Source organism: Calothrix sp. CCY 0018, assembly GCF_963920925.1.
In the GTDB taxonomy this organism is placed as follows: Bacteria; Cyanobacteriota; Cyanobacteriia; order Cyanobacteriales; family Nostocaceae; genus Rivularia.
In genome coordinates this window covers 1-57,671 of the sequence record NZ_CAWUDI010000043.1, presented here as the reverse complement: position 1 = coordinate 57,671, position 57,671 = coordinate 1, and the positions used below count along the sequence as shown (strand labels likewise).

Annotated in this window: 36 protein-coding genes and 3 pseudogenes (1 of these 39 running past the window's edge); 13 read left to right on the top strand and 26 right to left on the bottom strand. The window is 40.6% G+C overall.

The genetic code is table 11. The features are described 5' to 3' along the window. The 6 genes and pseudogenes from ACM03V_RS26185 to nifK all read left to right on the top strand — a co-directional run. On the top strand, nt 1–20,636 hold the 3' portion of the coding sequence (locus tag ACM03V_RS26185) for a hypothetical protein (protein ID WP_414623732.1). Its footprint begins 9,001 nt before the window's first position; the window shows 20,636 of its 29,637 coding nt (coding positions 9,002–29,637); the start codon falls outside the window, past its left edge; it ends in the stop codon at nt 20,634–20,636. Nucleotides 20,637–21,516: 880 nt separating this feature from the next. Continuing rightward, nucleotides 21,517–21,792, top strand: a complete 276-nt coding sequence (locus ACM03V_RS26180; RefSeq protein WP_414623731.1) for a hypothetical protein — start codon at nt 21,517–21,519, stop codon at nt 21,790–21,792. A 24-nt stretch (nt 21,793–21,816) separates the two neighbouring features. Continuing rightward, nucleotides 21,817–22,221: a hypothetical protein gene (locus ACM03V_RS26175; RefSeq protein WP_414623730.1), complete on the top strand. Its 405-nt coding sequence runs from the start codon at nt 21,817–21,819 to the stop codon at nt 22,219–22,221. A 944-nt stretch (nt 22,222–23,165) separates the two neighbouring features. Further along, nucleotides 23,166–23,282: pseudogene (gene nifH, locus ACM03V_RS26170) on the top strand (nitrogenase reductase); the annotation flags it as partial. A gap of 152 nt (nt 23,283–23,434) precedes the next feature. Then, nucleotides 23,435–24,949 carry a nitrogenase molybdenum-iron protein alpha chain gene (nifD, locus tag ACM03V_RS26165; protein ID WP_414623729.1) on the top strand — a complete coding sequence of 505 codons (1,515 nt, stop codon included), beginning with the start codon at nt 23,435–23,437 and terminating at the stop codon, nt 24,947–24,949. Between the two features lie 118 nt (nt 24,950–25,067). Next, nucleotides 25,068–26,393 carry a nitrogenase molybdenum-iron protein subunit beta gene (nifK, locus tag ACM03V_RS26160; protein ID WP_414623728.1) on the top strand — a complete coding sequence of 442 codons (1,326 nt, stop codon included), beginning with the start codon at nt 25,068–25,070 and terminating at the stop codon, nt 26,391–26,393. Nucleotides 26,394–26,589: 196 nt separating this feature from the next. Here nifK and ACM03V_RS26155 read toward each other — a convergent pair whose 3' ends face one another. Next, a complete protein-coding gene (locus ACM03V_RS26155; RefSeq protein ID WP_414623727.1) occupies nt 26,590–26,811 on the bottom strand; it encodes a hypothetical protein in 222 nt (73 codons plus the stop codon). 707 nt (nt 26,812–27,518) lie between these two features. On the opposite strand from ACM03V_RS26155, the gene ACM03V_RS26150 reads away from it, so the two are divergent. The 3 genes from ACM03V_RS26150 (at nt 27,519) to ACM03V_RS26140 (ending at nt 33,217) form a co-directional block, all read left to right on the top strand. Next, entirely contained in the window at nt 27,519–29,030 is a 1,512-nt protein-coding gene (locus ACM03V_RS26150) for a sigma-70 family RNA polymerase sigma factor (RefSeq protein ID WP_414623726.1), read from the top strand. A gap of 6 nt (nt 29,031–29,036) precedes the next feature. Further along, nucleotides 29,037–30,308 (top strand): DUF1822 family protein, encoded by a 1,272-nt coding sequence (locus ACM03V_RS26145; protein WP_414623725.1) that lies wholly within the window; start codon nt 29,037–29,039, stop codon nt 30,306–30,308. A gap of 491 nt (nt 30,309–30,799) precedes the next feature. Next, complete coding sequence (locus ACM03V_RS26140; protein WP_414623724.1) at nt 30,800–33,217, top strand: CHASE2 domain-containing protein; 2,418 nt, start codon at nt 30,800–30,802, stop codon at nt 33,215–33,217. Nucleotides 33,218–33,656: 439 nt separating this feature from the next. Here the strand turns inward: ACM03V_RS26140 and ACM03V_RS26135 are convergent, their stop codons facing one another. Both ACM03V_RS26135 and ACM03V_RS26130 read right to left on the bottom strand, forming a co-directional pair. Beyond that, nucleotides 33,657–35,990 carry a filamentous hemagglutinin N-terminal domain-containing protein gene (locus ACM03V_RS26135; protein WP_414623723.1) on the bottom strand — a complete coding sequence of 778 codons (2,334 nt, stop codon included), beginning with the start codon at nt 35,988–35,990 and terminating at the stop codon, nt 33,657–33,659. A gap of 226 nt (nt 35,991–36,216) precedes the next feature. Continuing rightward, nucleotides 36,217–36,546, bottom strand: coding sequence for a hypothetical protein (locus tag ACM03V_RS26130; protein ID WP_414623722.1), 330 nt, complete (start codon nt 36,544–36,546; stop codon nt 36,217–36,219). A gap of 657 nt (nt 36,547–37,203) precedes the next feature. Between ACM03V_RS26130 and ACM03V_RS26125 the strand changes: the two genes are divergently transcribed. The 3 genes from ACM03V_RS26125 to ACM03V_RS26115 all read left to right on the top strand — a co-directional run bounded on the left by ACM03V_RS26125 (nt 37,204) and on the right by ACM03V_RS26115 (nt 39,602). Next, a complete protein-coding gene (locus tag ACM03V_RS26125) occupies nt 37,204–37,971 on the top strand; it encodes a DUF928 domain-containing protein (protein WP_414623721.1) in 768 nt (255 codons plus the stop codon). A 318-nt stretch (nt 37,972–38,289) separates the two neighbouring features. Then, on the top strand, nt 38,290–38,844 hold the full coding sequence (locus tag ACM03V_RS26120) for a response regulator transcription factor (RefSeq protein ID WP_414623720.1): 555 nt from the start codon (nt 38,290–38,292) through the stop codon (nt 38,842–38,844). A gap of 149 nt (nt 38,845–38,993) precedes the next feature. Then, nucleotides 38,994–39,602, top strand: coding sequence for a hypothetical protein (locus ACM03V_RS26115; protein ID WP_414623719.1), 609 nt, complete (start codon nt 38,994–38,996; stop codon nt 39,600–39,602). Between the two features lie 64 nt (nt 39,603–39,666). On the opposite strand, the gene ACM03V_RS26110 is transcribed toward ACM03V_RS26115, so the two are convergent. Continuing rightward, nucleotides 39,667–42,462: a CHAT domain-containing protein gene (locus ACM03V_RS26110; protein ID WP_414623718.1), complete on the bottom strand. Its 2,796-nt coding sequence runs from the start codon at nt 42,460–42,462 to the stop codon at nt 39,667–39,669. Between the two features lie 253 nt (nt 42,463–42,715). Continuing rightward, nucleotides 42,716–42,931: a hypothetical protein gene (locus ACM03V_RS26105; protein ID WP_414623717.1), complete on the bottom strand. Its 216-nt coding sequence runs from the start codon at nt 42,929–42,931 to the stop codon at nt 42,716–42,718. Between the two features lie 682 nt (nt 42,932–43,613). Between ACM03V_RS26105 and ACM03V_RS26100 the strand changes: the two genes are divergently transcribed. Then, nucleotides 43,614–44,102 carry a response regulator gene (locus ACM03V_RS26100; RefSeq protein WP_414623716.1) on the top strand — a complete coding sequence of 163 codons (489 nt, stop codon included), beginning with the start codon at nt 43,614–43,616 and terminating at the stop codon, nt 44,100–44,102. 271 nt (nt 44,103–44,373) lie between these two features. Here the strand turns inward: ACM03V_RS26100 and ACM03V_RS26095 are convergent. The 21 genes and pseudogenes from ACM03V_RS26095 to ACM03V_RS25995 all read right to left on the bottom strand — a co-directional run. Then, nucleotides 44,374–44,510, bottom strand: a pseudogene (locus tag ACM03V_RS26095) (SDR family NAD(P)-dependent oxidoreductase); the annotation flags it as partial. Nucleotides 44,511–44,598: 88 nt separating this feature from the next. Then, on the bottom strand, nt 44,599–45,558 hold the full coding sequence (locus tag ACM03V_RS26090; RefSeq protein ID WP_414623715.1) for a zinc-dependent alcohol dehydrogenase family protein: 960 nt from the start codon (nt 45,556–45,558) through the stop codon (nt 44,599–44,601). A 240-nt stretch (nt 45,559–45,798) separates the two neighbouring features. Further along, a complete protein-coding gene (locus tag ACM03V_RS26085; RefSeq protein ID WP_414623714.1) occupies nt 45,799–46,545 on the bottom strand; it encodes an SDR family oxidoreductase in 747 nt (248 codons plus the stop codon). A 170-nt stretch (nt 46,546–46,715) separates the two neighbouring features. Further along, nucleotides 46,716–46,994 (bottom strand): hypothetical protein, encoded by a 279-nt coding sequence (locus ACM03V_RS26080; protein WP_414623713.1) that lies wholly within the window; start codon nt 46,992–46,994, stop codon nt 46,716–46,718. Further along, on the bottom strand, nt 46,987–47,301 hold the full coding sequence (locus tag ACM03V_RS26075; protein WP_414623712.1) for a hypothetical protein: 315 nt from the start codon (nt 47,299–47,301) through the stop codon (nt 46,987–46,989). Before ACM03V_RS26075 ends, ACM03V_RS26080 begins: the two co-directional genes overlap by 8 nt. Nucleotides 47,302–47,399: 98 nt before the next feature. Beyond that, the gene (locus tag ACM03V_RS26070; RefSeq protein WP_414623711.1) at nt 47,400–47,591 is read right to left on the bottom strand and encodes an SDR family NAD(P)-dependent oxidoreductase; all 192 of its coding nucleotides are present in this window, start codon (nt 47,589–47,591) and stop codon (nt 47,400–47,402) included. Between the two features lie 76 nt (nt 47,592–47,667). Then, entirely contained in the window at nt 47,668–49,845 is a 2,178-nt protein-coding gene (locus tag ACM03V_RS26065) for a prolyl oligopeptidase family serine peptidase (protein WP_414623710.1), read from the bottom strand. Nucleotides 49,846–50,024: 179 nt separating this feature from the next. Beyond that, on the bottom strand, nt 50,025–50,477 hold the full coding sequence (locus ACM03V_RS26060) for a hypothetical protein (RefSeq protein WP_414623709.1): 453 nt from the start codon (nt 50,475–50,477) through the stop codon (nt 50,025–50,027). Between the two features lie 201 nt (nt 50,478–50,678). Continuing rightward, entirely contained in the window at nt 50,679–51,056 is a 378-nt protein-coding gene (locus ACM03V_RS26055) for a hypothetical protein (protein ID WP_414623708.1), read from the bottom strand. Between the two features lie 69 nt (nt 51,057–51,125). Then, nucleotides 51,126–51,350, bottom strand: a complete 225-nt coding sequence (locus ACM03V_RS26050; protein WP_414623707.1) for a hypothetical protein — start codon at nt 51,348–51,350, stop codon at nt 51,126–51,128. 12 nt (nt 51,351–51,362) lie between these two features. Next, nucleotides 51,363–52,400 carry a hypothetical protein gene (locus tag ACM03V_RS26045; protein ID WP_414623706.1) on the bottom strand — a complete coding sequence of 346 codons (1,038 nt, stop codon included), beginning with the start codon at nt 52,398–52,400 and terminating at the stop codon, nt 51,363–51,365. Nucleotides 52,401–52,596: 196 nt separating this feature from the next. After that, complete coding sequence (locus ACM03V_RS26040; protein WP_414623705.1) at nt 52,597–53,352, bottom strand: SDR family oxidoreductase; 756 nt, start codon at nt 53,350–53,352, stop codon at nt 52,597–52,599. A gap of 157 nt (nt 53,353–53,509) precedes the next feature. Continuing rightward, nucleotides 53,510–54,178 carry an NAD(P)H-dependent oxidoreductase gene (locus tag ACM03V_RS26035; protein ID WP_414623704.1) on the bottom strand — a complete coding sequence of 223 codons (669 nt, stop codon included), beginning with the start codon at nt 54,176–54,178 and terminating at the stop codon, nt 53,510–53,512. Nucleotides 54,179–54,337: 159 nt separating this feature from the next. After that, the gene (locus ACM03V_RS26030) at nt 54,338–54,931 is read right to left on the bottom strand and encodes a nuclear transport factor 2 family protein (RefSeq protein ID WP_414623703.1); all 594 of its coding nucleotides are present in this window, start codon (nt 54,929–54,931) and stop codon (nt 54,338–54,340) included. A 116-nt stretch (nt 54,932–55,047) separates the two neighbouring features. Continuing rightward, a pseudogene (locus tag ACM03V_RS26025) lies at nt 55,048–55,224 on the bottom strand (SDR family NAD(P)-dependent oxidoreductase); the annotation flags it as partial. A 182-nt stretch (nt 55,225–55,406) separates the two neighbouring features. Beyond that, nucleotides 55,407–55,877 (bottom strand): nuclear transport factor 2 family protein, encoded by a 471-nt coding sequence (locus ACM03V_RS26020; RefSeq protein ID WP_414623702.1) that lies wholly within the window; start codon nt 55,875–55,877, stop codon nt 55,407–55,409. Between the two features lie 44 nt (nt 55,878–55,921). Beyond that, on the bottom strand, nt 55,922–56,203 hold the full coding sequence (locus tag ACM03V_RS26015) for a Rid family hydrolase (protein WP_414623735.1): 282 nt from the start codon (nt 56,201–56,203) through the stop codon (nt 55,922–55,924). Nucleotides 56,204–56,225: 22 nt separating this feature from the next. After that, nucleotides 56,226–56,327, bottom strand: a complete 102-nt coding sequence (locus ACM03V_RS26010; protein ID WP_414623734.1) for an AraC family transcriptional regulator — start codon at nt 56,325–56,327, stop codon at nt 56,226–56,228. Nucleotides 56,328–56,367: 40 nt separating this feature from the next. Then, entirely contained in the window at nt 56,368–56,571 is a 204-nt protein-coding gene (locus ACM03V_RS26005) for a hypothetical protein (RefSeq protein ID WP_414623701.1), read from the bottom strand. Between the two features lie 154 nt (nt 56,572–56,725). Beyond that, complete coding sequence (locus ACM03V_RS26000; RefSeq protein WP_414623700.1) at nt 56,726–57,283, bottom strand: DsbA family protein; 558 nt, start codon at nt 57,281–57,283, stop codon at nt 56,726–56,728. 127 nt (nt 57,284–57,410) lie between these two features. Next, nucleotides 57,411–57,671: peptidoglycan-binding domain-containing protein (locus ACM03V_RS25995; RefSeq protein WP_414623699.1), on the bottom strand; the 261-nt coding region annotated here is incomplete at its 5' end.

Below are 57,671 nucleotides of genomic sequence, written 5' to 3'. Positions count from 1 at the left end.
AGTTCAAACGTAATATTGGCTTATCCCTCGACCAAGAAGCGTATTCGTTTGGGTTGGAATTAGAAGGTGATGTAAATCTTGAACTTGATGTTGATTTAGGAATTGATTTCGACCTCAGCTTTGACTGGAAAGACTTTACTTCCGATTTTGACCTGAATAAATTATCTTTCAACGCGAATGCAGCAGCAAATGATATAGTCCTGGGTGCATATTTTGGCCCGGTTGGTTTAACTATCGGTTCTGATGAACCTGGTAAGGAGAAAGGTCAGGCAAATCTCAACCTTGGTGGTAATATCTCCTATGTAAATGGGGAATTCAATGTTGATATTAGCAACAATAATATTGATGTTGTTCTCCCCGTTTACGCAACTCTAGCGGGTAACGATTTATCTGGGGAAGCTGGTAATGCTAAAGCATTCCTCAAGGGTGAGTTATTCGGTGGTGACGGTGTTAAATTCAGCCACGAAAACTTTGATAAGCTCGTCAACTTCAAGAACTTTGGAGTTGGTGATGTGCTGGTAATGTTCAAGGACTTGATAGGTTGGGCTGAAGAATACCGCGAATATGACATCATGCAAACGGAAATTCCGTTTGTAGACCTTTCCCTTGGTGGAGTGCTTGATTTTGCTAGTGCTATTAACGAAAATGTTCTAGACAAAATTGATTTCTATCGTCCGCGAGTTGATTTACTTTCGGGTACTAATGCTGCAATTTCTGAAGGTAAGTTAACTGTATCGGGTGCTAATTTTGCAGAAAAATTAACAGGTAACGTTGTAACTATTGATGGTGTTTCCTACCGGGTGACATCGGTTGAGAATGCTACAACTCTTGTACTAGATGGTGCAACTGATGTTAGTTTAACTGACAAGGATTTCGTAGTTCACGAGCGTCGTCAACTTCTACGTACTTATCAGGAGTTAATTGTTGCGATTAATAACTCCGGTATCCTACCGTTAAACGTACCTTTGACCTACGACCCAATTAAGAATGAGATTATAATTCCGTTTAATTTCAAGAAGGAATTAGCGTTACTCAAAGACCAAGCGCTTAATTTGGGAATTGATTTGGGTGATATCGCATCGCTTTCTACTGATGCCAAAACATCAATCAAAGCCGATGTTGATGGACGCATGGATTTGGTTATCAACTTTGGTACAGCTTCGGATAAAGGTGTCAAATTATTTGTTGATAACGTTGAACTCAACGGTAGAGCAAGTTTAGAAGTTCAAGATTTAGAAGTTAACGCGCAACTGGGCTTTGTTGGTTTGACAGCAGGGGGAGAAGGTACGGGTTCCGGAGTACGGATGGCTGCAACAGTTTCTACCGGATTAGACCGCGATTTGAATGCAGTTACTCCTGGCGATCGCCGGTTTAGCTTCAGCGATTTACTCGGCGGTGACTTGTTCGATTCTTTCTACTTCAATCTTGATGGTGATGCTCATGCGAAACTCAAGGGATTATCTGTTAACGGTGGTTTCGGCGATATTTCTATCTCGGATAATGCCGAATTGTCAGTTTACGTACCTAAGTTAAGCAAGGTCAACAGTCCAATTCAAACGGTTACTCAGTCAGTTACTGAACAATTCGACTTACAAAAAGCAATTAATGAGGGAAAGGTTAAAAATGAAGGTATCGTCGTGGTTATGCCCGATGTATCCGATTTACTCAGCCTCAAGAATCTCAGTTTTGAAACTGTGCTTGCTGGTGTCAGAGCAGGTATTGATTTCATGCAGGAATCTTTAGAAGATGAGGTATTTTATAATACTCCAATTCCAGTTATCAATACTTCCTTAAGCGAAACCTTTGATTTCCTTGATGATTTAACAGCGCAGTTGGAATCAGTAGCAGCAAATCCGGCTGGTATGCTTCAGGAAGTTGAAACTGCAATCGAATCGGCTTTGGGTATTGGAGATGATAAGTTCTCCTTGGGTCTGTCAAACGGTAATTTAGATATTGGCTTTAATTGGCAAGCGATTTTCTCAGATAAATTTGACTTCAACCTTGATTTAAACACCTTCAAGAAACTATCAGGTAATGTTGGTGCAGCAGCGTTGGATGCAATCGATTCTTTTGCAGACCTCGCAGGTGGTGGTAATTTAACTTTAGAAGCAATTGCCGAACTCAATTTTGATATTGGTATTAACCTTGATAGTCTCCTCAAAGGTGATGCGAAGATTTTCTTACGGGATTACGACAAAACAACTGGTAAAGGTACTCGCGCTCAAATCGGTGCCCGTGTTGAAGGAAGCAAACTCGATTTAAATTTCAAAGCTGGCCCAATTAATCTCGGAATCAATAACGGTACAATTGTACTTGATGGCGACGGTAAGCTTGATACTAAGGATTACGCTGGTTTATTAGTAGCAATTGACCAAAAAGCCGGTTCAACCCCTGATGATGGATTATTCTACATTGGTAAGGAATCCTTTAAGGATAACTTCCAAGTTAAAGTTAATGGTGGTTTTGATGTCAATTTACCGTTAAGGATGGAATTAGCTGGTTTTGATACCAGTATTGGTACCTTTGAAGTCAAGACAAATCCGGTTTATGGCGACCAAGGTTTAGTACAGTTATTCAAACACTTGGCGAATTCTGCGGATAAGGGGAAACAAGATCCGCTGATTATGAAGTACCCAGATATTCGCGGTAAATTTGAGGAACTTGGCGGAAAATTCTCGCTATTGGGATTAATTAACGACCCATCATTTATTCTTGATAGCGTTGATATTGCAGTCGGTACTTTGGAGGAGGTACTAGAGTCTAATTTGGCTCAGGATATCCCGTTAGTAGGGGATAAATTGGGTGATGCAGCTTCTTTCTTACGCGATATGCGTTTGGGTCTTTTGAGTGATTTGCGTAAGAAATTGAGCGGTAACGGTAAAGCAATCGAGTTTATTCGCGAAACTTTATACGACGTTCTCGGTCCCGATAAATTGAATATTCTGCTCGACACCAATAAAGACGGCAGTATATCTATTAATGATGTCATGGTTGGCTGGTATGACAAGCTAGGCAATTTGATGCAAAACTGGTCGGTAGGTGGTGAATTACCTGGTGGAGCAGACGCAATTCAATTTGATATGGATTTGGGTCAAAATCTACTGGGTACTGGTTTTGACTTGCCGCTCGACTTCAGTATTCCTGGTTTCAGCCTTGATATAGATGGTGGTTTTGCATTAGATATCGGCTGGAAGTTTGACTTTGGCTTTGGTTTTAGTTTGCAGGATAGTTTCTATCTCGCTACGAATGATGGTAGCGAACTCAGCTTAGATATCAAAGCTTACTTAGACGGTAGCCCCAAAGACCCCGAAATTACTCCTTTCAAAGGTGAAGGTAAATTGCTGTTCTTGAAAGCCAACATCGAGGACAACAACCCTAACGGTAAAGCAAGCGGTGTATACGGTGGATTATCCCTTGACCTCAAGGGAGACGAACGCGGTCGGATGTCGATAGGACGCTTGTTATCGGGTCGTGCTAAAGACTTGTTCGGTGTCAGCTTTGGGGTAGATACCAAGTTAGACCTGGGAATGACTTTGGGATTAGATGGTGCGAAGGGATTACCAAGAATTGGTGCCGACTTAGAGTTTGATTGGAGTTGGAAGCTTGGTCAGAAGATGGAAGCTCCTAGTTTCGGTTTGCGGGATATGCGTATCGATATGGGCAGCTTTGTCAGCGACTTCCTCACACCAATAGCCGAGCAAGTCCGCGATGTCCTCAAGCCAATGGAACCGCTGATCGATGTCTTGAGTAAAGAAGTAGACGGTTTAGATTTGATAATCCCTGACAGCCCCAACCTAATGGGATTAATCAACCTAATTATGGAGATTAAGGGACGCAAACCCATTGATTGGAGTTTTGTTAACGAAGCCAAGCAAATGCTGGGATTAGTAGAGAAAATTGCCGATTTGAAACCGGGTGATTGGTTCCCATTGGGTGACATTATGGGATTGGGAACAAATAATGTCCAAACCCTTGCTGCTGAAAATGCTCCACAATCAACCGAAGTAGATAAATTCCTCCAAGCAAATACCCGTCAAGCTGGTTCCGTAAACAAGAGTTCTGGAAGAAAGACAACTCCCCGTTCTGGATTCCAGATTATGCCATATATCAAAGATATTTCTAATTGGAAGAATCTTTTAACTGGGGGAAGCGCAACATTATTTACCTACGAACTGCCTTTACTTGAATTTGCTGCTGACTTTAATGCGCTCCTAGCAGTAATACCTCTAGTACCAACTCCAGTTACTGTAAATGTTTCGGCTATAGGTAGTTTTTCCGCAAAGGCTGACTTGGGCTTTGGCTACGATACTTCTGGCATCCAAAAAGCAATTAAATCTAAGAATCCCCTTGATGCTTTTGACGGTTTCTTCATTACTGACTTTACTATCCCCACTCAAAAAGGTGTAAAACCCCAAGAAAAAGATGAGTTTACCTTTGAAGCTTCTTTAGGTTTAGAAGCGGCTTTAGCATTGTTCCCTCTCGAAGCAGGTCTTGGTGGTAGCATCAAAGCCAAGATGGGTGTCGATTTACAAGATATTTCCAAACCCACGCTAACTAAAGACGAGCTAGGGTTTGTTACCAATCAAATCTGGGAAAGCGACGGTAAAATTCATCCTTCCGAAATCGCTACAATGTGGAGCTACGACCCCAACAAAGATGGGCAAGCTGGGGGCTTCAAAAACTTGGCAAACGTTAATACTCAGATAGGTTTGTTAATAAATGCCTTTGTTGACGCGAATCTGCTTGTAAGTAAAGAGCGGATTTTAGATGTCGCTTTGATTGATGAACCCGATTTACTAACTTTGGAGTACAACGCACCTAACGTACAGCCTCACTTGGGTAAAGTTGAAAATGGTGTTTTGTACCTCAATAGCGGTAGTCGAGCAGGTGAACGGAAATACGGTGATAAGACCGATAGAAGCGAAACCTTTACTTTGTACGGTGAAGGAGACAAAGTTTACGTGGAATTTGAAGATTATTACCAGGAATTTACAGGGGTAACTAAAGTTGTTGCTGACGGTGGTGAAGGTGATGATATTTTTGATGCGACTCGCTTATTTGATATCGGTGTAGAAATTACTGGTGGTGCCGGAAAAGATACAATTCTCCTGGGTACTGGCGGTGGTATAGCTGCGGGTGGTGACGGCGATGACTTGCTCGATGCATCAGTTTCCTGGCTGCTCGATACTAAAGATTCCAAGTTTGATAAATACCGCAACTTCAAGGGAGCAACCTTGATGGGAGATGCTGGTAGAGATAAATTAGTTGGTAGTATTGCCAATGATACGCTGCGCGGTGGTATTGGTATTGATAATATTTCTGGTGGTGAAGGTGATGATACTTACCTATTTGAGGATGACTTCGGACTCGATCGAATCAACGATAGTGAAGGCAACAATACTTTAGATTTCTCTCTGGCTACAAAACAACTCACTGCTGCCGTCAACGCTCGTGGCTTTGCAGTTACCCAAGGAGCTGAAAACGAAATTAAGGGCAATCTCAGCTTCAACCGTCTGGTTATGGGTGGTGGTAATGACTTAGTAAACATTACCGATTTTGGCGATCGCGAAATCTACATCGACGATAAAGGTGGTAATGATACCTACTTTGTCCGGTTGGCTCGTGCTACAGGTTCCGGGGAAAACGGCATTATTAACCTCAACGATACCGCTGGTGACTTTGACGAGGTAATCGCCGAACAAACAATGAAAGACGCGATCGCGCTCAATGAGAACCAACTAGCTAATGGTCGAGAAGTTCTTAACTATACCAGTGGTTTAGACCGACTGACGCTTATAGGTCGTGCGGGTAAGGTAGTTGGTACAGATATTCTTGATTTTGGCGGTAAGATAACGCTGAACAATACCGATAATAACGGTATATCCCGAAATAACACTACTGACGTTCGGGTTGTTGCGAATGAAATTGACTTCCAAAGCCAAATTAACTCCGATGCAATTATTGTTGAAAGTATCGAGGATATTAATGTTGTTCGGGTGTTAAACGCAGTAGAAAGCGGTTATGTAGATTTACGTACCTACGGCGATAAGTCGAATATCAATATTGCAGCCGATATCAAAGTTTCTACAGGTAAGAGCGAAGACGGTAAAGGCAGCGGTTGGGTACGTATGGTATCCGCAGATGGAGCAATTATTAATACTAATGCCTCGCGGATTATTGGTAGTGACGCTCACTTGATGCTCAAAGCTAAAAACGGCATTGGTAGTGATAGCGCGGCAATTTTGACGGAAGTGGGAACGTTAACTGCGGCAACATCGCTCCACGGTAAAGGTGATATTGTTATCCAGGAAGCAGATAGTTTAAAACTGACTAACTTAGAGAAAACAGCAACGGTAGTTAATCGGGGATTAACCTTACCTCAAGTTAGCGTCACACCGATTTGGATGCAGGAAAATCAGTGGGTTTCTCAACTATCGGATGATTGGCGCGGTTTAATTACAGATGGGGATGACACCTATGCTGTAGCTGCTGGCAATGGTAACGCTTCAATAAATCTCTTAGCTAAGGATTCTCTACTCAACTTAGCAAGTGGCAGTATTACCGGACGAACCGAAAATGCGAATATCACCTTAACCGCAGACGATATTAATTTCCGTAGCGGCGCGAATCAAGTTAACGGTATAGGAAACCTTACTATCCAAGCCAATCAACTCGCTTGGAACTACGTTTTGGGTTCGGCTGCGGAAAATTCTGCGGGTCAAGATTTGAATGATGTGGGTATTGATAATTCCAACGTGATGGAACTTTCCAGTCTTGACTTAGCAGCTATTGCTGGAGATTTTGACACCGTAACTATTGGTCGTACCGATGCTGGTAACGAGATGACCGTTGGGGACGTGATATACGGTACTACTGGCAAGATGGTTGAAACACCACGCAACCCAGAATCATATCAGCCGGAGTTCCGTAATACGAGTATTATCAAAAGCGATCGTTTAGATATTAGAGGTGACGTTCGCGCACCGGGTGAAATTTTCACAGTCGAAGCGCGTACCGTACAAGTTAACTCCCAAAACTTCCACAACCCCGAAGGTAAGCCAGATTCTGGGATTACTGCTGCGAACTTGACGATGAATATCAGCGAGCAAATGGTGGTCAGTGGTTGGTTGCGCGGTACTGAAAATGTCAATATTAACGTTCAAGGTAGTACGGGTAATAAGGCTTTAATTAACTACGAAGATGGTGTTAATAGCTTAAAAACGGATATTGGTAGCGATATTACTGTCCTTGAAAGTAATGGTTTAGTTGATATTAAAGCCAGTAGTAGCATCAAGATTGCTGGTTTAGTGGAAGCTAAAGGGATTAATTCGGGTAGTAAGATAGCGGCTGATACCACAACCACAATCATGGAAGGTGGTGTAGTTGCTGCTCGTGAAGATCGAGGTAATATTTGGATTACTGCTGGTCAAGTGGTTACTGTGGAGAGTGGTGGAGCAGTCACCGCTGGCGCTCGTTTTGACGATATTGACGGTAAACCCACCGCAGTTAAAACAGGTGAAGGTGCGGACGTAACGATTATTTCTCCCCACGAGTTGGTAATCAAAGGTACTGTAACTAGCAGCGATGAAATGAAATTGAGTGCTGGTTCACCTTTAAATAATTACTATGACGATTACTTTAGTAAGTTACCTCAAGATGCAAAAGGAAACGATCACTACTTAACTGCGATTCAAGAAGACCAATTCGCAATGCTCATTACTGGTACGTTAACCAGTTTGGCGGATGACACAACTTTAGAATTAGTTGCTGAAGATGACATAATTATTCGCGGTAATATCGACGTTCTTGGCAATAATTCCGACCTCAAAATTAGTACTCCTACTTGGGCTTATATAGAAGGTTTCTTAAACGTTAAAGACAACATTAGTATTCTGGGTGGTTACGATACTGAAGGTAACAGCACCAATAAAGCTAATACAAAAGGTTCCAGCGTTTACGTTCACGGTACGGCGAGAATTAACACTAAGCAAGCAGGTAGTAGCATCGATATTAAAGGTGCCCAAGACGTTGATATTTTGGGTGCGGTGGTTGCTGGTGGTACCATTGGCGAAACTGGCGTAACCTGGGCTGGGAATGATTCTACCGTTACCGTTACCGCAGGTCAGCAATTGTTCTTAGATACAGGTTTGCTCGCATCGAAATCTGTAACCATGAACGGCGGTAAGGCGGGTGCAGATGATAACGAAATTGGCTTGTTGGTAACAACTGCGGGTGGTGCAACCGCGATGGGTTTAACTTCCGATGGTTCTGGTGGTTTAATTTCTACGAATAACGCCGGAAATATGCAGATGATGGGTACTTTAGTATCTGGTGGTAAATTACTCCAGGAATTTGATAAAGACGGTAATTTGATATCTCAAACCGTTGACTGGTCTGGTAATTACGGTGAAATTAAGATTAAATCTGAAGGTCAAGCCTTTATTGGTGGTAAGACGGTAAATAAACAAGGTGAAGCCATTGAAACTGGTGGTTACTTATTCGCCAATAACCGCATTCAAGTTAGTGGTGGAGCGCATAGTTCCGGTACTGGTGCATACATCCAAGCAGCCAGTGAATTAGTTACCCATGCTGCCAATGGTTCGATTGAAATTAACGCTGCTCAAGATGCTGATGTTCAAGGTTTATTAGCTCCAGGTGGGGAAGTTACCACGGTTAGAGATAGTAAAGGCTCCTACATGGGTCGCTATGTGAAAGATTTTGGTGGTGAATCAACTATCAAAATTACCGCAGAGCATCAAGTCAGAATCGGTCAAACTCTCCGCGCTGGTAAACAAATTGACTTGATTGGCGGAATTGACCCCGAAGAGGAAGGAGTTAACCATTCTGGTAAAGGTATGGTGCTTTATGGCTCAACCCAGATTTCAACTTGGCGCGAAAATAGCCAAATTAACTTAAATGCTCCGGGAAGAATTGATATTTTAGCCCCAGCACATACGAATGAAATTGAAGCCGCAGGATTCTACGAATTAGCAACAGGTGTAGTCAGCAAAGATGTGACTTTAAAACTACGTCTCAATAAAGTTGATTTTGTCATTGAAGCTGATGTTACCCTCCCTGCAAGTGTTACTGCTGATAATACTCAAGTCGCTGAGTTAATTGCTGACTTAGATAAGGTTATCAAAGAAGCAACTTGGAAGGTTGTCAGTACTCAAGATGCAAATATTACTTCTGTAGGTAGCACCTACAGTGGTTTTAACGATTCTGATATGGAGGTAAAAGTCCGCGAAGGTCGTTTAATGTTGACCAGTTCCTACGAAATTACCTTGTTTAAAGATGGTTCAAATAATGCCGATAAGTTAGGTTTCACAAATCTTACCAGCGATTTGACTTCCACTTTGCCTTACACTATCAAAGCTGACCAAATCGGTTCTGTAGTTACTATCGGCGCACCAGAAGGACCAAATGGTAAGCTTTATATTGCTGGTAAGGTATTAGGTTACAAAGCAATTAACCTAAATAGCGGTACATCTCCTGACGGTATTGATATTGAACTTGATTCTACTGGTTTATTAGAAACCCGCGACGGTTCCATTGAAATGAAAGTAGGAACTTTCGGTACTGTTAAAGGTGATATTATTGCCGGTGGTATTGGTTCGGATATTATCTTAAGTGCTGAAAATACCCTTGAGCTACACGGTAGCTTGACTGCAAACGATGAAGTTCGTATCAGTGCGGGTAAAGAAATAGTAGAAAATCAAACCAGCGTTAAAACCTTTGGTACCAGTAAGATTGATGCACATTTAGTTAATATTACTGGTTTGAATGATGTGATAATTGACAGCACTATTGGCGAAGCTCGTGTTGGAATGACCAACATTAATATTGCTGCAACCGAAGGAAATTTAACCTTAGCGAAAACTTCTGGAAGAATTATTACTGATGCTGATGTGACTATGACGGGTAAAAACGTCAGCATTGAAGGTGTATTACGACATACTCAAAGTGACGGGGACGAAAATACGGTAGAAGTCTTAATTGCAGCGACTAACAAAGCAACTTTACAAACTGAAATCCGCAGCCAAGGTACTGTCAAGATTGAAGCTGGTAACAGTATTGAAGCTTATAAGGGTCAAATCCTGGTTCAAGGTGCGGGAGAAGTTCTCAATATCAGTCAAACCAATGCTGGTGGAACAATTAAATTTGGTCGTACAATATTAGACGAAAACGGGAAATATCAACAACAAGGTTTAGATTTAGCTGCTGTTAGCAACGTTACGGTTAGCGGTAGTAAAGTTGATATTGGTTCCGGTGTCCGCATCCTCAGCAGTGCAGATAACAGCACGGTTAACGTCAGCGGTGACGAGATTAATATTACTGGTTCGCTTTTAGCTGGTGCATCTCTTCAGGAAAATACCGTAAGTTGGACTGGTAAAGCTGCTAACGTTAATCTCAACGCTACGGATGTTATTACTTTTGGTGGTGCTGGTGTCGAAGACGGTAAAATGGTGACTCGCGGTGGTTCTGCTTGGGCAACTGGTAATGTCAATATGAATGTGGCTGGTGGTGCAAACGAACTGGATTTATCGATCAACGACTTAAGTTCAATCAAGAGCGACGCAACAGCAAGGTTTGCAGAAACTGGTGAATTAATTTTTGCAGATACCAGCGATAGCAAGATTAATATTACCGCTCAAGGACAAGTGGAAATTGATGGTTTAATTCAAGCTTATGACGATGGCTCAGATATTACCATTGACAGTGCGGGTTTACTGTTAATTAACGGTTATATCAAAGCAGAAAATAATCTCAATCTTGACGGTGGTACAAACGCTCAAGGTTACGGGTTGATGCTGACACCGTTAATCTACCGCGATTCCCAAAACCGTTTGGTTAATAGTTCCGGTTTCTACATCAATAATCAAGGTGAATATGTTGACGATAAAGGAGTCAAATTAACTGTAGGTGCTGCACCTGTTTCCAGTTCGGAAAATGTAAATAATCTCACTCGTGTTAGTGGTGGTACCTTAGAAACTGCATTCGGTGGCAATATTAATATCTCGGCTGAAGCTGGTATTGTCTTAAGCGGTCAAATTTCTCCCTTTAACGGTAATGGTGTAAATGCGGAAAAAATCACCATAATTAGTGAGAATAACGCGGGAGATGTGTTTATTGATAATGCGATTGGAGCGCGGAGTCAGGTAATTATCAAAGGTAACAATCTCTATCTACTCGATTACCAAGAAACCGAACGTCTCAACTCAATACGTCCCAACAATGCTTTAATTCAAACCTACGGTGGTAGCGCCCCAACCAATGAGCCGAGCATTCAAATTCACGGTACTGGTGAAGTAATTATTGCCAAGAGTAAATCACCTCTAACCCGTGCTTTAGTTGATTCCCACAAAGATATAGAAGTAGTTGCTGGTTCTCTATGGGTACAAGGTTATTTACAAAATTCCAACAGTGGGGATATTGGAATTAATGTAGTTAGTTCTGCTACGGTAAATGGTTTAGTTACAGCAGACGGTAATCTCAATATTCGAGCCGGTATTGATTCTAATTGGGATTTAACTACTTTAAGAGGTAATATCACTCGTTCTCAACTCAACGGTGGTGATATTATTATTAACGGTGCTGGTAGTTTAACAGCCAAAGATACCGCGACTCTTCTAGCTGGTGGTAAAGTTACGATTGACGCTGATTCTGCTTTAGGTGAAGGAACCAAAGGTATAGCGATACCATTTATTAATCAAAAAGCAATTACCGTTCCCGTCGTCACCGGAACCAAGCAGGTTGCTGATGGAACAATTGAAGTTGAAGTAGTTAACTGGATAAAAACTACCGTTACCGAACAAGTAGGAGTTGACCAAGTTAAGGTGGGTAACGAGTTCTTCACAATGGACGTGAATCTCAGTCAAGATAGTTATTGGAATCCCACCACAAATACCGAACGAGAATGGTTTGTTAATAAAGTTGATTATGCGACTTCTGATATTACCAATTGGTCAACTAGTAAATACGGAACCAGCAATAAATGGGCTTATACCAATGCTCAAGGAATTCAAGTTGAAACTGATATTGCGGATATCAATCACAGCTTCAATGAATTGAATGACGAACAGAAAAATGTAGTTCTGGAACGTTTGGGTTACTACAAACTATTCGATTTTGGTTTCAGCAATGCCAAAGTTGAAAAGACAATCAACGGGAATCCGACTTCTAACTTGGTTTATTGGAACTTAGGTGAAACTGACGAATCTTATGAAATGGATTCCGTCAATGGAGTAAGTTATCGTAAGGAATTCATTGGTGGAAGCGATTATAAGTTAAGTGCAGAAAATGGTTTCTACAATTCCTACGATATAGCTGCTAATCCTAATAATATTGCCACTAATATTATCAATATTGGGGTAGATGGTTGGAACGATAAATATATTCGTACCCCAATTGGTATTTCTGCCGATTTAGCAGCAATACTCAGAACCGTTTCTCAAGGTGAAGCGAAATTATTAAATGACAATAACAAGAATAACTTTAAGGAGCTTGTAGCTAATAGCCATAACCCCTTACATCAGTGGATAACTCAAGGTAAAGATAGCGTTTCTTCTCCGACTGGTGAATATGTAGGTTACTACTGGGATGTAGCGGATGTCAACTATACTCAAAAAGCATCAAATTATTATTATCCGAATGATGGCTATCCAGGTGGCTATAATAACCCTGAGAACCCTCAAGAAGATGGAGAAGCTTATTGGGATGCAAACTACGTAAACAATACTGGTACAAGATTCTTTGATGTAAATGAGCGTAACACTGTCAATTTAGGCATAAATCCTGAGTGGAATAGCGGCAACAGAACATCAAATCCAGTAGATGCTCTTTATCAAAACGGTCGTTACACCAACCACATTACAGCTTACAACCAATATGTAACGACATTAAGAGATAACACATCATCCTTCAGTCAAAACTCTTCAAGTACTAGAAGCAATCAATTATCATTCTCCTTCAAGTATTGGGGTGATTGGATTAAACTTGGTGGTTTTTGGAAAGATGATGATAATGGTTCTTCTCTAGGAGAGTATAGTAGCGATAATAACGTACCTCAATGGGGTTGGAGAATACTTTCTAATGGCGATAAGTACGCTCTTAACGAAGCTTTTGGTAACAAAAATGACCGTTTGAGAGGTGAAGGTGGTTATCCCGATGTTGAGTTAAATTACTCTAACTTAAATAAATGGCAAAGTGAATATACTGAGGTTATATCAACAAGTAGATATCACGACTATGGTATTAGTGGCGATGATATTAGCGCACTTGTTGAAGGACGTAAAAAACTAACCAAAGATATTTACCAAGACTGGAAGGACTATCAATACCACTGGACTTCTCGATATAAACCCATCTACGACAAACGCCTACAATTATCCTACCAATGGGTAAGCCAAGAACAAGATATATATGACGGTCGTCCCCGCTACGAAACTCGCGAAATTCAAGTTAAGGATGTCAGCGTCAGAACTGAAAATAAATTCCGCACGGAAAATATCACCGAAGACCAAACTATCTGGGTAACGGAACGACTCACTTCAGGTGAGCAGAAAGCTTTCGGTGAATTCGGTGGTAACTCAATTAGCGCTACTAACGGTATTATCATCGATGCGGCTAATGAAATCAGCATCACTGGTAAACTTGAGTCTAGCGGAACGAACGGTAATATTAATATCACCAGTTTGAGCGAAGTCAATATTAAAGGAAAACTCCCCGAAGGAAGCAATTCCAGCGATACTTTAGCCGCACCATCTTTAATTTCTACCCAAAACAAACTCAACATCATGGGTAGCAGCATTAACGTTCTTGACTCCAGCGAATTATTAGCTAATAGCAATAACGGACAAGTTAACCTGACAAGTACTTCCGCTACTGGTGATATCAACTTTGCAGGTGCAATTAATGCTGGTACAGCAGCAACATCCGGTACTCAAGTAAAATTCAATGCAGGAAATGACCTGAATATTACAGGTTTAGTTAGTGTAGGTAACGGAATAGTCGCTAATGCTGGTCTTGGTGGAAATGGTAACATTACTGGTAATGAGTTAAGTTACCTGCAAACTGGTGTCAACGGTAATATAAACATCACAGCAGGTACAAATAGCGGTGATATTAATCTACCTTCCGCTTGGTTAACTACTGGAACCCTCACCGCAACCGCATCTGTTGGAAGCATTAACAACTATAGATTCGATAACAGCGAAATCAAACATGGGTTGATCGCAGCTGATACGCTCAACTTAACAGCACAATCGGGTATCAGCGCTAATTTGAAAGCCACAAATCTAAATGTCAGCAATACCAACGCAGGTAATATTGACCTCACCGTTACTCAGAAATCAACCAGCGATATTTTAGCCACCGTTACCAATAATAACGGCAACATAAATATCAATTCGATTAGCAATATTCGCTTACAAAACGTCGCTACCCAAACTGCTGGCAATGATATTAATGTAGTGACTGCGGGTAATATTACCGTTGACAGAGTAAAAGCTGCAAACAACCTTGCTCTACAAACTATCGGTTCTTTAACACTCGATTTAGATGCAGCAAATGCTCTCTCAGCAGGAAATTTAATGACTTTATCCGCTGACAGAATTACCACAAATAATAACAATCGAATTGAGTCAGCAAGTCTAAATATCACCACGGTGAACGGTAATCTTGACCTTTATACCCAAGTCAGCAACCTCAAGTTATCTGCTGGTGGTGTGGGAGATGTGACAATTGATAACGTTGCAGATAACCTTGATATTTCTACTGCGGAAATTAATGACGGTAACTTGACGCTGAATACAATGGGTAAGCTGAATGCAAATCTAATTAAATTGATTACCACTCAACCGCGCACCTTCAACATTACCTCCGGTGAAGATATGAGCATCGGGGTAATTAGTGCTGGTTTGTACAGCAAGTATGACGATAAAGGTAACTTAATTGGCTACAGTCAAGTTAATCTGACTTCTGTGAATGGTGCAATTGTTGGGATTGAATCTAACGATCGCAAAGCTGATGTGATAGCGAAGAAAATCACCAGCAATTCCGGAAAAACCGTTAATTTTGAAACTTCACAAGAAACCATCGGACTATCCGCTATTGCTAAGACTGGTGATATCTTAATTGAAAGAATCAGCGAAAAAGACGCTAATACTCTTGTATTAGGTGACTTGATTGCTATAGAAGGTAACGTAAAAGTTATTACTTCCGGTGACTTAATCGCGAATACCAGAATAGAATCTGCAAGCAACGGTAGTATCGAACTGATAAGTAAGACTGGTAATATTATTGTCACTACTTCTATTACTAACCCCAGCGATAAATTACTCAAGAGCAATACGTTAAAATTACGAGCGACGCAGCAAATTAACATTGATGATGATATTACCTTAGAAGCCAAATATCTCGAACTTGCTTACGGTAAAACAGGTATTATTCAAGGTTCAGTAAAATTACCTCAAATCAAGACTCAAGATTTAACTTTAGAGTTAGGTTCCGGTAGCATTATTATCTCCCCAGAAACCTTTAAATCCTTTACCGATGCAAATGGCAATCCTATTCCTCTCGATAAAGTCAACTTGGTAGCAAGAGGTAATCAAGTCGTTGAAGGTGAATATGTTGGCTACTATCGCTACCGGGATGTTAATAGCAAGCAAACTTATTATTTAGATACAGCAGAATTAGCTGAAGGTACAACAGTTTATCGCGAATCTGGAAGTGAATTAATAGCTTTAACTGCTGCTGAGATTGAAAGTTTGAAATTAGCACCAGTACTCAATACTCTCAGCTACCAAGCATTAGAAGAAATTAGCGGTCGTTACATCTTTACTGATAACAATAATCGCGAATACTATATTGAAGGTTCCGATTTAGGTAAAAACGGTGGCCGTGAAAATGTAAATGTAATTCCTGATAATATTACCGTTTACACTCGTCAAAATGACCAAGGATTGTATGCTTACACAGTTATAAATCCAAATGAAACTGAGGAAGATGCAAATGGAAATGATGTCACTGTTGGTTACAAAGTAGTTTACTCAAACGAATCCGATTTCAACAAATTCGTTGCTCAAAATCCACAGTACCAAGACGTACAAATTAACTTTACTGCGGTTAATAACTATCAATCCTTGAATTTACAAGCCAAAATGATTGAGGAATTAGCAGGTGGTATCCAGTTAGTAACTCCGTCGGGAATCCTGCAAAACGCAAACAAAGAACGTGAAGGTTTCCCAATGTTGGCTGATTCAATTACTTTGAAAGCACAACGGGATTTGGGTAATATTAGCCTTAAGGATATTAAAGGTGAAAATGTCGAAATCTCTACTGGTGACAGTATTGAGCTTACCGCTGCACCTACAGTTACAGGAAACCTAAAAATATCTTCTAATGGTTACTTTGATGCTCAAGGTAATTTTGTCGGTGGTAGAATTACTACCGGAAAACAAAAGGTAATTGTTAATAATCAAATTACCGAACAAGACGTTATTCTCAAAGCTTCCGGTTTAGAACTTACAGCCTTTAGCAATATTAATATTAAGACGGATGTTGAAGAACTCACAGCAGCGATTGTCGATCAAGGCGATATTATTATTAACGAAGCTGATTCAATTAAGTTAAGTGATGTTTCAGTTCTCCAAGGTAACTTGACAATTTCTACCGTTGATGAAAATGCCGATATGACAATCGGTAAGGTAGAAGTTGGTGGAGACATTACTATTACAACTGCACAAATCTACAGTGCTGATAGTAGTAACGATGGTGTGGTTGATTTGAGCGGTGAAAAATTAACTGTCACGACAACTAAAGGTATCGGTACTGATAGCGTATTGCTGGAAACTTCAGTCAAGAATCTCACAGCAAATGCGGGTAGTGGAGTTAACTTTAGTAACTACGGCGGATTGAGCGTAGATAGTATAAATGCTGGCGGTGGTGTTCAAGTAGAAACCCATAGCCCGCTCACTATATCGGGTGATGTATCTGCTAATGGACGCATTCGTTTACAATCGGGTGATTCGGCTGATGTTGGCGACGATTTGACGATTAACGCTAATATTACAACCCTCAGCGGCAATATAACTCTCAATTCTGGCGATAATATCACCATTGCGGTCGGTGTTTCGGTTGAAACCGTAGGTGAAATCATTATCCAAGGTGACTTTAATAACCAGGATTTAGAGGTTGGTAGTACTATTACCTTGAGCGGTAATTTAAAAACTACTGGTTTGAAGATTAATAGTAGTGACGATACAGATACCATAAATATTGACGGTAATATCATCAGCTACTTAGCAACTGGTATTCTCACTACAGTAATTAGGTCGCAAAAGGGTAACGATATTATCAATTTGGGTGACAAAAACAAAACCCTTGACAGCATTGCTGGTTCGATAGATATTGATACCAGCGATGATTACGATATATTAAATATCGAACATAGCGGTAACTCATTCAACAACGAACTCAAGGTAACGGTTGATAGAATCTCCGGTTTAGCAGGAATGACTGGAGATATTACTTACCTCAAGGTGGAAGAAATTAATATTAACTTGGGTTCGGGTAACAACTTACTCAATATTGCTTCTGATATCACCGCTGAGATCAACGTGAATTCCGGTAGCGGTCAAAATACCATCTTGATGGACTACACCGAAAATACAGAAGCCTTTGATTTGGTACTCGATAACGGTACAATTACAGGATTTATTGGTACGGGTAATTTAGAATATACCAACTTCCAAGCCCTTGAAGTTCGACTGGGTGAAGGTGACGACAAATTTACAGTTAAAGACACCAGCTTTACCCAGCAAATAACTGTAGATGCTGGTTTAGGTAACAATCAATTAACCGTTGATATTGCAGAAGAAACCGAAAACCGTAGCGAAACCGTCACCATAAATGAAAACAATATTATTGGTTTAGGACTCGACAACCGCTTCACATACCAAAACATGAAGCAAATTGATGTCCAAATGGGTTCTGGTGCGGATAACATTAACTTGGTTAATGATTTTACTGGTCCGCTCAACTTCAATACTGGACTTGGTAACGATAATTTAACCTTGGAAAAAACTTTAGGAGTTACCCAAATTGGTACCCAAGAGGGAGACGATACGATAATTATCAAAACCATTGACGCAAATACCACGGTAAATGCAGGTGCTGGTAATGATATTATCGAAATCGCCAACGATAGCAACACCGTAGATAGTATTGCTGCTTTACTGACAATCCAAGGCGGAGAAGACGAAGATTACCTGATAGTTAACGACACCGGAGATACCGAGAACTCTAGCGCTACCTTAACTAGCGATAGTATTAGGGGTTTGGATATGTTAGCGGGTATTGACTACAGCGAACTGGAAATGATCGATATACTTTTCGGTTCCGGTGACGACATTATGAATGTGGAAAGTACCCATCAAGGAATCAGCTACATATCCACCGGAACGGGTAAAGATATTGCTAATGTAGAAACCATTGTGGGTGAAACAATAGTTAAACTTGGTGCTGACGACGACACAATAAATGTTCGCGATCGCAATCAAACAACTGATAATATTGCTGCTGCTTTAATCGTTTCTGGTGGTAGCGGTAAAGATAAACTTAATGTTGATGATTCTGGGGATAGCGAAGATAATACAGCAATTCTCTACCATACCTTACTAACTGGTTTGGGAATGAATGGGGAAATCGATTACGGAAGCTTTGAAAATCTCGATATTAAATTCGGTTCCGGTAGCGATATCCTAAGCATTGATAGCACTCACCAACAAGCAACCACTATTAGCATGGGTATTGGCTACGATACAGTGGATGTGGGAAGTATTGCAGCCGAAACCGCAATTGATTTAGGTAGCGATGATGATATGATTTACATCGGCGATTTTGACCAAGTTGTTGATAATATCTCCGAAACCTTGACTGTTACTGGTGGTATAGGTAGCGATGCAATAATTATTGACGATTCGGGAGATACTCAAGACAACACCGCAATTGTTAACGCTTCTGAAATTGTTGGTTTGGGAATGAATGGGGAAATTGATTACCAAGACTTTGAAAATCTAGATGTATTATTGGGTTCTGGTAACGATATTCTCAGCGTCGAAACTACCCACGAAGAATTAACTTATATTGCTACGGGTGCGGGTAGCGATACGGTAAACGTCGAAAATATTTCCGGTGAAACCAGCGTTAAATTAGGAATCGGTGACGATAACTTAAATGTCGGTAATATTAACCAAAAACTTGAAGATATTTCCACAGCGTTAATAGTTTCCGGTGGGTTGGGTTACGACAACTTGAATGTAGATGATTCCGGAGACACTGAAGATAATACAGCTATCGTCTACGACACCTTAATTACCGGGTTGGGAATGAACGGTGAAATTGACTACGGTAATTTTGAAAACCTAGATATCAATCTTGGTTCCGGTAGCGATATTGTTAGCGTCGAAAGCACTCATCAGCAAAATACCAACATCAATACAGGTATCGGTAACGATGCGGTTTACGTAGAAAATATATCCGGTGAAACCAGCGTTAAATTAGGAATCGGTGATGATATTCTCAGTGCTGGAAATATCAACCAAAAACTCGAAGATATCTCCGCAGCGTTAATTGTTTCGGGTGGTTCTGGTTTTGATATGCTCGAAGTTGATGATTCGGGAGATACTGAAAATAACACAGCTACTATTTACGACACCTTAATTACTGGTATGGGAATGACGGGTGAAATTGATTACGGTAGCTTCGAGGACATGAGCGTTCAATTTGGTTCCGGTAGCGATAACATTACAATCAACGGTACTCACCCAGAAATCAGCTACATAACTACAGGTAAAGGTGACGATGTAGTTAACGTCGAAAAAATCGATAGCGAAACCACCGTCAAACTAGGAGATGGTGACGATATAGTTAATGTCAGCAATGCCAAGCAAAAAGTTGATCAAATAAACGCACCTTTGATTATTTCTGGTGGAATCGGTAGCGATACGCTGAATGTAGATGATTCCGGGGACACCGAAGATAATACAGCTATCGTCTACGACACCTTGATTACTGGTTTGGGAATGAATGGGGAAATTGATTACGGAAACTTTGAAGATTTAAACATTGGTTTGGGTTCCGGAAACGATATTCTCAGCATCGCAAGTACTCATCAGCAAACAACATCCGTTAATACTAATGCTGGTAGCGATACGGTGAACGTAGAAAAAACTTACGGTGAAACTAAAGTCCAGCTTGGTGTTGATGATGATATCGCGAATATCGGCGATATTAACCAAAAAATGGATAATATATACGCACCGTTGAGTATTTCTGGTGATAACGGAAATGATGTTTTAAATATTGATGATTCGGGAGATACCCAAAGCAATACAGCCATAGTTAATAGTAACCAAATTACTGGCTTGGGTATGAGCGATAAAATTGATTATGATAATGTTGAAACACTCAAGATTTGGCTGGGTTTGAACGAAGATATTATCTCTATTGACTCTATATCCGCAGACACAGAAATATTTACAGGCTTAACTGAAGACCTTGTAATTACTGAAAACCTGAGTTTATTGGCCGCTCAACTTATAGTAGATGATGAACGTAAGAATCTCAAAAATTAATAAGCAGTTTTGATAACTATGTTTAAAGCGGGATTTTGTCTCGCTTTTTTTATTAACCTGAGTTCGACACTGGTGTACCCTTACGTTCTTCGCCCTTAAATCTTTCAGTTACTGGAATCAAACGTTCTGTTAACTCTAACCTGAAGTTCCCCTTTGACGAAAAACGAAATCTATGCATGGTGAGACTTACAGAGATTTAAAGTCCGAGCTTACTGGGAACAAATCATGCTAATTCCGAGTAAATCGATTGCCCTTTGTTGTATAGTTGTAGGCTGAGTAATCTTCTCAAAAACGAAGGATTTACTACCAATTGTTGTAGAAAACAGACTTTTCATGCGAAAACCCTCAAGCCTTTGTCTGTTATAGTTTAAAGCTCAGTTTAGTACATATGCTCCGGGGGAACTTCAGTCTAACCAGCGATTTCTCCATCTAAGAGCCATGAATCGGCTTGTACTCACTTATCGACCAATTTTGCGATTATTATTACCTTTGTCCGGTAGTAGGATTATTTTCTCTCGTAGTGCAATTTGCTGTGGTGTGTTATGACAATTAATTAGCTTTTCTAGCTCTTGGCGATACGCGAAGCATCCCCCCTTGGAGCTATCGCCAAGAGTCAAGTTTAATGATTTTGGAGCTAAGGTTTCACTTCGCTCGCAAGCGATATTATATTTCTACTGGTTATCCCGATACGCCACAGCATCGGAAGTTAGCTAAATTCAGTAAACCAAAAAGTTTTTCACGCTCAGAGCGATCGCCAATCATAGTTGCGTGGTGAAAGTATTATATACTACGAGTGACATAACTAATGCTTATATTATTAGTAAAAGATTGAAAATATGAAATGATAAAGATATTGTGTAGTATTTTTTTGTTAAGATAATTGACTTTTCTATCTATAGAAAAAGCTGTGTGTAGCGCAGCGACAAAAGAATTAGCTCTAATAGACTCTGAAACATTGGATGAAGTTATTGAATGTTTGACTGAAAATTTTTCTATTCAAAGTCAAGGAGCCTGTGACCAACAAACTTTATTTGAGATTTTGGTTAAAGCAGCAAGCAGTGGAAATAGTATTGAGAATACAGCTAAAGTTTTAAAGAAAATTCCTACAGCTAATGATATTAGATATCATCTTGATAAAATTAATAATTTTGAATAATTAGAGACGAAAATTAATAAATCATTGAAAAGCAGAATTCCGACTGGAATCAAAAAAGGTCATTTAAAAATTGCGATTGATTTAAATTTAATTCCTTATTATGGAAATCCAACAGATGAAGAATCACCATACATATATCGAAGCCAAGCAAAATCTGGTACTTGCTCATTTTACGCTTATGCAACTTTATATGTTTTGAAAAAAGGAAAGCGCGTAACTCTTGCAATAAGAGGTATTCGTTGGTTGGATACCAGTGTGGCTATTATTACTTATCTACTAGCTGAACTTGATTATTTGAAAATCAAAGTAAAACAACTTTATCTAGACAGAGGCTTTTTTTGTATATCTGTTATTAGATGGTTACAAGCATTGGATATTACATTTAGTATGCCTGCAATTAGGAGAGGAAAACAAAAAGGAATCAAGTAATTTTTGAAGGGTAAAAAAAGTTATAAGACCAACTATACTATGACAAAAGATAAGTATAATTCAGTTACATTTGAATTATGGATTATCTGTAAATATAAAAGAGGAAAACGTAGTCAACATGGAGTTGAATATGCAGGCTTATGTCGTTCATAAGGTAACAAAAGTTTAGATTATATTCATCAAGACTATAGAAAAAGATTTGGAATTGAAAGTAGCTATCGGCTAAAAAATGTTTGTAGAATTAGAACAAATAATAAAAATCCAGTTTTGAGATTATTGTTTGTTGGTATTTCTTTTCTTCTAATTAATATTTGGGTTAATCTACTTTGGCTTAGAATTAGTCAAAAAAGAAGAGGTAGTAGATTAATTTATCGTAAACTTTTTCGATTAAAGCAGATGTTGCCGTTTTTATGCCAAGCTGTTGAGCGAAAATATAAAGTAACTGAAGGTATCTATATTCCATCTGGATAATACTAATAATTTATAAATCAGCCGTTCATAAGTAATCCTAATTTATACAACCTTTGCTGATTAAGTAATTGACAGTAAGACAGTATCCTAGATTACCAAAAATTTGGCGATCGCTCTGAGCGTGAAAAACTTTTTGGTTTACTGAATTTAGTAACTAGCGGGCTTATTCTTGAAAAAATATTATCATCCCTTATAGTTACAGAACTAAACATTAACTTTGTGACTCAATATATTTTAATACTAAACTAAGTAGAAGCATGGGTTGGATTTCAATAAGGAATACAGTGGTTTTTACTTGACTGTAATCAACGTAAATTTGTAATATTTAGGGCGAACGCTTACATTCATATTGCTCCGTGAAGTATTTAACTAAAGTGAAATCCGCGATATAAACCGATGAAGAAAATTTAGACTTTTGGGGGCTTTAAAGTCTTATTTTATCTCAATAAAAAAGAACTATCGTTGTACGGTCTACACCTTTGGAAATGGACGAGTTAGAAGCACTCCTCGTTGAGTTCGGTATTTTGGATGATGATACCAAGAACGCAGAGATTATTGGTAAAAAAGCTGAAGAAGTTCCTGCTACCTAGTAGTAAGTGATGTCTTCGCGATAAAAGGTAAAGGTAAAGGTAAAACTACACGTTATACCCTTTACCCTTTACCTGCTACCAAATGCTTCAATCAACTCTTACTATTCCTCAAATCCCAAGTAGTTACCAGTAGTAAAAAAAGGCAGAAAAATATGTCACCCGCAGATAAGAAGAACATCGTCGAAGAAAGAAAGCAGCTAGTTAACGAAGTTTTAGACGCTTATCCTGAGAAAGCTAAGAAAAGACGTACTAAGCACCTCAACGTTCACGAAGAAGGTAAGAGTGATTGTGGCGTAAAATCTAACGTCAAGTCTCTTCCTGGTGTTATGACCGCTCGTGGTTGTGCATATGCAGGTTCCAAGGGTGTGGTTTGGGGTCCGATTAAGGACATGATCCACATCAGCCACGGTCCCGTAGGTTGTGGTTACTGGTCTTGGTCTGGTCGTCGTAACTACTACATTGGTACCACAGGTGTTGACTCCTTCGGTACAATGCACTTTACCTCTGACTTCCAAGAAAGAGACATTGTTTTTGGTGGAGACAAAAAACTCGCCAAAATGATTACCGAAATCGAAGAACTCTTCCCCCTCAACAGAGGTGTATCAGTTCAATCTGAGTGTCCCATCGGTTTAATCGGTGATGACATCGAAGCGGTTGCTAAGAAGGCATCTAAGGATATTGGTAAGCCAGTTATCCCTGCTCGTTGCGAAGGTTTCCGTGGTGTGTCTCAGTCTTTAGGACACCACATCGCTAACGATGCTATTCGTGACTGGGTATTCCCTGCTGCTGATAAAGCTCATAAGGAAAACACCCTTAATTACGAACAAGGTCCTTACGATGTAGCAATCATCGGTGACTACAACATCGGTGGTGACGCTTGGTCTAGCCGTATCCTCTTAGAAGAAATCGGCTTGCGCGTAGTCGCTCAGTGGTCTGGTGATGGTACTCTCAACGAGATGATGCTCACACCGAAGGTGAAGATGAACTTGATTCACTGCTACCGTTCGATGAACTACATCTCTCGTCATATGGAAGAAGCTTATGGTATTCCCTGGATGGAATACAACTTCTTCGGACCTACCAAGATTGCTGAGTCTTTGAGAGCGATCGCCGCTAAGTTCGACGAGAAAATCCAAGAAAACGCTGAGAAGGTAATTGCTAAGTATCAGGCATCAACAGACGCTATCCTCGAAAAATACGGTCATCGCTTGAAAGGTAAGACTGTTGCTTTGATGGTTGGTGGTTTACGTCCTCGTCACGTAGTACCTGCATTCAAAGACTTGGGTATGGAACTTGTAAGTACTGGTTATGAATTCGGTCATAACGATGACTACAAACGTACTACAAATTACATCGAAAACGGAACCATCGTTTATGATGACGTAACTGGTTATGAATTCGAGCAGTTTGTTAAAGGACTCAAGCCCGACATCGTTGGTGCTGGTATCAAAGAGAAGTACGTTTTCCAGAAAATGGGACTTCCATTCCGTCAGATGCACTCTTGGGATTACTCCGGTCCTTATCACGGTTATGATGGCTTCGCTATCTTCGCTCGTGACATGGATTTAGCAATCAACAATCCTTCTTGGAAATTGATTGGAACTCCTTGGAAGAAAGAAGAAGCTCCTGCTACTACTCAAGCTGCTAAAGCTAAAGCTACTGCTTAGAGATTAAGGGAACTACGTGGGGGGAATATCCCCCTGTTTCCTACATCACTTCTTCCATAAATCGGCTAACTTTTATTTGTAAACGACGAATATACTCGTCAAGATTGGAGAACACACCATGCCACAGAATCCCGACAAAATCAAAGACCACGTTGATTTATTCCATAATCCGGAATATCAAGAACTTTTTGAAGGCAAGAAAAAGTTTGAAGGTGGACACGACCCCGAAGAAGTCAAGAAAATTGCTGAATGGACAAAATCTTGGGAATATCGCGAAAAGAACTTCGCTCGCGAAGCTTTAACCGTTAACCCCGCAAAAGGTTGTCAGCCTTTAGGAGCTATTTACGCTGCTGCTGGTTTTGAAGGTACTTTACCCTTTGTCCAAGGCAGCCAAGGATGTGTGGCGTACTTCCGTACTCACTTAACCCGTCACTTCAAAGAGCCTTTCTCTGCTGTTTCTTCTTCAATGACTGAAGATGCTGCGGTATTCGGTGGTTTGAAGAATATGATTGATGGCTTGACTAATGCTTACGAGCTTTATAAGCCTAAAATGATTGCCGTTTCTACTACCTGTATGGCAGAAGTAATCGGTGATGACTTGGGTTCATTTATCGGTAACGCTAAAAATGAAGGTGGCATTCCTGAAGATTTACCCGTACCTTTCGCTCACACTCCTAGCTTCGTAGGTTCTCATATTACCGGCTACGATAATATGATGAAGGGTATTCTTCAAAACCTGACTCAAGGTAAGAAGAAAGATAAAACCAATGGCAAAATCAATATTATCCCTGGTTTTGACACCTACGTTGGTAACTTGCGCGAAGTTAAGCGTATTGCCAAGTTGATGGATATTGACTATACCTTGTTGGCTGACAACTCGGATTATGTTGATGCACCCAACGATGGTAAGTTCAATATGTACCCCAAAGGTACAAAATTGGAAGATGCTGCTGATTCTTGCAACGCTGAAGCTACAATTTGCTTGCAAGCACATTCTACTCCTAAGACTCGCGAATATATCGAGAAAGAGTGGAAGCAACCTACATCAGTTGTTCGCCCTTGGGGTATTCGCGGAACTGATGAGTTCTTAATGAAACTCAGTGAATTGACTGGTAAGCCCATTCCTCAAGAGTTAGAAGAAGAGCGCGGCCGTGCAGTTGATGCTATGACTGACTCTCACGCTTGGTTGCATGGTAAGCGCTTTGCTATCTACGGCGACCCCGATTTAGTATACGGCATGACCAGCTTCTTAATGGAATTAGGTGCAGAGCCTATTCACGTTTTGGTTCACAACTCCAACGAGAAGTTTAAGACTGAAATCCAAGAGTTATGCTCCAGCAACGATTACGGTAAAGGTGCAACCTTCTGGCCTGGTAAAGACTTGTGGCATATGCGTTCTCTAATGTGCTGGGTATCAAACCAATATATTCAAAAAATAATATGAAAAACCCGGTTTTGTTGAAACCGGGTTCCTTAATTATCATCAATTTATTAAGTATATATTTCTATATAAATACCGTAGAAATTATTACCGAATCAGCCAAAAATAAAATAGAGCTAAAAATAAAAATTTCATAGCATAGACTTCATCTTTTATCCTATAAATAAAATAGGAATTTTTTAACCTAAATAAACTTAAATCATGCAGTTTTATTTTTAAAATTAAGTCGTAGTGATTTTGATTTTTTGGATATATTTTGGCTAGATGCTTTAATAGTCGGGGAGTTTAAAGCTGTTTGTACAAGTTTTTCCTGTTTTAAATCTGTCGCTTGCCGTTGTTCAAATTCTAACACAGTACGACAGATTAATTGAGCTAAAGTTTCTGGTTTTTGCATGATTGTAAAACGATTATTAACAACCATACTAGTTAGCTGTATTTCATTTTTCTGTTAATAGCGAACTTTGAAATTTTCCAAACTTAAAATTATTAATATACTGTTAAAGGCAATTACCAACTAAAGGGGATGGGGGGATAAACGAATAACTTTCTCCGCCATTACCTCATTACCCCAGCATCATTCTTAACTTTTAACTCCTTTATTTTCGGAATTCCTAAACCACTGCCTATAGGAGCGCAACTAAAAACCTTCAGGCTACTAAAATTCTATATTATCCACCTTATTTGTAGAAAAAAACCAACTATCAATAGATATATTAGATGTGTGTCGAAGTAACATAATATCGAAGATGTAGATGTGGCAATTGATAGATGTTTTAAGTAGCCCGGTAATGAGAGACTATAAAGCGCGGTTTGCAATGGATAAGTAGAGGGGCGATATTTCGCTTTATCTTGCATAAAAAGCTTTACTATTTCTTCGTTCAAGTTTCTTGTGCACGACTATTTAATGCCGCATACTGACTGCGGAAATAAAATTCCTTAAAACTGCATAACCGATTTACTTGGGTACCCATAGATATATGTAACGCTTGCCAAGCGTGCAAAGTACACCAAATAATTGTTAACTTCTATGAGTTAAATCTTAATTAGATGCTTTATATATCAATGAGTATAGGAGAATTTTAAATTTGAATGGTTCTATAGTAATGTTTCGTGCTTTTGTAAAAACCGATGCTTGTAAAAAAACGTAATAATTTAGTTGATAAGTTTTCTAGCTTTATCTGTTTTACAGCCAACAATTCTCAAATCCAATTGAGTTGGAAGCAGGATGTATGGCTTGAAAAAAAGATGACATTAAAACTAAAAGCAGATCCAGAAGCAAAGGAAAGTTTTTGGGCACAATATTTTTTAAAAACTTTACTAGCTCAAGAGCAGTCTAACAATCAAGATGTGAGCCAATTTAATCCAGATTGCTGTGGCTGTAGCGCTAAAAAGCATTTTTCCGCTTATTTACAAGAAGCCTGTTTTAAAGCAGCAAAAGATATACATTATGAATTTAAGTATATAAAACATAAATATTCGCTAGAAGAATTTTTTCAAATAGCAAATATTGCTGCAAATTCACCAAATAAATTTTTTAAGAACTTTAATTTTGAACGCCACCAAATTAACGTAGAAGCATACGCAATAACTGCTTTTAAAAGATTTATTCGCAACGAAATCTATCGACAAGATTTAGAAGCGAGAAGAACAAGGTTTTCAAGCTACGGTTTATTGAAAGATTTAAGTGGTGGAGAATTAAATGATGCTTTATTAGCGTATAATTTGCAGGCTCCACAGATTGTTTCACATCGTTTAGCTTGGCAATGCTTTTTTGAACTTTTTCACATGACACCAAACCATTTTGGTTCGTCGCGAAAGCCTTCACAGGATGATTTGACGAAAATTGCCGATTATTACAATCAACGATGCAATCAATTTAATCTTAATTCTGTGCCTGCAACAAATATCGCAATTTTAGAAATGCTTTCAACTTGTATAAGAGCAGCTAAAAATTACCGCAACAAGCAATATTTATATTTTGAGGAAGATTATTATGGTGTATCCGATCCTAAACCTTCTATATGGGATGTATTAATACAGCAGGAAGAATTTCAAAACTTAGAAATGATTCTTGACAAATTATTTACAAATATGCCAGAACTATGTCAGATAATTTTAAACCTATGGCAGGGATTAGATTTAACTCAAACTGAAATAGCCAATCTTCTTAAGTGTAAATATTCCGAACTACAAAAGCAGTATCAAGTAGCCCGTCAGTTAAAAAAATATAGTAGAACCATATTAAAGGAGTTTGCCTCGGAATGGAATAAAACTAATCCAGAAATCTATCTTAATGATGAAAAAGATATTGAAAGAATCAAATATGCTTTAGATAAATGCTTGCAGCTATGTTGCCAAAAAAATATATTCTCTACGTTGGATGAAATTATTAAGCAGTTTAGCTATGAAGAACAAACAACTATTTTTAATAGTATCAAGTCCCAAAACGGGTTCGTTGTTCAAGCTGACGGTAATGCTTTAGAAGAATCAAATGATTTAACAGCAGTCAAGCTCAAATTCTTAAAGTATTTCAAGCAGTATATGGAAACAAGTATGTGTTTAGAAAGAGATTCCCTATCTATGGTAAATCGCAAGATAGTTGATGTAGTAGATCGATGGATACAGATAAAACAAGGATAATTTTTAATGATTAACAATAGTCATATGTTGAAATTTGATGATTTACGAGAAATTTACGCCGAATATTTATGGATTGAATTTTCAGCAAAAGAACGAGAAATAGCATGGCAGCAAGCGGTAAAGAATAATTTAAAGAACTTTCATCAAAATCAAAATAATGCTGCTAGTCACAGGGCTTTTGTAAATCGCTTGTGTTTAAATACTTTCGTCAAATGGTTGGAGGATGAACCGGATTTACTCGAAAAATTCCACATACCCCAGCTATCTGAAGATTTATATCAACAATGTGAATTTGTGAATGGAATTGATTTAAACTTCGATGGATCTCGATTGGTTTTAGTTCCAAACGAACAAAGCAATCCAACTGAATTTCGCATTCCACAAGAATGGGTTGATATTCCTAATTGGGCTGCTAATTATTATCTCTCGGTACAGTTAAATGTTGAGGAGGGTTGGTTAAGAATATGGGGTTTTATTAGCCATCAGCAAATTCGCGAAAAAGCACAATACGATTCAATTGACAGAACTTATTGTGTAAGCAACCGCGATCTAATTGCCGATATTGATATTATGTGGATTGCTCGTGAGCTTTGTACTCTCGAACAACCACAAGTGCAAACTTTACCAAGTTTATCGGAGTCTCAAGCAAAGCAAATTATAGAACAATTAAGCAAACCGACTGTCTATTCACCTCGTTTGCAGATTAAATTTGCAGAATGGGCAGCAATTTTAACATCGCAAAAATACCGTGCTATTTTGTATAGCCAGAGGATAAAACATTCACAAGTTAATCTCATGGAAAATGCACAAGAAATTGTACATAATTTGGGTTCGTGGTTTGAAAATGTTTTCGATCGAGGTTGGCGCTCTGTTGATGATTTTTTAGGCTTAACAGATACGAGAACTTTTCAATTCAGAAGCGATTCTGTTTTAAATGAGGTTTGCGTTAAAGGAGCTAAACTGATTGATTTAGGGATGCAGTTAGAAAATAAATCTGTGGCTTTATTAATTGGTTTATCACCGCAAATTGATAATAAAGTCGGTATTCGAGTGCAGCTTTATCCCGCTTCTGGAGAAACTTATTTACCAGATAAGGTGCAATTAACTTTACTTTCCGAATCTGGAAATGCTTTACAGTCTGTTGAATCTAGAAGTTACGACAATTACATTCAATTGAAACGGTTCAAGCTGCCTCTCGGCAAATATTTTAGCATTCAAGTTGCTCGCAAAGATATTAAAATCAAAGAAAATTTTGTACTTGAAGGGCTTGAAAGTTAGATACTTGTAACAACGTCAGCGGAATCAAATCCGGATAAAGATGTTTTGCAGTATTATCTGCGAACTTAAATAACTTCGCATTTGTCAAAATATGTAACAACAAAAAAAAGTAAAATTTGGCAAATAATATAAATTGAAGATGTTGTTTGGGTAGCAACATCATAAATAAACTATTCGGCTAGTAATTTGGGTTGTATTTTTATTTAGTATAAATTCCGCACTTTTTCAAGATGTATTCAATAAGTATTATTTAATAATATTAGGACTTAGGCAACAAGAACGGTTAGGAGCGTGTTCCAGACATTTTCGATCCCCCCAACCCACGCCACTTCCTACAACGGAGGAGATCCCCCTAACCCCCCTTAAAAAGGGGGGCTTTGCATAACTCCTAACTCCTAACTTCCTATTCCCTATTGCCTATTTCCTTTTGTTTAAAATTAATGTCAAGATAAAAGAGAAGTTTGTACTCGAAGGGTTCCCTGTTTTCCAATATGAGTAAATTAGTCGTATTAAATCTGGGAAAAGGTAGCTTGCAAGAGGGATTCAATAGTGCGATCGCTCAAATTTACCAGTACGATACAGACGTAAATTTTTTCCCGATTCAATTTACTGGAAGTTTACCTGCTGCGCCAGAGCTTACCGAACTTTATAGACGCTGGCAAATTCTCTACAATTTACTTTATGACTCTTTGATTCCCGATTTGACTTGGCGACAGGAATACGAGTTGGATGATGAAATTGAAATTGATGCAGAAGATGTAACTAATATTTCATCGGTTGAATTTAATAAATTATGTGAAGATTTAAAAAATAAATTTAATACTTGGCTCAATTGCCCTACTTTTGTCAATTTAGAACAAAAATTACGCACAAAATTAAGCTCCACCGAAGAAATTCAGCTAATTATTCAAACTGAATTAGATGAGGTACGGCGATTACCGTGGAATTTATGGGACTTTTTTGATGATTACCCAAATGCCGTTTTATGTTTGAGTAAACCGGATTTTGAACGATTAGAAAATAACTATGAACCATTAAGAGAGAAAATCAGAATCTTAGCAATATTAGGCAATAGCGAAAATATTGATATTCAAGAAGATCGAATCATATTAGAAAATTTACCTGGTGCAGAAACAACTTTTTTGGTAGAAGCTGAACGTCAAGAATTAGATTTGATGCTTTGGGATGAATCCGGATGGGATATATTATTTTTTGCCGGACATAGTTCGAGTAACGGAAATGGAGAAAGCGGACGAATTTGTATTAATCCCTACGATAGTTTAACAATCGAGCAGTTAAAAAACGGTTTGAGAGCGGCAATATCGCGGGGGTTGCGGTTAGCAATTTTTAATTCTTGCGATGGTTTGGGATTAGCGACAGAATTAACTTCATTGCATATACCGCAAATGATTGTTATGCGCGAACCCGTACCGGATTTAGTCGCACAAAGATTTTTACAGTTTTTTCTATCAGGTTTTTCGCAATCCAAATCATTTTATCGGGCAGTGCGCGAAGCTGGGGAGAAACTGCAAGGTTTAGAAGCGCAATTTCCCTGTGCAAGTTGGCTGCCAGTGATATGTCAAAATCCCACCGAAGCACCTTTAACTTGGTCAAATCCAACTCAAAATTCGATAACTGCCGATTCTTATCAATTGCGCCTGCGTCAGATTATACCCGCAATATTAAGTGCTAGTTTAGCTATTACAACAGCAATTGTGGGAGCGCGAAGTTTAGGATTTTTGCAAAATTGGGAACTCAGAGCATTTGATAGTATGATGCGATCGCGTCCCTTGGAAGGCAAAGATAATCGCATTTTAATCGTGGAAATTACTGAAGCCGACGTACAAGCACAGAATGCGGAAGAAAGAGGTGCAGCGTCAATTTCCGATAGTGCTTTGGCTTCATTGGTAAATAAATTAGAAAAATATAATCCTCGCGTTATTGGTTTAAATATTTATCGAGATAATCCCGTTAAACCCAAATATGCAGAGTTAGCTAAATGGATGAAAACAAGTCCCAAATTTATTGGAGTTTGTCAAGTCAGCGAAGGAGATCAAAACCCTGGAGTACCACCACCATTAGAATCCCCACAAAACTTGGGATTTACTGACGTTGTAGAAGATTTCGATGGTATTTTACGTCGTCATTTATTAGCGATGGCACCCGCACAACCTTGCAATACCGACAAATCCTTTAGTTTTCAACTAGCACAGGGCTACTTAACTCAAGAAAACATCGAACTCAAACTTAATCCCGAAGAAAACTCCAAATCGGATAATAACAATAAATTTCTACAACCATATTTAGAAAATGACAGCGGCAGTTACAGTAATATTGACAGTCTCGGTTATCAAATAATGCTAAATTGGCGCTCCACACCTGAAGTAGCAAACCGCGTTACCCTTCAAGACGTGCTTAAAAATAAAATTAAATCCGATTTAGTTAAAGACAAAATTGTGATTATTGGTACAACCGCCTTAAGTTTTAATAATTATTGGACAACACCCTATAGCGCTGCTACATCTGAGCAAAACAAAACTCCAGGGGTAGTTATACACGCACATATGGTGAGTCAAATTCTTAGCGCAGCCCTTGACAATAGACCGTTATTGTGGGTATGGTCAAAATGGACGGAAGCACTTTGGATTTACTGTTGGGCAGTAGTTGGAGCAATGTTAGCTTGTAAAAGTAAATCATCGTTGCATTTAATATTAACTTTAGGGTTAACCCAAGCAGTATTATATTTTCTTTGCTATAGCATATTAATTCAAGGCGGTTGGATACCCTTCATTCCTTCCATGTTTGCCTTGATAGTGGGTAGCGGTAGCGTTGCAACCTACAGATTAAAAAAAACAAAAACAGCTTTGACTAACAGCCAATTAGGTTCGCATTATCCCGTATTTTCTTAGAGATTTGTTTGTAAATCTCAACACCACCGGGGGTTGCAAACCCCCGGCTAATAGCTGAAGTCATCTAAAGATGACTAAATAGCAATTTTTTCAATACAGCAGTTCAAAATATTATTCAGTCTTATTTATCTTACATCTTGCACCATTCTCAACAACCGCCTTAGAATAAATTCTCAGGCTAATACACGTTAGCGCAGCGTGGCGCAAGCCATAGTCTTCTAAAGAAGACTGAGCAAGGCTTTTAGTACGTTTTAAGGTACTTTGTATATTAGCCTTGAAATTAATTTCTCTGCGAGAAAGCCTCCGGCTTACAAGGCGGTTTTGAAGGCTTAACGAAAATGGTGCAAGATATCAGATTTATAAGACTTGAGCTATTAGCTTACGGTTTGCAACCGTAAGCGGGAATATAAGCATATCGAGAAATATTTTTTTGAGCAAACTAACAACCCGCTCCCTTAAAATTCTCTCCACTTCTCCCAGATTTGTCAGCCACAAAATAGATATCACCATTTTTCTCTTTAACCCAACCAGTAGCTTCAACAATGCGATTTTGGATTTTAGATTTTAACAACGGATGCTTTTGTTTTGGATTTTGGATTATTCTCTCCATCTCCCCATCCCCCCATCTTCCCCTTTGCTCAAACTCAATCCAATCAACACCCAAAGCAGAATCCCCCCTCAGCGCTTCACTCGGTAAAGGAGGTAAACCACCACGTCTGGTAAAAACAAATTCACTTTGATTACCTCTACGAAATCTGCAAACCTGAGAGACTTTTGTATCAACTGGTATTTCTGGTAATTCCACTACTTCCCTTGTGGGTTCAACATCTTGAACATTAATATTTAACTCGCCGTTTAAATTCGGGTTTTGTTGAGAAATTGCGGTAATATCGCTGGTTAAAAGTTGTTGAGGATTAATTTCGCTAGAATTATTAGAAGATAAAAGTGTTGTTAATTCATCTCGACTGCGGGGTTGAATGCCAAAAATACCAGTAGCATTGATATCAACTCTTCCACCGCTACCAGTAAAAGCATTCGCGGTAATATCGCTATTTTCCGAGGGTACGGCAACTATGAAACCATTGGGAATATTAATATTTATATTACCGCCATCACCGGCTAATTGAGCAATCCCAGCATTTGTAGAAATTTGACTGTTGCGGCGCATTAATAATAACTCTTGTAATTGAAGATTGATATTGCCTCCATTTGCCAATTCGGTTTCAGAAATAAGTTTACCTTGATTATCTAAAAGTATAGAATTGGCAGTTATATTAAGTTCCCCTGCATTTCCTAAATTGCTTGTATTGCCGACAAAATTTATATTTGGTGGAAATTTTGGAAATGAACTGCTGACAGTAATCTCAGCTTGATCTTTAACAATTAATTGCTTTGTCGAAATCGTTATTTTTCCCGCATCAGCTGAATTTGAAGTGCTAGATACAAGCGTACTGCTCCTACCTGTTGCTGATTTACCAACTAATTCTACAAGTTCAGAAGCATTTACAGTTAAATTACCAGCTTTTCCTGTTGCTAAAATAAATTGTGAATTCTCACTTCCAAGTCTGAAAGAAGTTAGTACTGATATATTTGCTCCATCAGATATAATTAATCTGCTTGTATTAATAGTAAGGTTTCCTCCATTTCCATCACCAGCAGTAGCATTAATAAATCCACTACTCACTGTGCTACCATCTTTGTTAATAAATGCGCCAATTAACTCTACATCTGAAGCATTCACAATTGTATTTCCTGCTGCACCTTTACCCGAAGTAAAAGCTGATACCTGTGCGCCGTCGCGAACAACTAATTTTTTGGCATTAATCGTTATGTCTCCAGCATTTGTGTCATCTGTGGTTACACTACTTAAAAGCACATTACCAATTAACTCTACAGAATTACCTTGTACTTGAATACTACCACCGCCATCTTTTCCACTCACATTTACTATCGATCCAACGGTTGAATCATTAATATTTCGTTGAATTAATTGAATATTTTGAAAATTTTCCACACCTTCATACCCCAAAACCCAACCTTTATCGGTTGAGTTGAGATTAATGAAACTATTAGCTGCAACACTTGCTAATTCAATTCGTCCTGAATCTGCGCTTAGATTACCACCTTCTAAGGTCAAATCACCGCTAATTAATGTTAAACTTTTGCCATTGGAAACTTGTAAACCAGCAGCTTGACCAAAAAAATTAGTTGCACCATTAGCAGAAGCTTGAGATTGATTGCGGATGGGTGCAGCGGTTGTACCAAATTGCAAGCCAATAGGAACATTTATAGTTAAAAGTGGTTTTGTTTGGGGTTGTGTCGCGCTAAATATTGTACCGTCGGCGAAATTAATACTACTTGCGGTAGTTGCTAAAAACGAACCACCAATATTTAAAGCAGCATTCTCCCCAAAAATAATTCCATTGGGATTAATTAAAAATAAATTTGCCGTACCGTTGGCGCGAAGTGTGCCATCAATATTAGAAATAGATTTGCCCGTGATGCGGGTAATAATGTTTTGAATATTTTGAATATTGTTAAAATAAGCGGTTGAATCGGTGGGTACGGAAAACTGCTCAAAACTGTGGAATAAATTGCTTCCTGCTTGAGTTCCACCTTCAATAATTTTTATATTTTGTTGTGTTGCCACGCTCGAATTATTCGGTAAAGTTGTATCTGGAACGATTTCGGCATTAACTGAGTTGGCGTAGAATGCTATGGTCGTAAATGTTGCAACAGCTAACTTATGAAAGCAATACCGATCGACTCTCATAATTTATTTCCAAAATTGTACCTTTAATTAAAATACCACTTTAGAGGCAACATTTAGAGGTAACATGAAAATCAAATCCCCGACTTTGGGTGGAAAGTCGAGGATATAGATATAATATTATATTTTTATATTTGATAATACTATACCAAGCTCAAATTGCCTTCGAGAGGCAAGCAAGGGTAGACGTTAGGGGATATTGGATTTTGTCCCAAAACACTCATTAGTATCAGCGACACCATTGATTACCATTACAAGGCCAGCAAGAAGTGATTACAAATTCTTGTCCGGGCAATTCTCGTAAAGAATCTCTCAATTCTTTATCTTTAATAATATCTTCGTCTCGGATTACACTTAAGTCGAGTACAACTTTAACTTTTACAGCTTTTCCTTCTAAACCTTTGTCGCCCAAAAAATCAAATAGTTTAGAATAATAAATTCCATCGATCATTTTCTGATCAACTTCTTGCTTTAGCTGTTCGATTTTTTCCATACTTATAGTGATTTCTTCCGTTTCTACTTGTGATTCATTTAAGTTTTGTGCAGTTTGATTCTTCATGATTCTTTCTCCTTGTAAATTAATTGTCAGATTTGTGGACTTAGAGATTGCAGCAAAAGCATTAAACAACAATACTTTTGAAGACGCATTAACTGTTATACAACTGTTTCTTAATTCACTTTTAATCAAGTTATAAGATTGAGTTAAGAATTCCGCAGAGCAGTTAAATAAAACCTCCTTACACTTTTAACTAGAAGCCGTTGAAATGAACTTATGCAGTTTTTTATAGGACTTACGCAGCAATAACGGAAAATATAATAGTGTTCCAGACATTTAAGATCCCCCCAACCCCACTTATTAAGGGGGGCTTTGCGTAAGTTCTGTTTTAGTTGCAGGTTTAAGAATTAATGTTTTTGCAAGGATTATTCCGGGAGGAGGAAATTAAGCCCCTGAGCCAATTAAGATAACTTTATAGTCGATGCAGGTAGGCTTGGTAAGATTAAGTGAATCTTTCAAAATGACACTTAATTACAATATAACTATATTCCTGTATAGTTGTTAATTATTATAGATAAATAAATTGCATAATTAATTGAAATCAATCATTAAAATAGTTTGATAAGCTATTTAGAATAATTCAATTCAAAAATAATTGATGTAAGATTGATTTTTAAATAAATGTAAATAGTACTTTCAAAAAAAAGGAGAATAATTTTTATGAAAATAAAAATACTAAGCCAAATTAAATTTAGCTTTATTTCGTTATTAACGTCTGCTAGCTTTGCCCTGTTTTATCAACCTGTAATAGCGCGATCGCAAAGCCAAATTAGTAGAAATGCTCCTAAAATCCAAATACAGTTTAAGCAAAAGCAGGAAAAGGCGGATAATAGAGGAAGACCAACTAGAAGAAGAGGAATGGGTAGTCGTAATGATTGTCTTGCAACAAATGTACCACTGACTGCTTTGATTCCAGAAAACCAAGTTGGTAAAGTAGTCGAAGCAAACCCAACATTTTGGTTATATATTCCTTATAAATCAAACAAGATGCCCAAAGGGGAATTTGTCTTACAAGATGAAGCTGATAATGATGTATATCGGACTGATTTGCATATGAACGAAGGTGAGGGAATTGTTGGTATTAATCTTGCTTCCGGGCAATCTTTAGAAACTAATAAAATCTATCAGTGGTATTTTAAACTGTATTGCGATGATTCCGAATTAACTACTCCTATTTACGTGCGGGGATGGGTGCAAAGAGTAGCGCTACAACCACAGCAACAAAAGCAATTAAGTGCAGTTACTTCCCCCCGTCAGCAAGTTGCTTTCTACGCTCAAAATGATATTTGGTATTCAGCTTTAACAAAATTAGCCAAACTTCGCCGAGCAAATCCCCAGGATAAAAGTCTTGCTAGAGATTGGTTGCAGCTATTGGATGATATTGGCTTGGAAGATTTATCAAATAAACCGATTGTTGGGAAAAGTTAGTAGTTAGCAGTTTGAATGTAGTGTTCGCGTCTCGCTCCCTACTGACAATAAGATTGTGAATTCAAAGTTCTCCCCATCCCCCCCATCTCCTCCCTCTCCCCTACAATATTGCATGGGTTGGAAGCCTGCTATTACTTAATCAGCTTCAAAGTTAAATGCGTTAATCAAGCGGAATTGCTAAAAACGTACACAAAAGTGTATGTATAGCTAAATCTAGTCTAGTAAAATAATTTTATATTAATCAGTATTGCTTGCTGGCGCTATTCACAACGATCAATTCGATTGTTTAACAAGAATAAAATCATATTATCAAAAATCATGCCCAAAGTACTTGTAGTAGATGACCATCATTTAATCATATCTGGAACCCTAAATATGCTGATGCATCAATATCCGGATATGGAAGTTTTTATTGCTAAAACAGCAGAAGATGCTCTTTATGAAATAGAAAAAAATCATCAAGAAAATTCTTTGTTTGACTTGATTATATGTGATTTATCTATTCCAGAAAGAACTGGAAAGATTGTTCATATAGATACAGGGATTAAATTAATCAAGAATCTATTAAATAAATATCCTACTCAAAATGTAATGGTGCAAAGTAGTTATGCTAAGGCACTTGTAAGAATCAAATATGAAATAGACGAACATCAAGCAGGTTTCGTTATTGCCGATAAAGGAATTTCCGAACAAGATATATTGAATCGCGTTAACTTAGCAATACAGGGAGGAACTCATACAAAAGATATCAAAACTGGATTGGAATTAAAGCCGGAATGGCTGGAAGTTTTGAGTTTAGCATTTGATGAACGATTGCAAGATAAAGTAATTGCAGAAAAAATGCATTTACACGAACGCACCGTGCGTGCGTAAGTAGCGAGGGTACTAGTACTGGTACTGGTGCCGCAGGTAACTTAGAAATCACAGCCGATAAAATTGAATTAGATAATGGAGGGGAACTTAAAAGTCAATCCCAAGCCAACGCTGACGCTGGTGATATTATCTTAAATCTCAATGAATCATTGTTTTTGCGTCGTGGAAGTCAGATTTCTACTTCTGCGGGTACTGAGTCAGCCCCTGGCGATGGCGGTAACATTTTTGTTAATACCCCGTCGGCTTTTATCGTAGCAATACCCAAAGAAGACAGCGATATTACCGCCAACGCTTTTACGGGTAGCGGTGGTAATATTGAAATTAATTCCCAGGGTATCTTTGGTATAGAATCCCGCACCCAGCAAACCGAACAAAGCGATATTACAGCCAGTTCTCGATTAAGAGTTCAAGGAAATATTAATCTGAATGCTCCAGATAACAATGGTATTCAGAACAGTTTCACAGAATTATCACAAAATCTAATTGATACAGAAACTTTAGTTGCTAATAGCTGCGTAGTTAGAAGTAACCAACAAAATGGTAGTTTCTTTATTGTAGGTCAAGGAGGTTTACCCTATAGTCCGGGTAATCCAGTATCCTCACGATATTCTACGGTTGAAGTGCAGCCTGTTACCGATGATACCCAAGTAACAAAACCAAATCCGAGATGGAAAATGGGCGATCGCATTGTCGAACCATCTGGTATTTATCGTTTAACAAATGGCCGACGCATACTTAGTCGGGAATGCCGAAATTAAGCTTATTTTGGATTTTAGATGAACGGTGAACAAATGATAATTGATAATTGATAATTGATAACTCTCAAAGCCAATTTCCAATTAATACGTAAGGTGCCCAAATTAATGGTGGTTCGCTATTCTTTAAAAGTTTAATTTGAGCTTGTTGTAAAGCTTTGCCTTTGTTCAATTTATTCTGCTGTAATTCTTGGTAAAATTGACTCATCAATCGAGAAGTAGATTCATCTTCAACAGCCCATAAGCTAGCTAAAGTACTTCTTGCACCCGCACGAATGGCAATTCCAGAAAGCCCTAAAGTTGCTCTTTTATCTCCATGAGCGGTTTCGCAAGCACTAAGTACTAATAGTTCAATAGCTTGAGAGTCTGCATTTTTATTAATTTGAAATAATTTATCGAACTCTTCAATTTTTAATAATTTATTCCATGTCAAAATATAGGTTTCTTCTAAGTTTGAACTAAAATTACCGTGGGTAGCAATATGAACTATCGTATATTTGGCTGAATCAATTTGCTTTTCTAAGTTTACATCGGTGAAGGATTGATTTAATAATTTTTTGCTATTGGGTATTTGCGATTGAATTGTATTTAACTCAAGCTCTACGTTACTCAGAGGTAAAAATTCTTGATTATTAATTAATTGCTTTTCGGTAACTCCAGCCATCAGAATATTTATTTTTTTTCTTTGTAACGGTTTTGGCTCCAGCATTTGCAAACCTGGAGTTAAAACAATGGCATATTTTTCGATTAAATATTTTCGCTGTTTTTCTTGCGCTTTACTATCATAAAGTACCGCCATTGGAATATTTCTTAAGTTTCCATCTAAGACAAATACCAATGTTTCTATTTTATTTTGTTGTAAATCGGCTTCTAATGGTTGAATTAACCAACTATATATTTCTCCAGATATTTTGTTTACCTGGTTAATTTGTTCTGGTTGTCTGAGGCTATATTGTAATTTTTCTAAGGTATTTTCAAGTTGATTTGTTTTGATAAAAGTAGTGTAACGATTAAATTTATTTTGATTGGGGAGTTTGAGAATTATTTCTAGGCGGTTTTGTAAAATAATCGGGTAAATAACTGCTGCTGTGGTATCGGTTTTATCGACTACCGTATCAATAATTTCAGGTTTAGCCTGTAAACAAACTTCTTGAAAGTAATTTTCTATTTCTCTTAATTGTAGAGCTTCAATGACATCGCGGGCTTTTTTTAACTTGTTTTGATTTAAGTTTTTTTGACTTAAGGTTTTTTGACTAACATTCTGATATAATGTTGATTGTAAAAGTAAATCAACTAATTGTCTATAAACTGGTTCTACTTTATCTCGAAATGAATATTGTATATCTGAATTTAATACGAGCAAATCACCACGCAAATCATTCAAGTTATCTACTGCTTGAGAATAATATCCTATTGCTTGCTCGTTATTTTCCTCAAGTTTAAATATATATCCTAACTGCCATTGCCAAAGATAAGCAATATCTTTAGCTTCTATTCTCAAGGCTAAGTCAACAGCTTTTTTAGTTAGTTTCTCAGCGTCATGCAAATTCTGGGTTTGTAAATATACGCTACCAAGAATACCCGTTGCATAAGATTGTAGCCTTGTATCCTCCAAAATCTCCGCTTGTTTAATCGAGAAAGCTAAAGTTTGGGCTATATTTTCCCACTCCGGCGCATTGCTAGAGCTAACTTGTTTTAATAATAATAGATTTTGTGCTAAATTAATCCGAGCCTTAACTGATGTGCTAGATACGGGCAATTTATTGATAGCCGATTGTAGCTGAGAGAATAATTCGTCAGCTTTGGAAAATTCCTCAAGCTCTATTAATAGACTAAATTTATTTAATTGCGCTTTAACTTTGATTGCAGGTGATGTCGATAAGAATACAGTTTTCTCATAGGTTTGTACGGCTTGCCGATATAATTTTCTTGCCTCTTGAGATATCGGTTTACCAACATAAACTAACGGCGCAGTTTTATCGAATATTGTTGCATTTTGTAAAGCCGATAAGCCTAGATTTTTATTTCCCTTTCCACGTTGAGCGTTACCTAAACTCAGCAAAGTTTGAGCTATTTGAGAATTAGATTTAATTTGTTGAGCGATTTCATAGCTTTGCTGTAAAGTTTTTAAAGAAGCGTCTATTTCCCCCAAATATAGTTGAACATCACCATAATTCCGTAATGCTGTTACTTTAAGAATGGAGGCTGGTTGCTTATTTAATTCCGGCACAACTTGTTCTAAAATCTTAAAAGCTAGCTGATAACGTCCTAAAGCTTGTAATGCGAGGCTTTGATTGATTAAACTACGATTTTTTAGATGATCTAAATTAGCCTGTTTGTAGATAGCAGTAGCTTTTTTCCAGTTTTCCAATGCCCAAGCCGGTTTTCCTAACGTTAACTGTAAGTTAGCTTGAATATCTAAAACTTGAGCAAACACTTTTAATATTTCCTTGTCGTCATCAATATTTGATTGCTTTTCTAACAATTGACGGCTTTGCACGATGTAGCTTAAAGCTTGCTGATATTCTCCGATTTGCTTGTAAGAGTTGGAAATATTGCTAAGTGCGATCGCCTGTTTAATTGAATTATTTTGATTTTGAAAAATATGTGCTGCTTGCTCTAAAACGGATATCGCTTCTGAAAACCTTTGTTGTTCGTAAAGTCTTTTACCTTTTTCCAATAATCTGTCTGGATTAACTGGATAATGGTTATTTCGACTAATTTTAACTCGATAACCTAGATGATAAATATCTTGAGCATCAGCTTTCGGAAATACGGGAATTAAAATTAACTGCCAAATCAAAGTTAATGTCGCTGCTAGAATAAATAAATTTATTTTTGAAAGCCATCTTTTATATTGCATATTTTAAAAGAAGGAGTAGGGAGTAGGGAGTAGGGGAAAGACTTTGAGACTCCTGAATATTCTGTTACATAGTTTAATTTATTTGCGCCGACTTACTTAATCCACTTATTTATTAGTAATAAACCATAATTATCTTTTTATAGTAAGATTTATTAACTGCTGAGGTTAGGGCGCATTTCTGTGAGCCTTCAAAAAGTCATAAAATACACATTTATTTATTAATTTTCACCTACTCCCTATTACCTATTACCTATTACCTCCATTGGTGGGGACAAAATATTGTAAAGTACACTGATGGTTCAACCCAATCACTGATATGGATATATTCATTTTCATCTACAAATGTATCAGTTACAGGTTCTTCTAAAGCTTGAATATTTGTTACCTCTTCCTTAAGAAAATATATAAACCCAGGTAAACTAGCTAACTTTGACGATAAATTAGAAAAAGGATTCTGTTGATACTTCATAATCAGTGTTACCTCATGTTTAAAGTGTGGCTACTAATTTATATAGGAGTCAGCTTAATCAAGTTATGCAGTTTTTAACGAAATGTTCATAATTTACATATAATTTACATTTCCACCGCTATCAAAAACCCGGTTTCTATTCGTGAAAAGATTATTCCCTTGTGTTGTCTAACCAACAATAAACCGAGAATAGAGCCACTGGTGCAAGATGTGAATTAGAATGCACTAGTATCAGAAGCTCGGTTTATAAGGGCTTGTGAAGAATGATCCAAAATATGAAAATAATTAACTTTCTAATGCTCACCATTAATAAAACTTATCCAAAGCCTTAAGTTTTCAGTATTTAAAACATTAAAGGTGGGCATCACGGGCATTATAATTGATTTTATTGAAAAATTATTATTTGTATTTGCCGAATGTAATGTTACTTACTATTAAGGTCATAATTAGCCAGATAAAGCTTCCTCTTACTAAACTTAGAGAAACCAACGCTTTACAAAGGCTCGATTATTTACGTTTAAAATTGAAGTAAAGTAACTAAAACTGCATAATCTCGCGAAAGTTTCACCCATATGGTAAATAGTACAAAGCCGCTCGGAAGAGATCAATGGATTTGACATTACATGCGGAGTACCGCTAAAAAAAATCACTGCTAATCAGCCAAGAAAAGTTAAACATACTAATGACTAAAATTTTATTGATTGGTTCGGAATTACAAAATAGTAATAAATTTTTCAAATGCTTGCAGACAAAAGGGTTTGATGTGATAGTGGCAGGAAAAGCTCTTATAGACAAACATAAGGCACAATCGGAACTACCCGATTTAATCATCTGCCATATTATCGCTTCGGAGCTTGATTCTTGCGGCATTATAAAAATATTGCGTGAAAATGCCAATACAGCTATTATCCCGCTGATTTGTGTTATTAATAAACCATTACTAGCCGACATTCGCAAAGCAATGGAAATTGGAGCGGATGACTGTATTAGCGACTCCTGTACCGAAGAGGAATTATTTAAGGCGATCGCAATCCGCTTGGTTAGACAAGCCTATATTTTAGAATGGTATGCAGCACAAGCAAAAAAGATCAACTTGACGATAAAAAAAAACATCGATTGGTGTATAGACGGCACAATAGACGAACGCATACTTGAAACGCAACCGTCGTAAGAGCAATGTTTAGAAAATGAATCTGATGGTTGGATGTATTACGGCGACATCAGGATTTGATTGTTGAAATCAATAAAAATCGCCGTAATGCACCAATGACAGACTATCATAGACATCTCCGAAAAAGAAAAAAGAACTGTATACAAACCTCTCCCCCACTCATGGGAGGCTTTAAAACCCCACTTTCCTACTAGTGTCTTCTGTACAGTAGAGGTAACTTTTGGGAATGGACAGCGAGTAAAACCGCTTCAAGTCCAACTTGTCAATCCACGACAGTTTCTTCACCTTCATCCATTCGACGACCAACCACCACCACCTTTGCTTGTTGTTGGGCATAAGCGATCGCCGTTGCTCTACCAATGCCCGCTGTTCCTCCAGTAACTAAAGCCCTTTATCTTGCAGTATCATCCTGTTTCTCCTGTTCCAATCAACATTGACCTTCAGCACACAATCAAACTCCGATCCGTTTAGCAATTACCAACGCCGTAAAGCTGGTCTAATTTTCTGTAAACTTCAGCACAATTTTGCCCGGTGTTCCTCCCTGCTCTAGACGCTGATGTGCCAGAACGACCTGATCCCAAGAAAATACTGAATCAATCACTGGGCGAAGCTGATGACGCTCGATGAGTTTTGTCAAAGCCTCTAATTTTGCTCGGTACTGGGGTGACAAAACAAAATGAATCGTCAGATTCTTGCCCCATGCTTTAAGAAGCGATTGCGGTATTGCAATGTCTACGATGCTTGTAAGCCTACCAAAGGAACGAATGATTTCTAGACTACGCTGAATTGTTTCTCCGCCGATCGTATCTAGAACTAAATCCACACCCAGTCCATTTGTTTCTTGACGAATGACTTCTACGTAATCTTCATTTTTGTAATCAATCACTCGATCTGCGCCCAGTTCTGTCACGAAATCTCGGTTTCTAGAACTACACGTCGCAAAAACGTATGCCCCTATCGCTTTGGCGAGTTGAACTGCGATCGAACCCACTCCACCCGCACCCGCATGGATGAGAACTGTTTCACCAACTTGTAGATTGCCCCTAGTCACTAGACAATCCCAAGCAGTTCCGCCTGCAAGCGGAAAAGAAGCTGCTTCAATGTGCGATAGATTTGCAGGCTTCAATGCAACAATCGTTGCATCAGCCACATGATACTGAGCGTAGCTACCGGATTCTCCAAAAATTTGCGGCGAGTAATACACGTTGTCTCCCACCTTGAAATCAGTCACAGCTTCGCCAATTGCCTCAATCACCCCTGAAACATCGACTCCAAGGATGGCGGGTAATCGAACCAGTTCCTTGTAATCACCACGACGAGTTTGGTAGTCGATTGGGTTAATCGAGGTTGCACAAACTCTGACTAACACCTGATTCGCCTTCAGTGTTGGTGTGGGAACAGTTTGAATCTCAAACTTATCAGCATCACCAAACGCAGTTAATACGGCTGCTTTCATAGATTCCATCTGTGCCAACTCTCCTTGATTTAGAATAAACAGTGACGGGGTTTCAATACCACTGAGAGTAGGTAAGTTCTCCCTAACTTCGCAAGTCAGCACGATTTGGTAAGGTAGTTACCGTTTAGTATATCAGCCTTGTAGCACACCAAAAAAGTTTCCTCGCTCCCAGTCTGCATCTGCGGGATTCATATGGGTGTTGATTGCTACTTGGTCGTAATGTTTCGCACTGCCGATCGACTACTGCGCTACATACCCGCCATCTACCAGCAATGTTTCACCTGTTACGAACGATGCCATGTCAGATGATAAAAACAGGACTGCATTTGCAACTTCAAGAGCTGTTCCAACCCGTCCGATCGGGTGAAGTCCTGCCAAGTAAGCTTTGGCTTCATCTGTAGCGGCTTCAAACATATCTGTTTGGATTGACCCTGGTGCAACGCCATTAATGCGAATACCCGCTTTGGCATATTGGAGTGCAGCAGCTTTTGTTAAGCCTACTACCGCATGTTTACTCGCGGTGTAGAGGAGTATGTTAGGAAGTGCAACGACTCCAACCGCAGATGCCATATTGACGATTGAACCACTTCCCTGTTTCAACATCTGAGCTATTTCATACTTCATCGACAACCAAACGCCTTTGATATTGACGTTCATAGTGCGATCGTATTCCGCTTCTGTTTGCTCAATCAATGAGGGATTTTCGCCGAACGTTCCTGCATTGTTAAATGCAATATCTAACCGACCAAAAACGCCAACCGCTTTATCAACCATTGCTTTAACATCGGCTTCTTTTGTGACATCTGCTTGCACAAAAATCGCCTCTCCGCCAGCTTCCTTGATCAATCGAACAGTTTCTTCACCTTCATCCATTCGACGACCCACCACCACCACCTTTGCTTGTTGTTGGGCATAAGCGATCGCAGTAGCTCTACCAATGCCCGATGTCCCTCCCGTCACTAAAGCAACCTTGTCTTTAAGCATCATGATAGTTACCTCTTGTTGTGAATGGTTATGTTACTTGCGTCAAAAACTCAATGGGCAGCAATACGTGTAGGAGCCAGCAACAAGAAGCGCCTCGATCTATAACCAGGATGAGTAACGATCCTGGTTGCAAAGTGGGGGGTTTGGGTATTGATGTTTGCTGGCTCCTACACTTAGTCGCGCTCGATTAGTGTGTTTGAAGGTAAGTTGGGATCGAGAGCCTTACGCGCACTGTCAACGCCCACGACGGGAAGTGTACCCGGATCGAGCAAGCCGACTTGAACCAATACACTTGCCTGATCCCAGTAAATGTGTTCGTGGGCTAGTTTGCCATCACGGAACTGGACGATCGTTACTACTGGCACTTCCACCCGTTTTCCGGTGGGAACAACGCCGGGTAATATCCATTCCATCCAAACAGTATGAGTGAACTTAGCCACCATTTCATCCACGAGTCGATCTGTCCCGATCGTGCGCGAGATTCGGGTCAACTCCATGTCCGGCGGGCGGCATCTGTGGAATGAAGTATTTGGAATAAAACTCGCGCAGTGCTGGTTTCCCAACTCCCCCAGTCATTACCGGGATGTGGTTAACGTAAGCATCTTCAACCATCGTAGCGAGGGCATCTTCAGTACTGTGAGTGCCAAACTCGTACTGTAAATGCTCTTCCCAAAGTGCTTGCAAAGCCTCCTGGGCTGGTGTCAAATTGGTAGTTGCTTGTAAATTTGCTTGTCCGTCTACAGTTTGCTCTTTGACCATGATTAAATACTCCTGGTTCTATGTATGCTAAAGTGTCTTGAGTTCCAATGCTTGACTGCTTCGAGATTCTTAAAATGATTTGTCAGATTCTTGTGATGTTAGTGAACTTGTTTCAATGGAGGTATAAGCGTTTCACGAATCAGTTTGGCAGTTTTTTCACCTTCTGCGTCGCGTCTACCGGAGAACACGACTTTTGCTCCAGCAGCACCGAGCGCGATCGCTGTTGCTCTACCAATTCCTAAAGTTGCGCCTGTCACTGGCGCAACTCTTCCTGAGAGCTTTTGTGACATCTATTTTCATACAGCATGTTGATATCCTGCGTTGCTTCATATCCGTTTATCGGGGTGTTCTGCTGCCGTGCTCCGATCATTTCCTATTCCCAACATCCAGCCCTGTCCAATGAGCCGCAAAAGCCCACATATCCGCCGTTTCCTCAATGATCTTGTCGGTGGGCTTGCCTGCTCCATGTCCCGCCCGCGTCTCAATGCGGGCAAGGTGCGGTTTATTACCAATCTCCGCTGCCTGGAGCGCAGCGACATATTTGAAGGTATGACTCGGCACCACGCGATTGTCGGTGTCGGCAGTGGTGGCAAGGATTGCGGGATAGTCCTTGCCGGACTGGATGTTGTGATACGGCGAATAGTTCAAGAGGTTCCGGAAATCTGCTTCCCGTGCTGGAGACCCAAACTCGTCGACCCATGTTTTTCCGCTCGTAAACTGGTCGAATCGGAGCATGTCCATAACACCAACCTGGGGCAGCGCGGCGGCGAACAAATCCGGTCGCTGATTGACCACTGCGCCGATCAGGAGTCCGCCATTCGATCCGCCCTGAATTGCCAAGCCGTCTTGGGGCGTGATTCCCTGCGCCTTCAGATACTCGCTCGCTGCGATGAAATCGTCGAAAACGTTCTGCTTGTTCTGACGACGACCCGCTTCGTGCCATGCCTTGCCATATTCGGAGCCGCCGCGAATATTCGCAACCGCGTACACCCCGCCCTGTTGGACCCATCCCAAATGCTCCGGCGAGAAAGCGGGAACCAGGGGAATTCCATATCCCCCATAGGCATAGAGCAGGGTTGGTGCCGGACGGGTCACATCCTTGCGTCGGATGACAAACATTGGGACACGGGTGCCATCCTTCGACGTGTAGAACCGCTGTTCGATCGCGATCGAGTTGAGATCGATGGCTACCTTGGGTTGTGCCCACACCCGCGCCGTGTTGCTGGCGACATCATATCGATAGATTACGCCCGGAGTGTTGAAGCTGGTGAAGACGAAGAAGGTTTCTGAGTCGTCCTGTTTGCCCTTAAAACCGCCAGCGGTGCCGATACCGGGCAGCTTCACCACACCATCAGCCTTGCCATCGAGCATGTAGCGTCGAACTTGCGTTTTCACGTCAGCCAGATAAGAGATCAGCAACCGTCCAGCAACCAGCGACGCATTGAGCAGAACCGAATCCTGCTCCGGCACCACATCCTTGATCACTGGGTCGGCAGCGATGTCCATCGTCACGACCTTGAGGCGCGGCGCGTCCTGGCTAGTCATGAGGAAGAACTTTGTCTCCACATTGCCGATGACCACCCATGAATTATCAAGATTATCGACCAGCTTGCGGGGTTTCCAGTCGGCGCTCTGGAGATCCACCACGGTCAGTGTGTTGCCGATTGAAACGGGCGTGGAAGCGATCGCGACGTAACGCCCGTCTTCGGTGATGCTCAAGGTATGCAGCATATTCGGCTGATCTGGGGTTGCATAGACCAGCCGATCTTGCGCCTGGGGGGTGTCGATCGCATGAAAATAGACGGCATGGTTGGCTACGCTCGCTTGCGATTCGGTGCCCTGCTTCGGCTCCGGGTAACGGGCGTAGAAAAAGCCAGATCCGTCCTTCGTCCATGCGATGCTGGTGAATCTCGCCCATTTTACCTGATCGTCGAGTACCTTGCCCGTGTTCACGTCCAGTACCCGAATCGTGCGCCAGTCGGTACCGCCATCCTGCACCGCATAAGCCACGCGCTTGCCATCATTAGAAGCTGACCATTCAGCAAGCGCAGTCGCCCCGTCCTCTGCCCAACTGTTGGGATCGATCAGCACGCGCCCTGCGCTATCCACGCTGTCGCGGACATAGAGAACCTGCTGGTTCTGAAGTCCGGAATTATGGAGGTAAAAATACCGCCCCCCCTTTTTGACCGGAATGCTGAACCGCTCATAATTGTACAACTGTTTCAGTCGGTTCTTGAAGATATCTCGACCGGGCAGCGTATTGAGATAAGCGTTGGTAACTTTGTTCTGTGATTCGACCCAGGCGGCAACTGACCTGTCGTTGCGGACATCGTTTTCCAGCCAGCGATAGGGGTCGGCGATCGCCTGCCCAAAGTGTTGCTCGACGACATCAACTCGCTTGGTTTCAGGATAGGTGATTGTAGTAGGTATCATTGTTGTAGACTCCGAGCAGGCGGAGGCGAAATGGGTGGTAAAGAGGAGCGCGATCGCGAAAAGGGCGGCGCGGCGCATCGGTATCTTTTGAATCCTTTTTGCGAATGACATTGCTTTCTCCTTTATCGTCTGAAATGGTTTGACTACATTTTTGTGGTAGCTTCGCATCTTAGTAGTAATAACTTGGACAGTCTTTGCATCTGCTCAAGGCGGCTGCGCCCATACAAATAAGCTATTTGACATACAGAAATCCCATAAAGACTGTCCAACTTATTTTTGTTAAATTCCTTCTAGGGAAGAATGCCGTCCTTTTGTAGTTGCTTCTGGAGCGTTTTCGGCAGGCTTTTAATGTTGCAAAGTTTGGCAGAATCGCCGTCATAGCGCCAGGATTGACTCTCTCTGGAGCGATCGAACTCGACATCGATCTCACAGAAATCACGATCAACAATCGTGTTGCCTCCGGTAATCAGCGTAGTTTTATCGCCTCGACGGTTCTCAGACTCATTCACATGGATTGGCTGCTTAAACGCCCGTTCTCGATCCGTTCTGTAAGAATAGATTGTGTTCCCATTGGGTAACGTGAGTGTCGTCGTGGGTGTACCATATTTGCGAACAAACTCATTGATATCCCGACCAATCCAACTGTTCATCGTGCTATTCAATCGCTCTTTCGATTTGCTATCGTCGCACCCGAACAAGCTCACGCTTGCTAAAATTAGCAGCATCAAAATCCAAGTTTTCATATTCATCCCTCTGTGTTGAAAAGTTCTTCTGTGTTGAAAAGTTCTAATGTATTGACCTTTGAAAGGCATGAGGCTGAAGTCCTGTGCTTACCTCAGCATTAATCTCGTGTTGATCTGGAGTGTACTAAGTTCTAATGCTTGATTTCTTCCAGATTCTTATGGTGAAGAACGAGTTCGTTTCGGCATCGTCCGATTGAAACATTAATGTTCAGAATTCACTCGCCACGTAATCACAATGAGTTCTGCAAGTATTAAGACGGGTAATAGCCGCGAAAACGCTTGTAAAATGGCTTTCATTGTCCAGTTCTGACTCTGAAGCTCCCAGATCGTCACAATAATGTTCACTCCAATCCCCAACCAGGGTATAAGGATTGCTGAATTCCGTCTGCGATAGAAGCGGAGCGTCGCCTCCCGCCAAAAAGGGAAGGTACTGAAGAGACAAACAAGGTAGGACGCTCCTGCACTGGCGAACAGGCTGATTTGAAGACCCGAAGGCAGGTTTGGGTATCCAAGCGCGATCGCCGTCAGACAAACTCCGAGCGCCAGATACAGGAAAGTAAACAAGGTAAATCGTTTCATTTTTTCTTCTCCTTTTCTGTAACAAATACACCCATTGAAAGTAATTGATTGTAATACCCTGACCAATCATCACTGGTGGCAACTATTGCTGACCGTCACTCCATAATCACCATTACTTGTGCCTCCTACCCAATCGGGTAAAACAACAGTTTCAACATTGATCACCTGTATCGTTGTACTTTCGATCCACTGATTGACAGCACTCACAACCTCAGAGAAGGATTCATAATTGGAAGCTCCGCCAAAGAGTCCCCATTCAGTAATTCGAGGCGCAAAATCTTTGCACTGAACCATTTTTCCACCACCTTAAAACTGTAGAGTTGACTTAGAGTCTTCGTAGATAATCGCTCCCGCACTGCGGAGTTCATTCAAAAACCATTCGGTATCCGAGAGCAGTTCGGGTAGGTAAAGACCAGGGCGGGCAAGAGCGCGGTCGTTCAATCCCAATACCGATACGAGAGAAAGAACGACGCTCAGACCCGTTAGTGAGGCTGCGCCATGCTTGAACTCCAGCATTGATCGCGAACGCTGCGTTCGACCATCGGCTTCGCCCTCAATTTCGACGACGATCTCGGTCGCGGCCTCACCGCCCCGGTGGCGACTGGATGATTCGTCAGTCACTAGGTCGAAACGTACATTCGGTGCCCCAGTGGCAGCATGGAGGCTAGCGAGATCGAACGTGGAAAATGCGGTGGCATCAAGTGAGCGACCGTCAATTGATTCGATCTTGCCCTTTGCTGCGTCGCCGGACAGCCATACGCGCCGCCCACCCTCGAATACCATTGCGGCGGGAGCAGCCCCGTGTACCCGCTCCATATCTTCAAGCGACGCTGGACCTGCTGGATCATTCTCGTCGAGGATTGCTCCGATCCGGATCGATTGGATGACCTCGAAGTCTTTGACACTGTTGAGTGCCAGAAACACAGCCGCACCAGCCATCCAGTGACTGGCGAGCACGACGGGTGCTGCGGTCGCACGATGCGCGAACATCGCCAACTCAGGTCCGATTTCGGTGAGGGCAACGTTGATGTTCAGGTAAGGGATGCCCAAGTCCTGCGCGTAGTTCAGTCCTTTGAGTCCGGTTTCGGGAGCCAACATGACCACAGCAGCTACCGAGACATCATCACCGAGACCCAAGTGGGGCTTATCGAGATCTATGGCAACCGCTTCGGCAGCGCCCACCTCCTGGGCGACTTCACCTGCCGATTGCAGGTTCCGGCCTCCGACGAGCACTGGAATGCTGGGGTGCCTCTCGCGGAACCACTTGACGGCAGTGCGCCCCACGAAGCCCGATCCTCCGGCAAAAAGTACCTGTCCTAAAGCCACCTTATTTTCAAGTATCATGATTTCTACCTCTTGCTATGAAACCAGTTGCATTTACCTGAGTGTGATGACTTCCAACACTCAGTTGCTTTCAGATTCTGACGGTGTTTCTTTCAGCGATAGTGAATCTGTGTCGAGGTCATTCCAGCAAATTGCTTAGAAACCACCTATTCAGAACTGCGATCGCAAAAAGATATCTGCCAAGGCAGATCGCGATTTAGCCTGCTGTAAATCCACCATCGATCACTAAGGGTTGCCCCGTAATATAGCTGGCAGCATCAGAGCAGAGAAACACAACCGCTTGAGCAATTTCCGTTGCCTGACCGAGCCGACCCATTGGAACCAAAGAGTCTAAATCATCCGCTGTGATACCCAGTTGCCTAGAGGCGCGATCGAGCAGTTCAGTTGCAGTGACTCCAGGATTCACCGCATTAACCCGGATGCCTTGCTTGGCATAGTCCAGCGCCGCCGCTCGCGTCAGCCCCATTACTGCATGTTTGCTGGCAACGTAAGAAGAAGTCCCCGGAAACGCAACGAGACCACTCGTTGACGAATTGTTCACGATCACACCAGATCTTTGAGACAGCATTTGCTGAATTTCGTACTTCATGCACAAAAACAGCCCCCGAACATTGATTGCCATCAGGTTGTCAAAATCTTCAATTGATTGTTCATGCAGAGGCTTAAAAGAGCCTTCAACGCCTGCATTATTGAAGGCACAGTCGAGTTGCCCGTAGGTTGCGACGGTCTTTTGCACTAATGCTTTGATGTCTTCCTCATTCGAGGCATCTGAATGAACGTATAAGCATTCAGCACCTGTTTCGCGAATCAGTTTGGCAGTTTTTTCTCCTTCTGCGTCGCGTCTACCGGAGAATACTACCTTTGCTCCAGCAGCACCGAAAGCGATCGCGGTTGCTCGACCGATGCCCGATGTTCCGCCAGTCACCAAAGCAATCTTGTCTTTCAGCATCATGATAGTTACCTCTTGTTGTGAATGGCTGTGTCACTTTGTCAAAAACTCAATGAGCAATACGTGTAGGAGCCAGCAATAAGAAGCGCCTCCTACAACCAGGATGAGTACGATCCTGGCTGCGTGCCCCATAAATTCAGTCCCACCAGTTCCATGCCGATCAATACTGACCTACGGCGATCGGCAACTCACGTTCAATGGTTCGCAATCGTTGCGAAAAATCATTCAAGACACGTTGACGAACTGCATCTGTTTGGCGAACGGGGGCATAAACAATCTGCGGAGCAAGAACGTCAAAACCAACGAATTGCAGCATCCCTCGCTGAATTGGGCGCAGAATAGCATGGATATCACCGTTATAACCGCCTGCAAGATAGTCCTCTTCTGTGCTACCTGTGGTCAACGAGAGCATTGCTTGCTTACCTCGAAATCTGCCCGTTTCATAAATATGTCCATTACCGTAAACACGCCCCATAACAAAGACGCGATCGACCCACCCCTTCAAAATTGCAGGGACACTGAACCACCACAAAGGGAATTGCCAAATCATCAGATCGCACCATTCCAGTTTTTGGATCTCAGCTTCAATTTCTGGAATGAATCCTCCAACTTCAATTGCATACATCTCTTCAAGTTGCTGCTTAAAGTAGTCAGGATCTTTGACAGACGTAAAGTTGCGGCGATCAGATGCAGGGTCAAATCTCATGGTATGGAGATCTGAATATTGAACATCATGCCCAGATTCTTTGAACGTGTCAATTGCTGTCTGAAACATTGCTCCGTTAAAGCTTTTCGACTCTGGGTGTGCAAGAACAATCAAAACTTTCATGTGAGTTATTTCGTTTTCTAAGTTTCTAAACTTTTGCTAGGGCTGGATAATCCAGATAGCCTTTTTCACCACGGGTATAGAACGTAGCTGGGTCAGGCGAGTTGCGATTCTGGTTGCAAAATGGCGGGTTTAGGCATTGATATTTGCTGGCTCCTACACTTAGTCGAGATCGCTGGCATGATCGATCAGTGCGTTTGAGGGCAAGCTCGGATCAAGTACCTTGCGCGCACTGTCAACCCCTACAACGGGCAGCGTACCAGGATCAAGCAAGCCAAGTTGAATCAATACACTCGCCTGATCCCAGTAGAGGTGCTCATGGGCTAGCTTGCCGTCACGGAACTGGACAATCACTACCACTGGCACTTCAACCCGTTTCCCTGTCGGAGCAATGCCGGGTAGCATCCAGTCCATCCGAACCGTATGAGTGAACTTACCCACCATTTCATCGACGAGCCGATCGGTCCCGATTGTGCGCGAGAGCGGAATCAACTCCATGTCGGGCGGTATTTGTGGAATGAAGTATTTGGAATAAAACTCGCGCAGTGCTGGTTTCCCTACTCCCCCAGTCATTACCGGAATGTGGTTGACGTAAGCATCCTCAACCATCGTGGCGAGGGCATCTTCAGTGTTGTGAGTGCCAAACTCGTGTCGCAGATGCTCATCCCAAAGTGCTTGCAAAGACTCCTGGGCTGGTGTCAAATTGGTAGTTGCTTGTAAATTTGCTTGTCCGTCTACAGTTTGCTCTTTGACCATGATTAAATACTCCTGGTTCTATCTATCTAAAGTGTCTTGAGTTCCAATGCTTGACTGCTTTCAGATTCTTAAATGATTTGTCAGATTCTTGTGATGTTAGTGAACTTGTTTCAATGGACGTATAAGCATTCAGCGCCTGTTTCACGAATCAGTTTGGCAGTTTTTTCACCTTCTACATCGCGTCTGCCTGAGAATACTACCTTTGCTCCAGCAGCACCGAATGCGATCACTGTTGCTCTGCCAATACCCGTTGTACCACCAGTCACTAAAGCCACTTTATCTTGCAGTATCATTCTGTTTCTCCTGTTTCAATCAATATTGACCTTCAGTAACGAACTGACGAGATTAGCGACGACCAATCCGATCACTTTGGGAAATGGGTTCGGATGCCTCGTCGCGTTTGAACACCTTGTAGGCGATCGCCAGGAATATGGGGATTATCAGCAGCACCGATTGTGAGTAGTGGGAAAACCCTTTAGACATGGTGATTCACTTCTAGAGTTTCTTGGCTGGCTTCATCCTTAACCTCGGCTTTGATGACGAAAGCCTTTAATTCGACAATCTTGTCGCCGCGAAAGCGCCAGACATCGCAGTACGAGTAATGAGCCGCCTTCCCGTCTGCGTCCTTCATTGTGATGTCGCCGAGTGCCGTAACAAAATCATCCTCAGCGATTAAGTTGGCGACCGTAAACTTTGGCGGCTCTATGTATGTCTCTGCCATATATTGGCGAACAGCTTCTTTTCCGTTAAGGGTCTTGTCCCCTACGAACGTCCATTTCGTGTCGTCGGTGCAGAATGACAAGAATCCTTCATAGTTGCCTGCAGCGTTCGCCGCGTTTGCCGCTTCTAAAATTGCTTTATTGTTCTCTGACATCTGAATCTCTCCTTTATTTAAGTGGATGCTTTCACGGAGCGAGAGCGGTTTCTCTGTTGGCGCGTCCTTCACCTCAGCGTAGCTGCCGAATCACCCCGTTGCCGCTTGTGCAAAACTCACGGAACAATTGCAGTAAAACGGATTTCAATCCGCATCGTTGGAAGTCCAAGAGCCGCGACGCCTACCTGTGTCCAAATAGGAGCATGGTTGGGCATATAATGACGAAATAGCCTGACCATCACATCGTTAACTTCAGGGGGCAACCCGCCAACATGGTAAGAATTGACGTGGACAACATGCTCCCAACCCGCACCGGCAGATGCCAAAGTTCGCTCTACGTTCCGATTCCCTGCTTTCCTTTGGTTGTGTTGATCCTCATCTTTGTCTCCTTGACTTATGCGTGTATGTAGTGCCTGGAAGTTAGCGAATCTGTTTTGGAGTCATTCCAATGAGGCGCTTAAGCTGTTGGGTCAGATAGCTTTGACTGGAGAAACCGACTTGTAGGCGATGTCTACGATCGATACTTCTCTCATTAGAAAGACCTTGCCAACTCAGCGCTCGATCATTGGGTAGAACTCTTCTCCTCTATTAATTCGACGCGATCCATTTCGTCAACTTGTACCGGATAAGCTTGTTTCAACAACTTAGCAACTTCTTGCGCGATCGCAATCAGGGCATGATTCACCGAGGAGTCATGAAGAGAATCAGTCTGAGATGTACCTTCATGCTCAGAATTATTCCTGCTTTGTACTAGTAAATGTGACATAGAAATAGTTCAGATCGAATTGCTTCAACGGCGTGCTTGCTAAAGTCAGCTAGCTTCGTCGGGGGCACTTTACAAGTCGCTCATTCATAAGGCTTGATTAAATCACTCTATATTCGCCATCAATTACTAATGGTTGACCAGTTATGAATAGAACTTAGTGACTTGCAGCAACAATAGCAGTCATCAGCTCTATCGTCTTCCAGCGTCCGATATATCGATTTCCATTGATAAACAGGGCTGGGGCTGTTGTTACTCCACTGTGTATTCCGGTTTCGATGTCTTCATTGATACGATTAATATGCACTTGTTTAGACAAGTCTTTGAGAAACTGAGGAATATCAAGCCCTAAATTGTTGGCGTACTCTACAAGATAACCGTTCTCTAACTTTTGCTGATGAGCAAATAAAGTGTCGTGCATTGACCAAAACTGTCCTTGGACAGCGGCGGCTTCAGCGGCTTGGGCTACCCGTTGAGCATGAGGATGAATCTGTATTTGCGGAAAATGACGGAAGATAAAGCATAAATAATCCTCTCCCAAAGAAGCACTAAGCTCTCGTTTGATTACTTGAATCAGCTTGTAAACGTCCGCACTTCTGGAGTCTTGATAGTCTCCGTACATCACCAGCACAACCTTGGCACTCAGCACACCTTGCATCAAATCTTGAATTGAAGGTGGTACAAGTAAGGAACTGTGGCTGCGATCGTCGTTCATTTTTATAAATCTGTATCAAACATGGAACTTTGCAACAAAAGCTGGGAAAAACCTTATGATTTAGGGCATTCCCAGCGTCAGCAATTTGAACGTGGGCTAAATAACTTTGAGATTGGCGATTGCTGCGTTAGCGCAGGTTTCGCCAGCGACGAGCAAATTCCTCTAGCACTGATCTAGATAGTTGCCATTGCAGCCATTCAAATGCCTCTTTTTGATAGGGGTAGTTCGACGGCTTGTAGTGAATGGCTGCATCAGTCAGTTGAATTGGCGTATTGCTACCTCGAAGGGCTTGCCAAGTTTGAGGACCAACGATGCCATCTGTAGCAATGCCATTCTGCTTTTGAAACTGAACCACTGCGGCACGAGTCGCATCGCCAAAGATTCCATC

Coding starts and splice junctions, on each gene's coding strand:
- nifD (WP_414623729.1), top strand. CDS start 23,435: ATGTCACCCGCAGATAAGAAGAACATCGTCGAAGAAAGAAAGCAGCTA.
- nifK (WP_414623728.1), top strand. CDS start 25,068: ATGCCACAGAATCCCGACAAAATCAAAGACCACGTTGATTTATTCCAT.
- ACM03V_RS26155 (WP_414623727.1), bottom strand. CDS start 26,811: ATGGTTGTTAATAATCGTTTTACAATCATGCAAAAACCAGAAACTTTA.
- ACM03V_RS26150 (WP_414623726.1), top strand. CDS start 27,519: ATGCTTGTAAAAAAACGTAATAATTTAGTTGATAAGTTTTCTAGCTTT.
- ACM03V_RS26145 (WP_414623725.1), top strand. CDS start 29,037: ATGATTAACAATAGTCATATGTTGAAATTTGATGATTTACGAGAAATT.
- ACM03V_RS26140 (WP_414623724.1), top strand. CDS start 30,800: ATGAGTAAATTAGTCGTATTAAATCTGGGAAAAGGTAGCTTGCAAGAG.
- ACM03V_RS26135 (WP_414623723.1), bottom strand. CDS start 35,990: ATGAGAGTCGATCGGTATTGCTTTCATAAGTTAGCTGTTGCAACATTT.
- ACM03V_RS26130 (WP_414623722.1), bottom strand. CDS start 36,546: ATGAAGAATCAAACTGCACAAAACTTAAATGAATCACAAGTAGAAACG.
- ACM03V_RS26125 (WP_414623721.1), top strand. CDS start 37,204: ATGAAAATAAAAATACTAAGCCAAATTAAATTTAGCTTTATTTCGTTA.
- ACM03V_RS26120 (WP_414623720.1), top strand. CDS start 38,290: ATGCCCAAAGTACTTGTAGTAGATGACCATCATTTAATCATATCTGGA.
- ACM03V_RS26110 (WP_414623718.1), bottom strand. CDS start 42,462: ATGCAATATAAAAGATGGCTTTCAAAAATAAATTTATTTATTCTAGCA.
- ACM03V_RS26105 (WP_414623717.1), bottom strand. CDS start 42,931: ATGAAGTATCAACAGAATCCTTTTTCTAATTTATCGTCAAAGTTAGCT.
- ACM03V_RS26100 (WP_414623716.1), top strand. CDS start 43,614: ATGACTAAAATTTTATTGATTGGTTCGGAATTACAAAATAGTAATAAA.
- ACM03V_RS26090 (WP_414623715.1), bottom strand. CDS start 45,558: ATGAAAGCAGCCGTATTAACTGCGTTTGGTGATGCTGATAAGTTTGAG.
- ACM03V_RS26085 (WP_414623714.1), bottom strand. CDS start 46,545: ATGATGCTTAAAGACAAGGTTGCTTTAGTGACGGGAGGGACATCGGGC.
- ACM03V_RS26075 (WP_414623712.1), bottom strand. CDS start 47,301: ATGGTCAAAGAGCAAACTGTAGACGGACAAGCAAATTTACAAGCAACT.
- ACM03V_RS26070 (WP_414623711.1), bottom strand. CDS start 47,591: ATGTCACAAAAGCTCTCAGGAAGAGTTGCGCCAGTGACAGGCGCAACT.
- ACM03V_RS26065 (WP_414623710.1), bottom strand. CDS start 49,845: ATGTCATTCGCAAAAAGGATTCAAAAGATACCGATGCGCCGCGCCGCC.
- ACM03V_RS26060 (WP_414623709.1), bottom strand. CDS start 50,477: ATGAAAACTTGGATTTTGATGCTGCTAATTTTAGCAAGCGTGAGCTTG.
- ACM03V_RS26055 (WP_414623708.1), bottom strand. CDS start 51,056: ATGAAACGATTTACCTTGTTTACTTTCCTGTATCTGGCGCTCGGAGTT.
- ACM03V_RS26050 (WP_414623707.1), bottom strand. CDS start 51,350: ATGGTTCAGTGCAAAGATTTTGCGCCTCGAATTACTGAATGGGGACTC.
- ACM03V_RS26045 (WP_414623706.1), bottom strand. CDS start 52,400: ATGATACTTGAAAATAAGGTGGCTTTAGGACAGGTACTTTTTGCCGGA.
- ACM03V_RS26040 (WP_414623705.1), bottom strand. CDS start 53,352: ATGATGCTGAAAGACAAGATTGCTTTGGTGACTGGCGGAACATCGGGC.
- ACM03V_RS26035 (WP_414623704.1), bottom strand. CDS start 54,178: ATGAAAGTTTTGATTGTTCTTGCACACCCAGAGTCGAAAAGCTTTAAC.
- ACM03V_RS26030 (WP_414623703.1), bottom strand. CDS start 54,931: ATGGTCAAAGAGCAAACTGTAGACGGACAAGCAAATTTACAAGCAACT.
- ACM03V_RS26005 (WP_414623701.1), bottom strand. CDS start 56,571: ATGTCACATTTACTAGTACAAAGCAGGAATAATTCTGAGCATGAAGGT.
- ACM03V_RS26000 (WP_414623700.1), bottom strand. CDS start 57,283: ATGAACGACGATCGCAGCCACAGTTCCTTACTTGTACCACCTTCAATT.